Source organism: Arthrobacter sp. YA7-1 (assembly GCF_025960325.1).
In the GTDB taxonomy this organism is placed as follows: Bacteria; Actinomycetota; Actinomycetes; order Actinomycetales; family Micrococcaceae; genus Arthrobacter; species Arthrobacter bambusae_A.
This window is the reverse complement of sequence record NZ_CP110114.1, coordinates 628,162-685,832: the sequence shown is the minus strand read 5'-3', so window position 1 is coordinate 685,832 and position 57,671 is coordinate 628,162. Positions and strand designations below refer to the sequence as shown.

The window sequence follows — 57,671 nt, the reverse complement described above, 5'->3', positions numbered from 1 at the left end:
CCGCATCATGCACACCTCTGGCATCCAAGGCCGCCGCCGTGAGTGCCGACTCACGGCGTGTCATGTAGCAGGCGGGCTCGTCGTTGATGAACCGACGTGAATGGGAAGGCTTGCGGTCAATGTGGTCAAGACTGCGAACAGTCTCGCACCTCGCGGCGATTCTGCTCTACGAGCTGCGGCAACGGGCAGCGAGACCGCCGGCGGCGGACCCGGAGACGGCCATGACCATGTCCATCGCCAGGCTCTCCGCGCAGTCGGGTCTGAGGTACCTGTTCAAGACCACGATGAGGGATGATGTGTCGCCGACTCCCCCGGACGCCACAAGCTACTACATGAAGGCCGGGACGCCGCAGGGGCGCTGGCTCGGCTCCGGCGTGCAAGGTATCAACCGCGCCAGCGGCGACCCAGTCACCGAAACCGATGCCAAAGCCATCTTCGACGAAACTGTCCATCCGGACACCGGCGCTCCCCTGGGCCGCCCGCACGGCCAACCCACACTCGTCCAAAACAGCCAGGGACAAGCCGGCACGCGCCGCGCTGTCGCCGGATTCGATCTGACGTTCAGCGTCCCCAAATCAGTCTCCGTGCTCTGGGCGCTGAGCCCAAGGAGCCTCCAGGACCAGATCCTGCAAACCCACCACGACGCCCTCAACGCCACCCTGGAATGGTTGGAAGAGTCCGTCATCCATACAAGATCCGGACGCAATGGCGTTGCTCGCATCGGCACCACGGGAGCCATCGCCGCCGCCTTCGACCATTGGGAGTCGCGCGCCGGGGACCCGCAACTCCACACACACCTGATCATCGCCAACCGCGTCCAGCGGATCACCGACGGCGCCTGGGTCACCCTCGACTCAAGGACGCTCTACAAGGCCGCGGTCGCCGCCAGTGAGCACTATAACGGGCTGCTCTTCGATGCCCTACATCGCCACCTCGGGACCGACATCGACATCCGCGAGCCCGCAACCACCACGCATAACCCGAGTGCGCACCTGACCGGCGTCGACGACGTCTTGATCCGCGAATTCTCCCACCGGTCACGCCTCATCGATCAGGAAACCGACCGCCTCGTGGCCGCGTGGACCGCGGCCCACGGCACTCCCCCAACGGCGACAACCACGATCAAGCTCCGCCAGCAGGCAACTCTCTCCACACGAACCCCCAAAGCCGAGACCATCGAGCCTCTGCACCAACTCTCCGTGCAGTGGCGGGCACGCGCCGAAGCCAAGGGCTTCGACCCCCGACTCGTGCTGGCCAACACCGTCCGGCGGGCACGGACAAACCCGTTCCGCTCGTGCGACTTCACCGCCGAGTGGATGGACGCCGTCGCGTCGCTCACCCGGGAGCGGGTCGCGGCCAAACGCGCCACCTGGAACCGCTGGAACCTCCTCGCTGAGGCCGAACGGGTCTGCGCCGCGATCCGCTGCCACACACCGGAGGATCGCAACGCCCTGATCGACGCCGTCGCCACCGCCGCCGGAAACCAATCGGTCCCCCTCAACGACCACCGCTACAGCGTCCCCGCGTACGCACAGCCGGATCTCCGCATCGGCAAGCAAAGCGTTTTCGATTTTCACGGCTCCCGCCTCTACACCGATGCGTCGACCCTCGCCTTCGAGGAGGCCGTCATGGCAGCAAGGAACGACGACGGCGGCCCCGCCGTCCGGCCAATGGTCGCCATGGATGAACTCGCCGGCTACCAGCACCACGGCAAATTCGGGCTGCACGTCGACCAGCGGGCCGCCGCTGCAGAGATCCTGCTAAGCGGAAATCGGCTCGACGCCGTCGTCGGACCCGCCGGAACCGGTAAGACCACCGCCCTCGGCGCGGTCAAGGCAGCCTGGGAAGCAGAGTTCGGAGTAGGCAGCGTAGTCGGATTGGCGCCCGCGGCGGCGAGCGCCGAGGTTCTCGGGCGGGAACTGTCCATGGTCGCGGAGAATGTCGCGAAGTGGCTGTACGAGTCCGCCGGTGAGGGGGCCAGTCGCCGGGCTGAGCGGTTCTTCGATGCAGAGCGGCGCCTCACAAATCCTGTGGCTAAGTCAAGCCCGCAGACCGCTCTGCTCGCACAGAAAGCCGCTTGGCTCTCCGCAGAGCAGAACCGGTGGCGGTTCCATTGGAACCAGCTGGTTGTCGTCGACGAGGCCTCGATGGTGTCGACCCTTCAGCTCGCCGCGCTTGTGGAACAGGCCCGGGACGCCGGGGCCAAGGTCCTGTTGGTGGGCGATCCCGGGCAGCTGGATGCCATCGACGCCGGCGGTGTCCTGGGCTGGCTGGACCGCCAGGGCAAGACCGCCCGGTTGAGCACCATCTGGCGCTTCGAGAATGCCTGGGAACGGGATGCCTCGTTAAAGCTCCGTACCGGGGACGTCGCAGCCATCAGCGACTACGAGCAGCATCAACGGATCCGGCATGGAACCTATCTGGACATGGTCGGTCAGGCATATCTGCAGTGGCAGTCCGACATCCGTGTGGGAAGGTCGTCCATCCTTATTGCCGCCGACAACGACACCGTCAGCATGCTCAACGAACGAGCCCAGGCGGACCGCGTGATCCAGGGTCTTGTAGACGCCGAACAGACAGCACTCCTGGCGGACACGCAGTGTGCCGGGCGCGGTGACACAATCATCGCTCGCCGCAACGACCGCACCGTTGCCGACAGCAACGGTGACTTCATCCGCAACGGCACTCTGCTCGACGTCGTGCGTGCAGTCAAGCGCGACGGCTCCCTGGTGGCGGTCCGGAGGGACACCGGCGCCATCGTCACACTGCACCGCGAGTATGTCGAGTCGGCCGTGGAACTGGGATACGCGACCACTGCCCACCGCTCCCAAGGAATCACGGTCGACACCGGCCACACCGTCGTCACCCAAGGACGTCTCACCCGCGAACTGCTCTATGTCAGTATGACCCGGGGCCGCCGCGGCAATTACGCGTACGTCAGCGAAAACGACCCCGGCAACGCCGAGCCACTCGACCCGACCTTGCAACCGCAATGGCAGGAGATCCTCGCCGAAGTGCTCGCGGCAGAAGGCGCCGAGCGAACCGCTCACGAAGTCCGCGACGCCGAACAGTCCAGCGCCGAGACGCTCGACCGGCTCAGCCCGGAATACGACTACCTCGCCCAGATCGCAGCCGCCGAAGATCTGACAAGGTTCATCAAGGCGCGCACTCCGGAGATTGCTGAGGTCTTGCAACAATCCCCCTCGTGGGGCGCGGCCGTCGCAGCCTGGCGCCGAGCGACCGCGGCCAGCCGGCCCGGGGCTCAGCGGACTGTCACGGCCGCTTTGGAAACAAGCGGCGATGCAAAGAACGTCGCAGCCGTTCTGCACGCCCGGCTCGTCAATTTCTCATCCCGCCTGCCAGCCGACGATCGTGCGGTCATCCCCGAACCACTTCATACCAACCGGCCCGACCTCGCCGACATGATCAACCAAGTAACCCATAAGATCAGGCAGCGGGCCAAGCAAGTCGCGTCGGCCGCTTTGACGCAGGACATTGAATGGAAACGAAAACTCCTCCAAACGCTCCCGCCGAACGTGACCGCGACAGACACCGCCCGCCTGGTCGCCAGGGTTGCCATCTACAGGGACCGCTGGGGTATCGACGACTCACCCCTCCCTCTGGGACCTGCACCGGCAGACCATGATTGGGAACAGTCATCGCAGTACGAACACCTCAAGCGCGTTGCTGACCAGGCTTCGTCCCAACCCAACCGGCAACAACAACCCGGCCAATGGCTGGAAGATTCGATCTCCCGACAGGCCAGCCCCATTACTGTCGGTTGGCAGCTCTGACATCAAGATCACTCTGCTCCACGGTCATGCCGTCTGCACCTTTGTCTCCCATGAAGTAGGAACACAGCCTGGCCGTACTTCAGGTGACCAAGACCACGGAGACTCCAATGACGACGACCCCAAAACGCAACCAGCCCGTCGAGGCTGACCAACAGTGGCTAACCCCGAAAGAGATCTGCGCACAGCTTCAGATCCCCGAACAGACCTTCTACCAGTGGCGGGCAAAGCACGTCGGACCGCCGGCCTACCGAATCGGCCGACACCTTCGAATCAGCCACGCCGATTTTGTTGCCTGGCTGTCCCTCCACGCGGAGCGTTAGCCCGCACGAGGCCATTGCGCAAGAAATGAGCAGGTATCCCCTCCCGCTCGGTACATGGGGGACAATCCGGACCGAGCGGGCAACAGCAAAGACCTGGCGCGCCCGGACCTACTTCCGCGACATGGACGGAAAACTGCGACAGGTAGAGGCCCGCGGTCCATCAGCCGCGGGCGCCCGGCGGAACCTGCAAATCAGGCTCCAGAAACGCAGCACCCCGCGCAAGGGCCTGATCGCATCCACGGACAAGATCAGCCAACTCGCGGACCTCTACCTCCTGGAACTGGACCGCTCCGACAAAGCATCACGGACCAAGGACAAGTACTCATTCACCGTCAAGAAGTACATCACTCCCGCTCTTGGGTCCATCCGGATCGGGGAAGCGACCCCCGGGGTTATCGACTACTTCTTTCGCGATGTCGTGGACCATGCCGGACCGGCCACGGCCCGGACCTGTGGGGCCGTGCTCTCCTGGATGTTCAAGATCGCCCGCCGGCACGACGCCGTCCCAACCAACCCGGTCCTGGGGATATCCATCCCCCGCACGCCGTCGGCCAAGCCCCAGGCGCTGGCCCCCGATCAATTCCTGGACTTGCGCTCAAAGCTCATTGCCTGGGAAAACGAGCCGGCACTCGGCAGGACGCGGACACAAGAACTCCACGAAATCGCCGATTTCCTCATCTTCACCGGCCTCAGGGCAGGGGAACTCTTTGCGCTGCGATGGGAAGACATCGAGCTCGACGCCGCTCCCCCGACCGTCTTCATCAACGCCACAGTCATCCGGACATCCACCGGCGGCGTGAGGATTCAAGACCATCCCAAGTCACAACATGGCATCCGCCATGTCACGGTTCCCGATTTCCTCGTGGACAGGCTTCGTGAACGGCTGAGTCGTCAGGACCCGGCAACAAATCCGCTAAACCTCGTCTTCCCGTCCACCACCGGTACGGTCTGCGATCCGAACAACGTCGGCAAGACATGGCGGAAAGCGGCTAACGCCATCGGCTACCCCTGGGTCACGCTCAAGACCTTCCGCAAGGCAAACGCCACCATCATCGCCCGGACGATGGGAGTTGAAGCCGCGGCATACCAAGCAGGCCACTCCAAGGTTTCGATGACGCAGAAACACTACGTCGAGGAATACAAAGAAGCACTGGACACCCGCGGCGCACTCAACGCCTTCAACCCCGATCCGCCAAAGCCCCCGGACATGGGCATGTAGCCTGGCGCAGGCTCACACCGAAACTGATTCTAGTGAGTTTATGGTGAGTCATGGTTGGAATGAGCACTTTTCGCTCTTCCCGCAGGAACATACCCGCAGGTCAAAGCCACAATCGGAGCCCCCTGTCGGATTCGAACCGACGACCCCCGCTTTACAAGAGCGGTGCTCTGGCCAACTGAGCTAAGGAGGCGCGCCCCGGCGAACCGGGACTGGTGCCCCGGCGAACCGGGACTGGTGCCCCGGCGAACCGGAGCTGGTGCGCGCGAGCGCTAGATAAGGGTAGCCCAAGACCTCCCGCCCACGGAAATTCCCAGTGGACGGAAGGCCTCGGGCCAGAGAGCTACTTCTTCGCTGCGATAGCCGCATTCAAGAGGGTCATGAAGTCCGTCTTGTTATCCCACTGCTTACCGTCGATAAACACCGTCGGAGTGCCGGAGATCCCGATATTCTTCGCCTCTTGGGTGACCACCTTGATGAACGGCCGGTACGTCTTGTTGTCGATGCAGGAGTCGATGTTGGCCGATCCCGCCTGGGTGGCCAACTTCTTGAGGTCGTTGTCCGAAATGCCTGCGCTGCCCTCGGCGGGCTGCTGTGCGTACAGCAGGTCCACGAGCGCCGAGTACTTGTCCGGCGAGGTGTTCGCGACACAGGCCGCGGCATTGGCTGCGCGGGACGAGTAGTTGGTGCTGGAGCTGGCGTCGAGGAAGCCGAACGGACGGTACTCCAGGGTGATCTTGCCATCGTTGCGCAACTGGGTCAGCTGCTGGCTGTACGTGGTCTCGAAGTTCTTGCAGATCGGGCAAATGAAGTCGATGTAGGCCACAACCTTGACCGGTTTGCCAGCTTCAGCGTCAGCCCCCGGAGCGGTCACCGTGGCGGGCGGGGTGGCCGGGGCGGACGGCAGAGATGCCAGGCTGACGGTGCCGGCGGCCACCTTCGTCACATCGGTGCCCTTCAGCAGCGTCACGCCGCCGTGCACGTTGGCGTTCGCCGGCGTCGGGCCCTGGTCGGCAATAGGGGCGTTGTTCGCTATGTTCTGGGTGACCACGAGGGCGATGACCGCGAGGATCGCCACAACGGCAACCACAATGCCCCATCCGATGAGCAACTTGTTGCGCTTGTCTTTCTTCAGCTGAGCTTCGCGGATTTCGCGGGCCTTCTCGCGGGCCTGGGCGGTGCGCTCTGCCTTGGACAGGCGTGGTTCGTTTGCGGGGCTCATCAGTTCCTCGTGATTTATCGACGGCGTTGGGTTATTAGCTATGGCAACGGTGCCAGTTTACGGGAGAAGACTGGCAGCTTTGCTGGGGTCTTCGACTCCAGTCTGAGGAACGAGCAAGTGTCCTTGATGATTCCCGCCGGTAGGGTGGGAGAAGAGTCACAGGCAACCCCAGGGGGCAGCAATGCAAGAACCAGCAAGCGAAAAAATCGACAGCGGACCCGAAGGAAATCAGGCTCCAAAAGCCCGGAAACACGATTTCATGGTGGTCTCCAACCGCCTTCCGGTTGACCGCTACCCCAGCGATGACGGGGAAAACAACGAGGAAGGTTGGCGCCGCTCTCCCGGCGGCCTGGTGACCGCCCTCGCACCGATGATGACAAAGACCGACGGCGCGTGGGTGGGCTGGCACGGCGCCCCGGACGAGGCCCTGGAGCCCTTCAGCCACGACGGCATGGACCTGATTCCCGTGGATCTCAGCACCGACGATGTTGAGCTCTATTACGAAGGGTTCTCCAACGCGACCCTCTGGCCGCTCTACCACGACGTCATTGCCCCGCCGGAGTTCCACCGCACCTGGTGGGACAGCTACCGCCGGGTCAACCAACGGTTCTCCGATGCCGTCATCCAGTACGCGGACCACGGAGCCACCGTGTGGGTGCAGGACTACCAACTCCAGCTCGTGCCGAGCATGCTCCGCCAGGCACGCCCGGACCTGCGGATCGGTTTCTTCAACCACATCCCGTTCCCGCCACCGGAAATCTTCGCCCAATTGCCGTGGCGCCAGGCCATCATCGAAGGCCTGCTCGGCGCTGACCTGGTAGGTTTCCAGCGCCCGAGCGACGCGGCAAACTTCATGCGTTCGGCGCGCCGCTTCATCGGTGCGAGCGTGAAGCAGCAACAAGTCCACGTCAAGGGACGGGATGGGCAGATCACCCATATTGCCCGCGCGCAGGCCTTCCCGATTTCCATCGCCGTGGACCACATCAGCGAACTCGCCGAGCGCCCTGACATCATCGAGCGCGCCCGGCAGATCCGCGAGGACCTCGGAAACCCGAAAACGATCCTCCTGGGCGTGGACCGCCTCGACTACACCAAAGGCATCCCCCACCGCTTGAAGGCGTTCGAGGAACTCCTCAAGGAAGGCCGGCTCAAGGTGGAGGACGCCACCCTGATCCAGGTGGCCAGTCCCAGCCGCGAGCGCGTGCGGCAGTACCGGCTCCTACGCGAGGAAATTGAAGGCACCGTGGGCCACATCAACGGCAGCTACGACACCATGCAGAACACGGCCGTGCGCTACCTCCACCACAGCTACCCGGTCGAGGAAATGGTGGCTTTGTACCTCGCCGCCGACGTCATGCTGGTAACGGCATTGCGCGACGGCATGAACCTCGTCGCCAAGGAATACGTCACGGCCCGGACCAACAATACGGGCGCCTTGGTACTCAGTGAATTCACCGGAGCGGCCGATCAGCTCAAGCAAGCGCTCCTCATGAATCCGCACGACATCGACGGACTCAAGAACACCATCATGCGGGCCGTGGAGCTTCCCCCGAACGAATCCCGCCGACGAATGAAGTCCATGCGGAAACAAATCCTCGACCACGACGTCGATCATTGGTCAGCCGAATTCCTCTCGGCCCTAGCAGAAACCGTGGTTCGCGATGACTCCTGAAACAGCCGCCAATCCCCCGTTGAGCCTCCCGCCCGAGCTGCTCGACGCCGTCCGCAGGATAGCGGGAACCGACCACCTCCTGGTGGCGATGGACTTTGACGGCACCATCTCCCCGATCGTGGACCACGCCGACGCCGCCCGCCCGCTCGAGCGCTCAGCCGCCGCTTTTGCCGAACTCGCCAAGCTTCCGAGGACGACGACGGCGCTCATCTCGGGGCGCGCATTGGCCAGTCTGCGGGAGGTCGCCTCACCCCCTGAAGCCACGCTGCTGATAGGCAGCCATGGCGCAGAGGCCTGGTTGGGCCCCGGTTCGACGGAACTCCAACTCGACGACGCCCAACGGGAGCTCCTCGCCGAAGTCCGCGAAGTCTTGGCCGGAATCTCGCAGGAAGCTCCGGGGACCGTCCTCGAAGACAAGCCCGCCGGCGTCGTACTCCACACCAGGCGTGCCGCCGACGACGTGGCGGAGGACGCCGTCGCGGCGGCGAGGTCGGTGCTCGAAGGCCTGCCTGGAGTCTTCCTCAAGAACGGCAAACGGGTCCTCGAGACCTCGGTAGTGCACTCCTCCAAGGGCGATGCTGTCGAGTTCCTGCGCCAGGCCACCTCCGCCACCGGGATCCTTTTTGCCGGCGACGACGTGACGGACGAGGACGCGATCGCCAGGCTCGGCTCCACCGACGTCGGAGTGAAGGTCGGGCTGGATTTCACCCAGGCCGAGTTCCGCGTCGAGGCCCCTGTCCACGTCGCAGAACTCCTGGAGGCCGTGCTTCGCGAGCGTCGCCGCAAGGTCTCGCGAGACGCATCTCACATGTGACATTCGTAACATTTAGGCGAATAACCCGGACTGCTGCCATACTCTTGGTTGTGATGTGGCGCACAACTACCGTGCGGCGTCACTCAGTCTCCCTTGCCCGGGCTTAGCCCAGGGCGGGGAGTCCAACTGAATAAACATGAACCATTCACAACGGATCGTCCGGCACGTACCTGCCGGTGAAGGGATTGATAACTGTGGCAACAGTTACTTTTGATAACGCTACGCGTCTGTACCCGGGCACAGATAAGCCCGCCGTCGATAAGCTCAACATCGACATCGCCGATGGCGAATTCCTGGTCCTCGTTGGACCCTCCGGTTGCGGTAAGTCCACCTCCCTGCGCATGCTCGCGGGCCTCGAGGATGTGAACTCCGGCCGCATTCTGATCGGTGACCGCGACGTCACGGACGTCCCGCCGAAGGACCGCGACATCGCAATGGTCTTCCAGAACTACGCTCTCTACCCGCACATGACGGTTGCGGACAACATGGGCTTCGCACTCAAGATCGCCGGCGTTTCCAAGGAAGAGCGCGCCGAGCGTGTCCGCGAAGCAGCCAAGCTTCTTGACCTTGAGCAATACCTGGACCGCAAGCCGAAGGCACTCTCCGGTGGCCAGCGTCAGCGCGTTGCCATGGGCCGCGCCATCGTCCGCAACCCGCAGGTCTTCCTCATGGATGAGCCCCTTTCCAACTTGGACGCCAAGCTCCGTGTCCAGACCCGTACGCAGATCGCATCCCTGACCCGCCGCCTCGGCGTCACCACGGTCTACGTGACCCACGACCAGGTCGAGGCCATGACCATGGGTGACCGCGTTGCCGTTCTCAAGGACGGCCTGCTGCAGCAGGTCGACACCCCGCGCAACCTGTACGACCGCCCGAAGAACGTCTTCGTTGCCGGCTTCATCGGCTCCCCCGCCATGAACCTGCTCGAACTGCCCGTCGTCGACGGCGGCGTCCAGTTCGGTGGCACCGTGTACCCGGTACCCCACGATGTCCTCGAAGAGGCACACGGCAAGACCGTCACCCTCGGTTCCCGTCCGGAAGACCTCGAGACCGTTGGTGCCGGCGAAGGCCTCGAAGTTGAGGTCGACGTCGTCGAAGAGCTCGGCGCCGACGCCTACGTCTACGGCCACACCACGCTTGACGGCAAGAGCCACGACATCGTGGCCCGCGTCGACGGCCGCCGCCCCCCGATGAAGGGTGAGTCCATCTTCGTTCGTCCGCAGTCCGGCCACGTGCACTTGTTCGACACGAAGTCGGGCCTGCGCCTGGGCGACTGATCCCCACCGGCACCCTAATATCGAAGCGACGGCGGCCCTTCCGAGTGGACGGGCCGCCGTCGTCGTTAACAACAGCCTCCATACGGAAGAATTGACCCCATGACCGAGCAAAGCGGTGCCAAGTGGCATGACGAACCCACCGACTACGCGCAGATCGGCAAACTCCCGCGCACCGAGGCTGCCAGCGCCAACGACACTGCACCACCAGCGAGCGTCATCGGATCCCTCAACATCACCGCCGCGGCGGCCGATCCCGAACTCCTGGACCTGCCCTGGCACATCGCCCTCGAAGACTGGCCCGCAGCAAACCTGGCCGCCCTGCCCCGCGGCATCTCCCGGCACATCGTGCGTTTCGCGCACTTGGCCGGCTCCGTTATCGCCATCAAGGAAACGTCCGAGCACGTTGCCCGGCACGAGTACCACATGCTCCGCAAGCTGGCACGGATGGATGTGCCATGCGTCGAGCCGGTTGCAGTCATCACCGGCCGGACCACGGTGGACGGGAAGCCGCTGAACCCCGTGCTGGTCACCCGCCACCTCAAATTCTCCATGCCATACCGGGCGCTCTTCTCCCAGATGCTGCGGCGGGACACGCTGACGAGGCTAATCGATGCCCAGGCGCTGCTGTTGGTGCGCCTGCACCTGATCGGCTTCTACTGGGGCGACGTCTCCTTGTCCAACACCTTGTTCCGTCGCGACGCCGGCGCCTTCGCCGCGTACCTCGTGGACGCCGAGACCGGCGAGCTGTACCCCGATCTGTCGGTGGGCCAGCGCGAATACGATCTCGAGATCGCGCGCGTCAACATCGCCGGGGAACTCATGGACCTGCTCGAAGGCGGACTGATCGAAGAGAAGGTGGACCCGGTGGCGACGTCGGAGCTCATCATGGACTCGTACCGCAGGCTCTGGACCGAGCTTACCGAGAAGGAATCGTTCGAACTCGGCGAGCGCTGGCGCGTGGGGGCGCGCATCCGCCGCCTCAACGAACTGGGCTTCGACGTCGAGGAATATGCCATCAAGACCACCGCGGACGGCTCCACCATCCAGCTGCAGCCCAAGGTCGTCGACGCCGGCCACCACCAGCGGCGGCTGCTCCGCCTCACTGGCCTGGATGCCCAGGAGAACCAGGCCCGCCGGCTGCTCAACGACATGGATTCGTTCCGGGCGGACAACAATCCGGACATGGACGAAGAAATAAGTGCCCACACCTGGGTCAGCCAGATCTTCGAGCCCATCGTCCGGTCCATCCCGCGCGACCTCGCCGGCAAGCTTGAGCCAGCGGAAGTGGTCCACGAAGTCCTCGAGCACCGCTGGTACATGAGCCAGAAGCAGGACAGCCACATCCCCTTGGCGGAAGCCGTGCAGTCTTACCTGGATACCATCCTGCGCCACCGGCGTGACGAGGCTGCCATCATGCTCAACCCTGACACTGCGATGCTCAAGATCCTGGAAGCCGAAACCGAGGAATCCCGGTACGACGAGGACGAATACCCGGATTCGGACGACTAACGCCGAGGTTTAGGGCTCCAGCGTCTGCGCGAGTCCCTTGAGTACGGGTTCGCGTCCTAGCTCGATGTGGGAGTACGCCAGCGTGTAGGCGAGGTCGGCCTTGCCGCCGAGGATGGCGTTGCATAGTTCCATGTGCTCATCGCGCTGGAGTTCGTTGCTGCGGTTGTGGGCGAGCCCGAAGATCCAGCGCATCCGCCCGAACAACGGTTTGACCGATTCGATGAGCAGCCGGTTGCCGGACAGCCGGACGATTTCGGCATGGAACGCCGCACTGAGGCGTACGACGTCGTCGGTCCGGTCGTCGTCGATCGCTTGCCTCGTGTCGTCGAGGAGTTCCTGCAGTCGGCCGCCCGGTTCACCCGCCGCGACGCGGACGGCCGCCATGCGGGCGGCAAACGTTTCCAGGCAGAGCCGCACGTCGAAAAGTTCATTCACGTCGGTGAGCGTCAATTGGCGGACCACTGCGCCCCGGCGGGGGAAGGTTTCCACGAAGCCGTCCTGCTCGAGGCGTTGGATGGCTTCGCGTACCGGAATTCGTGAAACGTTGTAGAGCTCGGAGAGCTCCCGTTCGCGCAGCCGCACGCCCTGCTCGTATCTCCCCGCCACGATTCCCTCAAGAACCAGCTGGTAGACCTGTTCGGCCCGGGCTTCGTCGTCGCGGGCTGTCAGCGTTTCGGACATCGCCTTCGGCCACCCTTCCCTTCCCCGTCGTCTTGCATTCCACCCGAGCATACACGGGCGGAAATAGTGCTTTTTGGTATTCCAGATAACGCAATATTTGTGATTTACATCGCCAAAAACCTGCTCTAATCTATTTTTGGTATACAAAAGAGCCGGGGGTCCACTCTCTGTCAACCAGCGCCGGAGCGGGTTCGCCCTTGGCCCCGGCCTGCCATCACGCAGGTCTGGAATCCGCGGCCCACGCTGGTGTGCAATAGATCCAACATCAAAGGAGCAATACATTGAACACCTTGATTCGCGCCGTCCGCCCCTGGGGACAAGCATTGAGCGACGTCCTCGTCACGGACGGCAAGATCACCGACGTCGAACCCCACCACCCGGCGCGCGCAGCGGCCGGCGACGTCACCGTCGTCGAAGGCCGCGGCCGTCTTCTCGTGCCGTCGTTCTCGGACGTCCATGTGCACCTGGACTCGACCCGCATCGGCCTGCCGTTCCGCGAACACACCGGCGGCCCGGGCGTATGGACCATGATGATGAACGACCGGCAGAACTGGCGCAACGCCGAAGTTCCGCTGCAGGAACGCGTCAACGACACCCTCGGCCGGATGATCGCGCGCGGCACCACCCGAGTCCGTTCGTATGCCCAGATCGACGTCGATTGCCGCCTTGAGCGTTTCGACGCCGTGATGGCCGCCAAGGAGCAGTTCAAAGGCCAGGCCGACGTCGACATCATCGCGTTCCCGCAGGCCGGCCTCCTCCTCGAGGAGGGCACCGTGCCCCTCATGGACCAGGCCCTCAAGGCCGGCGCCAATGTGATGGGCGGCATCGACCCCTGCAGCCTGGACCGCGATCCGGCCCGGCATCTGGACATCGTCTTCGGACTGGCCGAAAAGTACCAGGTCCCCATCGATATCCACCTCCATGAGCCCGGCGAACTCGGCGTGTTCAGCACGGACCTGGTGCTTGAGCGCACCCGCGCGCTGGGGATGCAGGGCAAGGTCACCATGTCCCACGCGTACCAGCTGGGCAGCATCTCCGAGGCCACCACGCGCCGCCTCATCGACGAGTTCGCCGAACTGGACATCTCGATGGCGTCCGTGGCGCCGGGTCCCGCCGGCGTGGCGGGCCAGCTGCCCATCCCGATGCTCGCCCAAGCCGGAGTCCGGATGGGCTTGGGCGAGGACGGCCAGCGCGACTACTGGTCCCCCTACGGCAACACGGACATGCTCGACCGCACATGGCAGCTCGCTTTCACCCACGGCTTCCGCAAGGACGAGCTCATCGAGCACTGCCTCGCGATCGCCACGGTAGGTGGCGCAAGTATCCTCGACCCGTCCGCCACCCGACTGAAGGGCACGGCACACCGCCCGGGCGTCGAGGTCGGCGATCCCGCGGAACTCCTGCTGCTCGACGGCGAAACGGTGGCCTCCGCCGTCATGGACCGCGGCACCGACCGCACAGTGATCCACCGCGGCAAGGTCGTGGCGGATCAGCTCGAGCTCGTCTAATTCCGCCCAAAAAAGTGGCCGTTCCCTCGCGGAGGGACCGGCCACTTTCTTGGTTTAACGCCCGACGGCGGCGGGCTCGCCACGACGCTCCGCCTCGGCGGCTGCCACCGTCACGGCGCTCCGCCTCGGCGGCTGCCACCCTCACGGCGGGCCCGCGCACGGCGGGCCCGCGCACGGCGAGGAAACCGGCAAGCGCAAGGAACACCGCCTCCGCCGCCAAGGCCCAAAACGGAACGTCCCAGCCACCGGACCACTCATGCAGGAATCCCGCGCCCAAGGGCCCCAGGGAGGCCAGCGCGAAACCCAAACCCTGGCTCATGGCGGAAAGGCTGCCAGCGCTCTCCGGCCCTGCCGAACGGATGACCACCAACGCCATTCCCAGCCCGAAGCCGGCGCTCTGGACGATCCCCAACAGGCCGACCATCAGGAACTGCAAAGCTGCGGGCGCCGTCAAGACGCCTATCAAAGCCGCGGCAACGAACAACCCCAAGCCCGGAGCCATGAACTTCAGGACCGCTCGACGCCCCGCGAGGACGGGAGCCAGCAAGCTTGCGGGCAGCCCGGCGATGCTGAACCAGGCCAAGAGCCCGGCCGCGTCCGCCGCGGTCTGGCCCTTCGACACCAGGAAGACAGCCAACCACGAGGTAATGGCGAAATACAGCATGGCTTGCAGCCCGAAGAAAGCGGTCACAGCCCAGGCCGTCCCCTGTTTTCGCAGCGGAATGGCGACGGCCTCGCCCGTGGCGCCGCCCGCCGTCGTCGTCTCCTGTAAACCAGCGCCCGACGCCGGTCCGCCGCTTCCATCGGTCCCGCCGGTCCCGCTGGGGCGCCCTGGTGTTTGATCTGTACGCCGGATCAACGCGGCCGCGAGCACGGCGGGGACGGCCCAGACGGCCAGTGCCCAGGCGAGGCTTCCGCCGAGCGCTTGCTGCAGCGGCTGGACGAGCCCTGCGCCGAGCGCCGCGCCCAGACCGAAGCCCATCGTGCACAGCCCCGTCCACCAGCCGGTACCGCGGTTTGCTTTGACGATCTGTGGCACGAGCACGCTGGCGGTCATGATGGATGCCCCTGCCAGGAACGTTCCGGGCAGCAACAGCCCGGGCACGAATACGCGGCCAATCAGCGCGGCGGCAAGTACCAGAAGCGCCGCAGCCACGGCCCTGCCAGTGCCCAGGCGACGGGCCAGCCACGGACCGCAGGGAGCTGAGACGCCGAAAGCAAGTACAGGCAAGGCACCGAGCAGCGGCAGCAGATGCGCGTCGAGTCCGAAGCCTGCCTGCAGCTGGCCCATCGTGCCGGCGACCGTCGTAATGGCCGGACGGAGGTTGATGGAGACAAGCGCCAGTGCAACGAGTACCCCGGCGGCCCGTCGGGCAGCGTACGCGGAAGCACCGTGGCGCCGGCTTGTTTGTCCCATTGGTCGTCTCCCGGAATCTAATTTGGTATACCAAATAAGATTAGGGGCATTGCTTGGTAAAGTAAACCGGCATGGGTCTAGGGCGCGAGATCTTCACGATCAGGTTTGGAATACCAAAGTCTTAGATGGCCTTGCCGGGGTTGAAGATTCCGGCAGGGTCGAAAAGCTCCTTGATGCGCCGCTGCAACTCGCGGATGGGTGCGGGTTGCTCAAGGCCGAGCCAGCGCAGCTTGTACTGACCTACCCCGTGCTCTCCGGTGATGGTTCCACCCATCTCCAGCGCGGCATCGATGGAGTCGTCCAAGGCCTTGTTGAGGCGGGACATTGCATCGGCGTCCACTTCCATGTCCACACGGTCCACCCAGAAGGTCGGGTGCAGGTTGCCGTCGCCGGCGTGGGCCACCACCTTGAGCTGGACATCGTGGGTGACGGCCATGGCTTCGAGCGCGGCCACGTATTCGACAAGCCGGGACCTGGGAACGGCGACGTCCTCCCCTACCCGGTATTCGTTGTCCACTTCGTCGCCGCGGCTTGAGCGGCGCATCTCGATGAGTCGCTCGGCTTCCGCGTTCGATTCCGCCGTCACCGAGGCGCCGCCCGCTGCAAGCACCTCCCGCACGAGCGTTGCTTCCGCGGCAGCTCCGAAACCGTCTGTCTGGATCAGGAGAAGCGCCTGCCCGCGTTCTCCGAGGTCCGAGCCGTACAGTTCGTCGAGCTGGGCCAGCGTACCGGCGTCGAGCATTTCCATGATGGCGGGCTGGACGCGTGCCTTTCCGACCGCGAGGACGCCCGCGGCGGCACCGCGGAAGTCCGGGTAGAACGCCGCCACGGTCTGTACGTCGCGGGGAAGGTAGCGCAAGCGCACCGTCACGCCCACCACGATGCCCAAGGTGCCCTCCGAACCCACAAACAGTGCCGTGAGATCGTATCCGGCCACGCCTTTGAACGTCTGGTGTCCTGTGTGGATGAGCGAGCCGTCGGCCAGGACGACGTCGAGCGCCAGCACCGAGTCTCTGGTCACGCCGTACTTGGCGCAGCGCAGGCCGCCGGCGTTCGTGGCCACATTGCCGCCGATCGTGGACATCTTGTAGCTCGCAGGGTCCGGAGCGTACATCAGGCCATGTTCAGCCGCCGCGGCGTTCAGATCCGCGTTAACCACGCCAGGTTCGACGACGGCGGTCTCGTCGTCGGCGTTGAGCCGCAGGATCCGGTTCATGCGTTCCAAGCTGAGCACGATGCACCCTTGGCTGGCATGGGCACCACCGGAAACCCCGGTGCCGGCGCCGCGTGCAACAATCGGAACCCCGTACCTGGCGCAACTGCGCACCACGTGCTGCACGTCATCCACGGACTCGGCGAACACCACAGCCAAGGGCAACTGCAGGTCCAGGACCGGTCCTTGGTCTGCCGCGTAGCTCGTTCGTGTCTCTTCGTCGATGGCGACTTGTCCCTGCGTGAGCGCGGCCACCAGTTCATCGATGAATCCGCCGGGGCCTTGGCTCTGCCGGGTCGGCCCTGCAGGAGTGATGCGGCGGGCCATGACGATTTCCAATCTGGTTTTATCCTGCGGATACGGCCGGCTGGCACCTGTGTATTCAAAGCCATGCCGGGCGTAGAAGGCCTTGGCGCGGGCGTTGTCCTCGTGGACACCCAGTTCGATCAGGGCCGCGCCGAGCTCGGTGCCGGCGACTGAGCATGCCTCGTCGAGCAACTGGTCTGCCAGGCCCAGACCCCTGTGTTCGGGCGCCACGTAGACGCTGATCAGCATCGCTTGCTGAGCCTGGGAAGGATCCTGTGGCTGCTTGAGGACGACGCGCATGAGTCCACTGATCCGGCTGCCATCTGTCCCGTCATCCGCCACGAGCGTGATGCTCGAGTCACCCGACATCGTGGCTGCTCGCTCCTGCCACTGAGTATCGGTCTGGCGCCGTGCTGCCGCTAAGCTCTCCACGTAAGCCATCGGGGTGTCTGACAGCATCTCCAACCGGACGTCGCGAAGCAAACGCCAGTCGGCAGCTTGGAGCCGACGGATTCTATTCACTTGCGCCGCCCATGAACCGGACGTAGCGCTCAAGAACTCCAGGCCAGTCGGCAGCGTAGTTTGCACGGGTTTGCGCGGGGTGTTCGGCGCCTTCCCAGCCGTCGTGCACCAGACGGACCTCTGTACCTCCGTCAACCGCCCGGAAGGCTAGTCGGAGTTCAGTGGACCACATCGCGGTGCTGCCCGGATACCAACTCGCGTGGAAGGACAACGGCGGCTGCCAATCGTCGATGGTCCCCCATATCGAGGTACGCCCGTCGTCCGCTGTCTCGAGGATCGAATTCTCCTCGAATTCAACGTGCGAGCCCGCCCCGTAGACACTGTGGTCCTCCATCGGCCACCAGAGGTGCGGGTGATCGGTGAAGCCCATGAAAGCATGCGCCACCGGAGAAGGCACGACGACGGTGCACACCACCGGGTCCAGCTCGCCGGATGGCTCCGGCTGGGGTTCGGAGTCCGGCGCGAGGTGACTAAAGAGGCTCTCCATGTGCACCAACTTTACCGCCGGGATAAGAGTCCCGCCTCCGGCCCCTCCCAAACGCCCGCTCACTTATGACGGGTCCGGGCCGGACGCGCGCTCACTTATGACGGGTCCAGGCCGGACGCGCGAAAGTTGTCAAGCTGTGTGGAGTCACTGGGCTGGTTTTTGGGGTGTTTTGGTCTGGGGGAGGTTGATCCCGGCGTGTGTGGCGGGGGCCGGTGTGCTGGGTCGTTGGCGGAATCTTCCCGGGTGTAGTTCGTAGTAGTCCTGGTGGACTTTGTCTCGCTTGTTCCAGAGTTCTTTCCACGAGCCGTCGTGGACTTGTGATGGTGTGAACAGCGCGATGCCGGAGTGTTTGTGATCGGTGCTGTACCAATGCACGTAGCCGGTGAGGTACTCCCTGGCAGCCTTGAGATCGTCAAAGGTCCGGGGGTAGCCGGGCCGGTATTTCATCGTTCGAAACCCTGACTCCGAGAAGGGATTGTCGTTGGAGACGTACGGGCGGTTATGGCTGAGTTCCACGCCGTGGGCGGTGAGGGTCTCACGGAGCAGGTTTGATCTCATGGCCGGGCCTGAATCGGCATGCACGGTGTCCGGGGCGCCGTGCCGGGCGATGGCCGTCTTGAACATGTCCGCGGCGAGGTGGTCGGACTCGCGTTCCTCCACCCGCCAGCCGACGATCTGCCGGGAGAAGATGTCCATGATGGAGTACACCTTGAAAACCTTCCCCTGCCACTTGGAATAGACGTCGGTGATGTCCCAGGACCAGACCTGGCAGGGTCCGGAGGCCTTGAGCACCGGCTTCTCAAGAGAACCACGCGTGCCCCCACGCTTGCGCGGGATGGTTGGGCGGGCCTGCTGGTCCTCGTACTCTGCCGCGATCCGCCACCAGGTGCGGTTGGAGGCGAGCAGCACGCCGTTGTCCCAGGCCGTGGCGAAGGAATGGTCAACGGAGTTGCCCTTCTCCCAGCCGGCCAGGATGAGCCCCAGGATCCGGTCCTGATGTGCGGTGCTGATCCGGGATTCGTAGGCCCGGTCGCTCTGGTGGATCGGGTCCTGCACCGCAGGACGGGGATTGAACCGGTAATGCCAGGTCCCGCGCGACACGCCCGCAAGCACGAGCGCTGTCCGCTGGGAGCCGGTGATCACATGCAGCGCCAAGACCAGACTGTTCTCGGCCGCTATGAATCCTTCTGAGCGCTCGTCGGGGTTGTATCGGGCTCGGGCACGCTCAACTCGTGCAAGAGCCCGATAGCTTTTCCCAGCGCGGAATTCGTATCCTCCAGCTCCTGCACCCGCTTCTGGAGTTTTTCGACTTCGGCACGGTGGGCAGCCATTTCCTTCGCGCGTGCTTTTTCAAACGCGGAGAGCTCACGATTCGTTGGGACCATGCCTCCATGCTCCCGCGGAATCAGGCCACGGTCGATATCGCCCTGGACCATCATCTTGCGCCACCTGCGGAACGTCCATTCCGAAACCGACGTCGAGGCCAGCCACACCTTCCTCGTCCCGTGCGGCTGCAAATAGTACTCATGCATGAACTCACGGATCTCTTCACGCGTAAAACCCTTGCTATCAACGGCCATCGCCGGCTCCTTCAATCAACAGGTAATGAATGACTCACAACCAGCTTGACGATGAGGGGCGCGCTCACTTCTGCTGAGGGCAGCTCGGGGATGGGGGTCCGGTCCGGCTCAATGGTGATCCGGTGTTGCCACAACCGTTGATATGTGAGCCGGCGTTGGTGGAAACCGGGTGATATGTGAGCCGGGGTTGGTGGAAACCGGGTGATATGTGAGCGGGGGTTTGATCCGCCGTACCCTCGCTCACGTTTCGGGGGTTTTCGTTGATCGCCGGCTCACTTATGACGGGTCCGGGCCGGACGCGCGCTCACTTATGGCGGGTCCGGGCCGGACGCGCGCTCACCTTGGGTGGGGCGGGGGGTCCCGGGGGGCCGTGTTTAAGTGGGTCAGGCCCCGACAGTGTGTGTCGGGGCCTGGCCTGTGAATGGTTGTCCGGCGGTGTCCTACTCTCCCACACCCTCCCGGGTGCAGTACCATCGGCGCTGTGGGTCTTAGCTTCCGGGTTCGGAATGGGACCGGGCGTTTCCCCCACGCTATGACCGCCGTAACCCTGTTACCCGGTCCCCGCACGGGGTGCGGGGCGGGAAGATTGTGGTTACAACAGGTGTTCCCTTTTTTTCGGGGGAACGGTGGTGTTGTTATTCAGTTGTGGTTTGTTCCTGAACGGGTTGTTGTTCGGGAACCACATAGTGGACGCAAGCAGTGATCGTGTTTGTGTGGTGTAAGTTGTCGGCCTATTAGTACCGGTCAGCTTCAACAGTCTTTAGTCCTGTCTTCCACATCCGGCCTATCAACCCAGTGGTCTGGCTGGGGGCCTCTCACACACGAGGTGTATGGAAATCTCATCTTGAAGCGAGCTTCCCGCTTAGATGCTTTCAGCGGTTATCCCATCCGAACGTAGCTAATCAGCGGTGCACTTGGCAGTACAACTGACACACCAGAGGTTCGTCCGTCCCGGTCCTCTCGTACTAAGGACAGCCCTTCTCAAATTTCCTGCGCGCGCAGCGGATAGGGACCGAACTGTCTCACGACGTTCTAAACCCAGCTCGCGTACCGCTTTAATGGGCGAACAGCCCAACCCTTGGGACCTACTCCAGCCCCAGGATGCGACGAGCCGACATCGAGGTGCCAAACCATGCCGTCGATATGGACTCTTGGGCAAGATCAGCCTGTTATCCCCGAGGTACCTTTTATCCGTTGAGCGACGGCCATTCCACAATGTACCGCCGGATCACTAGTCCCGACTTTCGTCCCTGCTTGAGATGTCTCTCTCACAGTCAAGCTCCCTTGTGCACTTACACTCGACACCTGATTGCCAACCAGGCTGAGGGAACCTTTGGGCGCCTCCGTTACTTTTTAGGAGGCAACCGCCCCAGTTAAACTACCCATCAGGCACTGTCCCTGACCCGGATCACGGGCCGAAGTTAGATGTCCAAAGTGACCAGAGTGGTATTTCAACGATGACTCCACCCGAACTGGCGTCCGGGCTTCAACGTCTCCCACCTATCCTACACAAGCCACTCCGAACACCAATACCAAACTATAGTAAAGGTCTCGGGGTCTTTCCGTCCTGCTGCGCGTAACGAGCATCTTTACTCGTACTGCAATTTCGCCGAGTTTATGGTTGAGACAGCGGGGAAGTCGTTACTCCATTCGTGCAGGTCGGAACTTACCCGACAAGGAATTTCGCTACCTTAGGATGGTTATAGTTACCACCGCCGTTTACTGGGGCTTAAATTCTCAGCTTCGCCTTGCGGCTAACCGGTCCTCTTAACCTTCCAGCACCGGGCAGGAGTCAGTCCGTATACATCGTCTTGCGACTTCGCACGGACCTGTGTTTTTAGTAAACAGTCGCTTCCCCCTGGTCTCTGCGGCCCCGATCCCCTCCCACCAGCAAGTGGTGTTCAAGGTTGGGGCCCCCCTTCTCCCGAAGTTACGGGGGCATTTTGCCGAGTTCCTTAACCATAATTCTCTCGATCGCCTTGGTATTCTCTACCTGATCACCTGTGTCGGTTTGGGGTACGGGCGGCTAAGACCTCGCGCCGATGCTTTTCTAGGCAGCATAGGATCACCGGATCCCCCCATGACGGGGGTCCCATCAGATCTCAGGAACGTCATCAAAGACACAGCGACGGATTTGCCTATCGCTGACCCTACATCCTTAGACCGGGGCAACCATCGCCCGGCCCGGCTACCTTCCTGCGTCACACCTGTTAATACGCTTACCTCCCGGGATCAGGTCCCGCGCTCGGCCAAAACCCGCACACCACAAGGGTGATTGGGCAGGCTCCGGGCGGTTAGTATCCCCCGCTTGGCATGGGCGGTCCTTCGCCGGTACGGGAATATCAACCCGTTGTCCATCGACTACGCCTGTCGGCCTCGCCTTAGGTCCCGACTTACCCAGGGCAGATTAGCTTGACCCTGGAACCCTTGATCATTCGGCGGACGGGTTTCTCACCCGTCTTTCGCTACTCATGCCTGCATTCTCACTCGTGTAGGCTCCACCGCTGGTTTACACCGCGACTTCACCGCCCACACGACGCTCCCCTACCACTCCAGACGACTGAACCACGAAGGCTTGTCTACTATCTGAAATCCACAACTTCGGCGGTGTACTTGAGCCCCGCTACATTGTCGGCGCGGAATCACTTGACCAGTGAGCTATTACGCACTCTTTCAAGGATGGCTGCTTCTAAGCCAACCTCCTGGTTGTCTTCGCAACTCCACATCCTTTCCCACTTAGCACACGCTTAGGGGCCTTAGTTGGTGGTCTGGGCTGTTTCCCTCTCGACTATGAAGCTTATCCCCCACAGTCTCACTGCTGCGCTCTCACTTACCGGCATTCGGAGTTTGGCTGACGTCAGTAACCTTGTAGGGCCCATCGGCCATCCAGTAGCTCTACCTCCGGCAAGAAACACGCAACGCTGCACCTAAATGCATTTCGGGGAGAACCAGCTATCACGGAGTTTGATTGGCCTTTCACCCCTACCCACAGCTCATCCCCTCCATTTTCAACTGAAGTGGGTTCGGTCCTCCACGACGTCTTACCGTCGCTTCAACCTGGCCATGGGTAGATCACTCCGCTTCGGGTCTAGATCACGCCACTACACTCGCCCTGTTCAGACTCGCTTTCGCTACGGCTACCCCACACGGGTTAACCTCGCGACGTAACACTAACTCGCAGGCTCATTCTTCAAAAGGCACGCCGTCACCAGAATCAGACTGGCTCCGACGGATTGTAAGCACACGGTTTCAGGTACTGTTTCACTCCCCTCCCGGGGTACTTTTCACCTTTCCCTCACGGTACTGGTCCGCTATCGGTCATTAGGAAGTATTTAGGCTTATCAGGTGGTCCTGACAGATTCACACGGGATTTCTCGGGCCCCGTGCTACTTGGGATCCTCTCCAGGCGGCACACAACATTACGGTTACGGGGCTAACACCCTCTCCGGCCGGCCTTTCAAGACCGTTCACCTATGTCCATGCTCTCACCCCACCGGTCCGGCAGAACCAGTACGGAAAGTCCCACAACCCCGCCCATGCAACGCCCGCCGGCTATCACACATGGAACGGTTTAGCCTCATCCGCGTTCGCTCGCCACTACTAACGGAATCACTCTTGTTTTCTCTTCCTGCGGGTACTGAGATGTTTCACTTCCCCGCGTTCCCCCCACGCACCCTATGTGTTCAGATGCGGGTCACCAGATAACCTCACAGCCTCTGGCGGGGTTTCCCCATTCGGACATCCTGGGATCACCGTTCGGTTATCAACTCCCCCAGGCTTATCGCAGATTCCTACGTCCTTCTTCGGCTCCTAATGCCAAGGCATCCACCGTGTGCCCTTAAAAACTTGACCACACAAGATCAAAAAACTTCTCGAGAGAACCACGGAAACCGCCACATGCAAAAGCACGAACGGATCCAGGTTCAAAAAAAGAAATTGCTGTAAGACACACACACACCACCACCCCCCAAAAGAAGCAATGACCATGCGCGTGCCTAGATGCTCGCGTCCACTATGTAGTTCTCAAACAACAACCCCGTACCACACCCCCGCACACCAACCACCCCCCGCCACAAAAGACGAAGAACAACCGGACACGCACAGGACATGCAACCAGGAAACCAGAAACACACAAACCCGGCACAAGGAAACCACGCAACCCGAACAGGCCACGCACCCCCCACAACCGGCCCTGTTGCCTCAGGACCCAACAGTGTGCCAAACACGAAAACCAGCCCATCCCCGCCCGCACCGTTCCAGAACACCCAAAGAGCATCCGTACTAAACACAGGAAAAAACAAACCGGCCGCTATCTGCTGATATTCCACCCATGAGCACCCACCGCAGAACAGACGCCTGCGCAATGGGCTTTGCTTCCACACACCCCCGGACCATCCATGCAGACAGACCCAGAGGCGAAAATGGTGCTCCTTAGAAAGGAGGTGATCCAGCCGCACCTTCCGGTACGGCTACCTTGTTACGACTTAGTCCCAATCGCCGGTCCCACCTTCGACGGCTCCCCCCACAAGGGTTAGGCCACCGGCTTCGGGTGTTACCAACTTTCGTGACTTGACGGGCGGTGTGTACAAGGCCCGGGAACGTATTCACCGCAGCGTTGCTGATCTGCGATTACTAGCGACTCCGACTTCATGGGGTCGAGTTGCAGACCCCAATCCGAACTGAGACCGGCTTTTTGGGATTAGCTCCACCTCACAGTATCGCAACCCTTTGTACCGGCCATTGTAGCATGCGTGAAGCCCAAGACATAAGGGGCATGATGATTTGACGTCGTCCCCACCTTCCTCCGAGTTGACCCCGGCAGTCTCCTATGAGTCCCCGGCCGAACCGCTGGCAACATAGAACGAGGGTTGCGCTCGTTGCGGGACTTAACCCAACATCTCACGACACGAGCTGACGACAACCATGCACCACCTGTAAACCGACCGCAAGCGGGGCACCTGTTTCCAGGCGTTACCGGTTCATGTCAAGCCTTGGTAAGGTTCTTCGCGTTGCATCGAATTAATCCGCATGCTCCGCCGCTTGTGCGGGCCCCCGTCAATTCCTTTGAGTTTTAGCCTTGCGGCCGTACTCCCCAGGCGGGGCACTTAATGCGTTAGCTACGGCGCGGAAAACGTGGAATGTCCCCCACACCTAGTGCCCAACGTTTACGGCATGGACTACCAGGGTATCTAATCCTGTTCGCTCCCCATGCTTTCGCTCCTCAGCGTCAGTTAATGCCCAGAGACCTGCCTTCGCCATCGGTGTTCCTCCTGATATCTGCGCATTTCACCGCTACACCAGGAATTCCAGTCTCCCCTACATCACTCTAGTCTGCCCGTACCCACTGCAGAACCGGAGTTGAGCCCCGGTCTTTCACAGCAGACGCGACAAACCGCCTACGAGCTCTTTACGCCCAATAATTCCGGATAACGCTTGCGCCCTACGTATTACCGCGGCTGCTGGCACGTAGTTAGCCGGCGCTTCTTCTGCAGGTACCGTCACTTTCGCTTCTTCCCTACTGAAAGAGGTTTACAACCCGAAGGCCGTCATCCCTCACGCGGCGTCGCTGCATCAGGCTTGCGCCCATTGTGCAATATTCCCCACTGCTGCCTCCCGTAGGAGTCTGGGCCGTGTCTCAGTCCCAGTGTGGCCGGTCACCCTCTCAGGCCGGCTACCCGTCGTCGCCTTGGTAGGCCATTACCCCACCAACAAGCTGATAGGCCGCGAGTCCATCCAAAACCGCAAAAGCTTTCCACCACCACCGCATGCGCGGAATGGTCATATCCGGTATTAGACCCAGTTTCCCAGGCTTATCCCAGAGTCAAGGGCAGGTTACTCACGTGTTACTCACCCGTTCGCCACTAATCCCCCCAGCAAGCTGGAGATCATCGTTCGACTTGCATGTGTTAAGCACGCCGCCAGCGTTCATCCTGAGCCAGGATCAAACTCTCCGTTGAAGTAAAACAAAAACAGACACAACCACAACCACCGGAAATAACGGCAGAACGGCTGCACAAAATTTGAAACCAGCTGAAAACCAGACCCCACCCACAGGGGCGGACAAGGCCCGGCAAAATCAACCAATCCATAAAAACAAATCGGTATCAACAAACTTGGCACACTATTGAGTTCTCAAACAACAGACACACCCGGCACCACCCACACCCACAAGGGTCCAAGATCGCTCCGGAGCAACTTTTAAAACTTACCGGCTGCTTGCCTCCTAGTCAAATCGGCGTTCTTGACTTGATCTTCACGAGGAACTCAGTCAACTTCACCGATCTCCACTGGGGAGCAGCGCGGGTACTAACTATACCACCAGTTCTCCGGGGAGGCAAAAGCCCCGCCAGGCGGCTTCCTGCCCTTCAGCGACAACCCTCAAGATCCACGCGAAGGGCCCGGAAACTCATGGCTTCCGGACCCTTCACTCGCAGAAATCCAGAACAACTACCCTGCAGGAGTGAACCAGGAAGCCCCAAGCGGCGGCAAGGTGACGGTCAGTGCGGCAGGCAGTCCTTCCGCTCCGGGTGCGGTGGCAAGCAGTTCACCGGCGTTGATCACACCCGAACCTCCGAATGCCTCGGCGTCAGTGTTGAGCACTTCCTTCCATGCGCCGGCGGACGGGACTCCAAGAACATAGTTCTGGTGCGGAGCCCCCGAGAAATTCACGGCGCACACCAAGGGATTGCCGTCGTGGTCCCACCGGATGAAGGTCAGTACGTTGCGGTCAGCGTCCGCCCCGTTGATCCACTGGAAACCGCCTGGCTCGTTGTCCCGGACGTACAAGGCCGGCGTCGAGCTGTACAGCGTGTTCAACTCGCGGGTAAGCAACTGCAGTCCGCGGTGCGCCGGGATGTCGGCAAGGAACCAGTCAAGCCCGTGCTGTTCGGACCATTCGGCTTCCTGGCCGAATTCCGTGCCCATGAAGATGAGCTGCTTGCCCGGGTGCGCCCATTGGTAAGCCATAAACACCCGCAGGTTGGCAAGCTGCTGCCAGCGGTCGCCGGGCATCTTGCGCAGCATCGATCCCTTGCCGTGAACTACCTCGTCGTGGCTGATGGGCAACAGGAAGTTCTCCGTGAAGGCATAGACCATGGAGAACGTCACCGTGCCGTGGTGCCAGCGGCGGTTCACCGGGTTTTCGGCGATGTACTTGAGGGAATCGTGCATCCAGCCCATGTTCCATTTGATGCCGAATCCCAGGCCGCCGTGGCTCGTGGGCGCGGTGACGCCGGGGAACGCCGTGGATTCCTCCGCGATGGTGACTGCTCCCGGGTGGGTCTTGTAGATCGTGGCATTGACCTCTTGGAGGAAGGAAATGGCTTCCAGGTTCTCGCGTCCGCCATGGACGTTGGGGAACCACTCCCCCTCCTCGCGCGAATAGTCCCGGTAGAGCATGGAGGCCACTGCGTCCACCCGGAGTCCATCGATATGGAATTCCTCAAGCCAGTACAAGGCGTTCGCGACCAGGAAGTTGCGAACCTCTCTGCGGCCGAAGTCGAAGATGAGCGTTCCCCAGTCAGGGTGCTCGCCAAGCCGGGGATCCGAGTGTTCGTACAGTGGTTCCCCGTCGAAACGGGCGAGGGCCCACGCGTCCTTCGGGAAGTGTGCCGGGACCCAGTCCAGGATGACGCCGATACCCGCCTGATGCAGTGAATCGACCAGGAACCGGAACTCGTCCGGATGCCCGAAGCGGGAGGTCGGAGCAAAGTAGGACGTGACCTGGTAGCCCCATGAGCCGCCAAAGGGGTGCTCGGCAACGGGCATGAACTCGACGTGGGTGAAACCAAGCCACTTCACGTATTCCACGAGGTCCTTGGCCAGTTCTTTATACCCGAGCCCAAGACGCCAGGAACCTAGGTGGACCTCGTAGACACTCATGGGCGAGTTGTGCGGATCCTTGTTGGCGCGCGCCGTCATCCAGGCGTCGTCCTTGAAGCGGTACCCGGACTCCACGACGCGTGACGCGGTCAAGGGCGGAACTTCGGTGCCGAAGGCGAGCGGGTCTGCTTTCTCCACCCAATGGCCTGCCTTGGTGAGCAGCTCGAATTTGTAGCACGCCCCTGCTACAACCCCGGGAATGAAGACTTCCCAGACCCCCGAGGACCCGAGGGAACGCAAGGCGTGTTCACGCCCGTCCCAGGAGTTGAAGTCGCCCTTGACGCGGACTGCCTGCGCGTTGGGCGCCCAGACAGCAAAGGACACACCGTCCACATCGCCGAGCGGGGAGCGGTAGTGCTGGACGTGCGAGCCCAGCGTGTCCCAAAGCCGTTCGTGCCGACCTTCTCCGATGAGGTGCAGGTCCACTTCGCCGACGGTTGGAAGGTAGTGGTAGGGATCGTTGATCGTCACCGGCGCGGAGTCGCCGTAGACAACCTCCAGGCGGTAGTCCGGGACATGGCCCTGCTGCAACGGCTCGAGGACCGCCACCCAGACGCCGTCGGTCTCGTGGGTCATCGGGGTGGAACCGGCTTCGGTGACTACAGCAACTTCCGCCGCGAGGTGCTTGACCGTGCGGATGGTGACGTGACCGTGGTCGTCAAGGTGGGCGCCCAGCACCGAGTGCGGTGCGTGGTGTGCGCCCGCGGCCACCCGGCCCAGGGTAGCGGCGTCCACATACAGCGGGACTCGGGGCCGTTCGGTACGTGCTGAGCCTGTCATTTCCTTACCTTCCGATGTCGCCGCGGCATCCGTGCCGGGGCTCGTGTTTCCGAGGAGCTGCCGCGAAGCATTGACCGGAATGGGCAACCAGTCCGGCCTGTTCCGTAGCTCGTAGATCACCTCGTACAAGGCCTTGTCCAGCCACAATGCCACAAACAGCGGCGAGCGGCGGTCAATGGTTCCAGGGGTGATGTCGCTGTAGCCCGCCAGGAACGCCTCGGCGCAGTCGTCAACCCACGTTGCGGGAACCCGGGCGCCCGGGTTCTCGCGGACGGCCGCACCGGCCGCGTAGTCAAAGGAGCGCAGCATCCCTACGACGTCCCGCAGGGGAACGTCGGGAATATTACGGTGCTCGATCGGCCTCAGGGGCTCGCCCTCAAAGTCCAGGATCGCCCACCGGGCAGGTTCTCCCGCGGCGCCGGGCACCAAGAGGATCTGGCCCAGGTGAAGGTCGCCGTGGATGCGCTGCAGCGTCCCGGCTTCCTTGCCTGACAATTGCGTCAGAAGTGCCTCAAGCTGCTGTTCATGTGGCCCGACGGCGGTACCGGCCTCAGCCCACGACTGGCGGACACGCCGGACTACTTCGGGGGCGATGTCCTGGCCCGGAACGCGTTCCCGGGCGGTTCCGAGGGTTTCCGCGAGCCGCAGGTGCACAGTGGCAGTCGCCTGGCCCAGCTGCCGGGCTTCGGCGGCAAAGTCAGTGCCCGACGCCGCGGCGTCGACGGCGAGACGCCAAGCGTCCTGCCCGCCCGCAAGGAATTCGTGGGCCACGGCGAAATCGGCCGAAGCTGTGCCGTGCCGTCCCAGGGGTGTCCGTACCTCCCATGTTCCCGTGATCCATCCAAGGGTCGAGGGCACTTCCTTGGTTCCCGCCGAGGTCAAGGCCGCGCCGACCTCCACCTCTGGGTTCTTGCCGACTGAAAGCACCCGGAAGATCTTCACGATCGCCGCGGACATGCCGTCGTCGACGATCACTGACGTGTTGGACTGCTCGCCGGAAGAGACACGCACGGAGCCTGAGGCGGTGGGCAGCTGCAGGCTGCCGGGAACCGTATGTCCGCTCGCCGTGCATTCCCCCTCCCCGGGTTCGGCCGAAGCCTGCCCGCGGATGAGATCCAGCATTGCCGTCACAAAGTCAGGATCGTGGGGGGCGTCGTATACCCACACGGGCGGGTTCTGCTCGCTTGTTCCACCGACCTGACCCACCAAGGCAGGTGCAAAAGCGGCCGAGGGCGCGGAACGAAAGCTAAGCGGTACTTGGATGATGTCGGCCTGCCGACCGCCATCAGCCGTGGCATACGCGACGGAGATCAGCTGGACTTCCAACCCGGTCCCGGAGGAGGGCGCAGAAAGGGAGAACGAACCGACGAAATCCAGTTCGAATAACCCCGCCTTGACCGGAAACCAGCGCTGCCGGGGCAGCCATTCCTTGAGCAGGGAGGCCAGGACCGTGGTGGGCGCCATGAGACTCATCTCAGCCTTCGATGGAGAGCACTGGGATGGCCTGGGTGTACGGCGACGAGGCGGTGGAACCCGCCGAACGTATCCGAAGCCAGAAGAAGTCGTGGCTGCCGAGCGTGAGGGTCAGGGAGCCATCGGCGCCGATTCCTGGGAACGGTTGGCCTCCGAACACATCCCTCAAGCCTCTTCCGGCATATTCAGGGATATCCAAAGTGGTAGCAACCGGATGCTGAGACAGGTTGAAGACGCACAGGATTGATTCGGCGTCCTCGCCTTCCGGATTGTCCTCCCGGAGTTCGCGCAGATAGGCAAGGACCACTTCATGGTCTGCCGGAACGTTACGGTAGCCGCCTAGCCCGAAGGCCGCGTGGTTCCTCCGCACACTCAGGATCTGCCGTGTCCAGCGCAGGAGTGATCCGGAATGGGCCGCTTCGGCCTCGACGTTCGCCATGCTGTAGTTGTAGACCAGCGACTGGATGACAGGCAGGTACAGCTTTCCGGGGTCGGCGTTGGAGAACCCTGCGTTGCGGTCCGGATTCCATTGCATCGGCGTGCGGACGGCGTCGCGATCGTCAAGCCAGATATTGTCTCCCATCCCAATTTCATCCCCGTAGTACAAGAACGGGCTGCCCGGAAGGGAAAGCAGCAACGCGTTGATCAGTTCGATCTCGGAGCGGGAGTTGTCCAGCAGCGACGCAAGCCTGCGCCGGATCCCGATGTTGGCGCGCATTCGCGGGTCCGGGGCGTACCAGCCCAGCATGGCGGCACGTTCGTCGGAGGTGACCATCTCGAGCGTGAGTTCGTCGTGGTTGCGCAGGAAGGTGCCCCATTGGGCGCCGGCCGGGATTCCCGGCGTGTCCCGCAGCGTCTCGATGATGGGGGCGGCCTTCTGGTCGCGGAGCGCATAGTACAGGCGCGGCATGATGGGAAAGTGGAAGGCCATGTGGCATTCCGGTTCTTCCTCCGTGCCGAAATATTCGACGACGTCGTGCGGCGGTTGGTTGGCTTCGGCGATGATCACACGGCCCGGGTAGTTCTCGTCCACCATCTTCCGAAGATCGCGCAGGAAACCGTGGGTGGCCGGCAGGTTTTCGCAATTGGTGCCCTCTTCTTCGAAGAGGTACGGGATGGCATCTGCCCGGAATCCGTCAACGCCTTGGTCCAGCCAGAACCTGACGACGTCGTGCAGGGCCTCGACGACCTTGGGGTTTTCGAAGTTCAGGTCGGGCTGGTGGCTGAAGAAGCGGTGCCAGAAGAACTGCCGGCGGATCGGATCGAACGTCCAGTTCGACTCTTCCGTATCCACGAAGATGATGCGCGCGTCCTGGTACTTCTCGTCGGTGTCACTCCACACGTAGAAGTCACCGAACGGACCATCCGGATTCTTACGTGACTCCTGGAACCAGGGGTGTTGGTCCGAGGTGTGGTTCAGCGGGAGGTCGATGATGACCCGCACGCCCCTCGCATGGGCTTCGGCCACGAGCCGCTTGAAGTCGCTGATGGTGCCGAACTCGTCCAACACGGACGTGTAGTCGGAAATGTCGTAACCACCATCGCGCAAAGGCGAATCGAAGAACGGCGGCAGCCACAAGCAGTCCACTCCGAGCCACTGCAGGTAATCCAGCTTTTCGATCAGACCGTGGAAGTCACCGGAACCATCGCCGTTCGCATCCGCGAAGGCCCTCACCAGAACCTCGTAGAAAACTGCCTTTCGATACCAATGGGGGTCATGTTGAAGACCCGGGGCATTCAGCTCGAAAGTGTTCTTCGGCGTGAAGTACTGACTCTGACCCTGCGGATTAAAGCTCACTAAGGCTACCTCCGGATATTGAGAATGTGTGCCGGTTCTTGATGCGCGTCCAGTCGGACGTAGTTGTACTCGCCCCACTCCCAGCTTTCGCCGCTGACCAAATCATCCACCCAGAAGCGTCCATTGGCGGTGAAGTCGGCCGGATCCAGCGAAAGTGCGGAGAGGTCCAGGGTCACGGTGCTTTCCCTTATGCCGTGGGGATCGACGTTGACCACAATGATCAAGGTGTCCTTGCTGCCGTCAGGCAAGGTCTTGTGCTTGGAGAACACCACTGTGGCGTCATCCGTGCTGTGATGCAGAGTCAGGTTCTGCAGGTCACCCAAGGCCGGGTGGGCCTTCCGGATGGCGTTAAGCCTCGTGATGTAAGGGGTCAGGCTGTGCCCCGAGGCCGCCGCGGCATCCCAATCGCGGTGCTTGAACTCATACTTCTCGTTGTCGATGTACTCCTCGGCACCCGGACGCGCCACGTGCTCGTACAGCTCGAATCCGGCGTATACGCCCCACAGCGGGCTGGCCGTGGCTGCCAATGTTGCGCGGATCCGGAACGCGGCCGGCCCCCCGTATTGGAGGTATTCGGTGAGGATATCCGGGGTGTTGACGAAGAAATTGGGCCTGAAGTACGCCGGGGATTCGTGGCTGATCTCCTGGAAATACGATTCCAGCTCGGTCTTGGTGTTCCGCCACGTGAAATACGTGTACGACTGCTGGAATCCTGCCCGGCCGAGGGCGTGCATCATCGCGGGGCGGGTGAACGCTTCGGCGAGGAAAACGACGTCGGGGTGCTTTTTGTTGACCTTGCCGATCAGCCATTCCCAGAACCACACGGGTTTGGTGTGGGGGTTGTCCACGCGGAAAATCTTCACGCCGTGGCTTACCCAGAGGAACACGATCCGCAGGATTTCCTTGGACAAACCGGCGGGATCGTTGTCGAAGTTCAGCGGGTAGATGTCCTGGTACTTCTTAGGCGGGTTTTCGGCATAGGCAATGCTGCCGTCCACGCGGGTCGTGAACCATTCCGGGTTGGTCTTCACCCAGGGGTGGTCCGGGGCTGCCTGAAGCGCCAAGTCCAGCGCCACCTCGAGGCCCAGCTCATTGGCGCGGGCCACGAAAGCGTCGAAATCCTCGAAGGATCCCAATTCCGGATGGATGGCGTCGTGGCCGCCGGCTTCGGAGCCGATGGCCCACGGTGAGCCGGGATCCTGCGGACCCGGGGTCAGGGTGTTGTTGCGTCCCTTGCGGTGCTGGAAGCCAATCGGGTGGATGGGCGGCAGGTAGATCACGTCGAAGCCCATGTCCGCAACGGCGTCGAGCCTCTTGGCAGCTGTCGTGAAGTTGCCCGAAGTCCACGCTTCCGTGGAGGGATCGAAAACGGCACCTTCGGAACGGGGGAAGAATTCGTACCAGGCGCCCCGTCCGGCGAGGTCGCGCTCCACGAGGAGCGGGTATTGTTCCGAGACGGTCACCAATTCACGGATCGGCTGGCGCTCGACGGCGGCCGCGACCTCCGTGCTGAAGCCGGCGGCAAGGCGCTCCTCGGCAGTCTTGGAAGTATCGGCGAGGCCTTCGGAGGCAGCCCGCAGGGTGCGCTTGTCCGCCGCGCTCCGCGAGCTCTCTCCCGCCGCTTCCGCGAGGAGGGCGACGCCTTCAGCGAGCATCAGCTCCACGTCGATGCCGGCTTCGACCTTCACTTCGGCGTTGTGGTGCCATGTGCCATAGCGGTCGTGCCAGGCCTCGATCGCGAAACTCCAGGCTCCAGGTGCCGTCGGGGTCAGCAGGCCCTCCCAACGGTCTGTTCCCTTACCGCGCTCACCCGGTGCAGGCGCAAGCCGCACACGCTGGCGTTCTTTGCCCTTCGGGTCCAGCAGGACGGCGCTCACCCCCAGCTGGTCGTGGCCCTCACGGAAGACCGTGGCGCCGACCACCAAATCTTCACCAGGCAAGGCCTTGGCCGGAAACCGGCCTTCCTCGATCACGGGTTGGACAGCCGTGATCGGGAATCTGCCGAACCTGAGACCTTCAGTGATAACGGCCTTCTGCTTGGACTTGGATGCTGAGCTGGATCGGGGTGCTGCAGTAGTGGTCACAACCTCGACGTTAGCGAGAAAAATCACATTTTGCGAAGAGGTAGCCCAGACTCTTCCCCGCAATGTGTCATTTACCTAAAAGAAACCGAAAGCTGTTCCTGCCGTCCACCGAGTGGATTAGTGTGGCGCTCGTGAAGGCAATTCGAAGGTTTACCGTCCGTACCCTGCTCCCCGAGCCGATCCAGCCGCTCGCGCGTCTCGCGACTAATCTGCGCTGGTCGTGGCACCGACCTACCCGCGAGCTTTTTGCGAGCCTTGACCAGGAATTGTGGGAGGAAAGTCGTCACGATCCAATCAGCCTCCTCGGGTCAATCAGCCGCGATCAGCTCGACCAACTTGCCTCCAACAATGAACTTGTAGAGCGTGTGCAGCATGCGGCCGCGGATCTGGACCGGTATCTGAGCGAGCCGCGCTGGTACCAGGGACTGGGTGCGGATGCCCCGGCGTGCATCGCGTATTTCTCGCCCGAATTCGGCATCACCGAGGTGCTTCCGCAGTATTCCGGTGGCCTGGGGATCCTGGCCGGGGACCATTTGAAGGCGGCCTCGGACCTCGGCGTGCCGTTGATCGGCGTCGGGCTGCTGTACCAGGCGGGCTATTTCAAGCAGTCCCTGTCCCGCGACGCGTGGCAGCAGGAAACCTACCCGGTCCTCGACCCGGACGGCCTGCCCCTGACACTGTTGCGCGAACCGTCCGAGGACGGCACCGGCAAGCCGGCGACAATCTCGCTGCCGCTGCCCAACGGACGCAAGCTCAACGCGCACATCTGGCGGGCCGACGTCGGGCGGGTCCCGCTGTTGCTGCTCGATTCGAACGTTCCGGCCAACGACGACGCCGCGCGCGGGATCACGGACCGCCTCTACGGCGGCGGAGGGGACCACCGCCTGCAGCAGGAGCTGCTGCTGGGCATGGGCGGGGTGAAGGCGCTGCGCGTCTACCAGCGCCTTACCGGCACCCCGGCCCCGGAAGTGTTCCACACCAACGAAGGCCACGCCGGGTTCCTGGGCATCGAACGGATCCAGGAGCTCATGTCTTCCGAGGCTCCGCTGAGCTGGTCCGAGGCCCTCGCCGCCGGGCGGGCGTCCACGGTGTTCACCACGCACACCCCGGTGCCGGCGGGCATCGACCGTTTCGAGGCCGTTCAGATCAGGCACTTCTTCGACGCGGGCCTGGCCCCGGACGTCCCGGTGGAGAAGGTCCTGGAACTGGGCCGGGAGAACTACGACGGCGGCAACCCCTCGGTCTTCAACATGGCCGTGATGGGCCTGCGCCTGGCGCAGCGGGCCAACGGCGTGGCCAAACTCCACGGAGTGGTCTCCCGCGAGATGTTCTCCGGGCTCTGGCCAGGCTTCGACCACTCCGAAATCCCCATCACCTCCGTCACCAACGGCGTCCACGTACCCACCTGGGTGGATCCCCGCATCTCTGCCTTGGCCCGCCAGCAGTTTGGGACCGAGGCCGAGGCCTTGGGCCGCTGGGATCTCGCCTACAACGTCAGCGACGAGGACGTTTGGGCGCTGCGGCGGCAACTCCGCGTATCCCTCGTGGAGGATGTCCGGCGTCGACTCCGGGCGGCGTGGAAGAAGCGTGGCGCGGCTGATGCCGAGTTGGGCTGGACGGACACCGTGCTGGACCCGGACGTGCTCACGATCGGTTTCGCCCGGCGCGTGCCCACCTACAAGCGCCTGACCCTCATGCTCCGGGACCCGGCACGCCTCAAAGCGCTCCTGCTGCACCCGAAGCACCCCATCCAGCTGGTCATCGCCGGCAAGTCCCACCCGGCCGATGACGCCGGCAAGAAGATGATCCAGGACCTGGTGAAGTTCACCGACGACCCCGCCGTGCGGCACCGGATCGTGTTCCTGCCCAACTACGACATCGCCATGGCGCGCACCCTGTTCCCGGGCTGCGATGTGTGGCTGAACAACCCGCTCAGGCCCCTGGAAGCCTGCGGGACCTCCGGGATGAAGGCGGCCATCAACGGCTCCCTGAACCTCTCGGTGCTGGATGGCTGGTGGGATGAGATGTACGACGGCGAGAACGGCTGGGCGATCCCGACCGCGAACAACGACGCGTCCCCGACCGAACGCGATGACATCGAAGCCGCCGCGCTCTACGAACTCCTGGAAACCCAGGTGGCCCCGCGCTTCTACGGCTCCACCGTCTCCGAACACGCCGGAGCGGCCGGGCCTTCGCAGACCGGCCCGGAAGCCGTGCCGACACACTGGGTGTCCATGATCAAGCACACCCTGGCCCACCTCGGCCCGGCCGTCTCGGCCGACCGCATGCTCCAGGACTACGTCAACACCCTCTACCGTCCGGCGGCGGAGTCGGGACGGCGTGCCGTGGCTGGCTCGTTCAAGGAAGCAAAGGAACTCGCGGCCTGGACCAGCAAGGTCCGCGACGCCTGGCCGCAGCTCATCGTGGAACACGTGGACTCCGTGGGCGTCTCCGAAGAACCCCAGGTCGGGGACACCCTCCAGGTCAACGCCTACATCGCCCTCCACACCCTGACACCGGACGACGTGTGCGTCGAGGTCGCCTATGGGCGTGCCGAAGAAAGCGATGAGCTGGAAGACATCACCGTCGCCGAACTCAACTCATTCGAGGACCTTGGCAACGGTCGCCACCTGTTCACCGGGTCCATCCTGATCAACCGCTCCGGATCCTTCGGCTACACCGTCCGGGTCTTCCCGAAGCACCCCTCCCTCGCCTCGAAGGCCGAACTGGGGCTGATCGTCAACGCGTAGCGATGTGGCTGGCCGGTCGGGCTTTGCCCACCCGGCCAGCCGCGCTACTGCTGGAAGACCGCTATCACGGCGAGGTCCCGCCGGGAGTAGAACTCGGCGTCCTGGAGGATCTCGCAAACCAAGCCGAAGGACCGATCAGTCCGGTAGGCCGCCGGGACCTGCCAAATCAGGGTGACGGGTGGTTGGTCGTCGTCGGACACACTGTCTGCGAAATCGTGGAGTGAATCGTTGAGCGCATCCATGTCCACACCGTCGTACTCGGGGAAATCGAGCACCTGGCCGAACACTTCGAGGACGGCTGCCTTGTTTGCCGCCGGCGGCACCATCACGGTGCGGCGGCCGGCGTCGGACACTTGTTCCTGCAGTTCTTCGAGCGTCCACGTGTCTGCGGAATAGATCTTCATGGTTCCTAGGTGCGGTAGATGTTGATGGTGTTGCCTTGGACCACTTCCCGCTCGCCGGCGGCGACCAGGGCTCCCTGCCTGCGGTCATTGAGTTCGGACGTCGTCAAGCGTAGTTCGAACATACGGCTTCCCGTGCCGGATTCGGCGACCAGTTTGGGGAGGACGACCTTGTGGTCATCCTTGTTTCCGTTGATAACGATCAAGCCGCGGTAAGCGCCGCCCTCCGAACTCACCAAGAGCTGCACAATCCGCAGGGACGGATCGTGCCAACGGGCCGCCGTCATGGGCTGGCCCTTTTCATCAAACCAATCCAGGCCCGTCCCGCTGTCCGGGAAGCCTGCGTCCTGGGCTTGCAGGAATTCTTTCCGAAGCCTTATCACCCGTTTGGTGCTCCGCAGCATGTCATGCGATTCGGGTGTCTGGGTCCAGTCAATCCATGTCAGGGGGTTGTCCTGGCAATAGGCGTTGTTGTTTCCCTGCTGCGTGCGTCCGAGCTCGTCGCCGGCGGTGATCATGGGTACGCCAATGGAGATCATCAACGTGGTCATGAGGTTCCGCTTGGACAGGGCACGGGCGGCGAGAATTGTCTCATTTTCCGTGCGGCCTTCGAATCCGTGGTTGTAGCTGAGGCTGTTGGTCTGCCCGTCGCGGTTTTGCTCGCCGTTGGCCTCGTTGTGCTTGCGGTCGTAGGACACCAGATCAGTCAGGGTGAAGCCATCGTGTGCGGTGATGAAATTGAGCGAAGCGAGCCTGGAACGTCCGGCGGATTCAAAGACCCGGGCCGAGCCGGTCAAAGCGTCGGCCAGATCTCCCATGGTGCTGCCGGACATCCCGCCTTCCACGGCACCCCGCTCTGAGAGCCAGAAACGGCGCACGCCATCACGGAAGTGGTCGTTCCAGTCCACCCACCCCTTGGGGAACCGCCCAGTCTGCCAGCCACCGTAACCCACATCCCACGGTTCGGAAATGAGCTTGGTCTTGGAGATCACCGGATCTTCCGCGATGCGCTTCAGGAAAGGGTGCTCAGGATCGAACTCGTTGCCCGCATTGCGGCACAGAGTCACGGCGAGGTCGAAACGGAAGCCGTCGATGTGGAATTCTTCGGCCCAATAGCGCAGCGAATCGATGGCAAGATCCACCACCCTCGGTTCGGCAAAATTGAGCGTGTTGCCGCAACCGGTCGTGTCGAGGTAGCGGCCGTGGGCGTCGTGGCGGTAGTACCGCTGCTCGCCCAAGCCCCTGAAACTGAAGGTGTCGCCGTCGGGGCCGCCTTCGGCAGTGTGGTTGTAGACCACGTCGAGGATCACTTCGATCCCCGCGGCGTGAAGGAGCTTCACCATGCCCTTGAATTCGTCTTGGACGGCGTGGGGGCCGGCCAGTTGGGCGGCCTGCGTGGCGTAGTCCGCGTGCGGCGCAAAGAACGCTGCGGTGTTGTAGCCCCAGTAGTTGGTCAGGCCCAAGTACTGCAGGTGCTGCTCGTCCATGTGGAAGTGGATGGGCAGCAATTGGACTGCCGTCACTCCCAGTGAGTGAAAGTGCTCGATCATGGCCGGGTGTGCCATGCCCGCGTAGGTCCCGCGGAGGTGCTCCGGGATATCCGGGTGCAGCATGCTCTGGCCGCGGACGTGCGCCTCATAGACAATGGTGTCCCGCCACGGCGTGCGCAGCGCACGGTCGTCGCCCCAATCAAACGCCGATTCCATCCGCACGGAGGTCAGCAGCTCTCCGCGCTGGTGCACCGCCCGACCGTAGGGATCCAGCAGGAGTTGCTCGGCGTCGTCGGCGTCAAAGTCCGGAGCCTGAACGGACAGCGGAAGCGCATCCTCGTGGACCGCGGCGCGGAAGCCGTACCGGGTGCCGGGCGGCAGCCCGTCCACGATCCCGTGGTGGACGCCGTCCTCCAGTTTCGGCAGCGTGTGGACCTTCCAGGAGTCCCCGGGGGCCATGTACGCGATGTCGACCCGAGTGAGTCCTGGGGCCCAGACGGCGACGTTGACGCGGTCCCGCGAGGGGGTGCCGCCGTCGGACTTTCCAAGCCGCGGAACACTCAGCCCGAGCGGCGACGGCCGCGAGGCGTCCACTGTAGATGCTGTGTCAAAAATCGGCATAACCATTACTTGAGAGTTTAGTCTCCGACGCCAATTCTCCCTTGCCCCCAGCCCATATGACAGCACGGACGCCCGGCGGTCAGAGCCCAGCCGGTGCCCCCTACGAACGCAAACAAGCCGCTCACCTGCTGAAACGTCGCATCGTTCGGCCAGTTACGCTTTTCGCAAAACCGGTCGCTCGCGCGGATTATGTCGACTGACCCAATTCACGCGGCCGCATGCCGAGCGGTTCGTATCCTCGGCGATGTCGTTGCATACTTTGGCTATACACCAATGCGGAGGTAATTGTGCGAATCGCTCTTGCTCAACTCATCAGTGGCCGCGAGCTGGCAGACAACCTGACCCTGTTGGAAGACTATGCCCGCCGGGCCAAGGAGGGCGGTGCCGAGCTCGTGGTGTTTCCCGAAGCGACCATGCGCGCCTTCGGGAATTCCCTGCTGGACATCGCCGAGCCCTTGGACGGGCCATGGGCCAGCCGGGTGCGGGAGATCGCCCGGGAACTTGGGATCGTGATCGTGGCCGGAATGTTCACCCCTGGCCTGGCCTCCGACGGCAGCAGCAACGGCAAGGTCCGGAACACCCTGATCGCCACCGGGCCCGGGGTGGACACCAGCTACGACAAGATCCACCTCTTCGACGCCTTCGGCTTCGCGGAATCGGACACCGTCGACGCCGGCACCGGTCCAGTGACGTTCGACGCCGGGGGCCTCACCTTTGGCTTGGCCACGTGCTACGACATCCGCTTCCCGGCGCTCTTCACCGCCAACGCCGACCGCGGGGCCGACGTGAACATCGTGTCCGCTTCCTGGGGAGCCGGGTCGGGCAAGGTGGAACAGTGGAAGCTGCTCGCGCGTGCCCGGGCGATCGACACCACAACCTTCGTGCTGGCATGCGGCCAGGGCGACCCCGCGAGCCAGGGCCGCGAACCCAAAGGGGCGGCGCCCACCGGAGTGGGGCACTCCGTCGTCGTGTCCCCCTTGGGCAACGTTCTTGAAGAGCTCGACGCCGAACCCGGCCTGTTGTTCGCGGAGCTGGATGCCGCCGTCGTCGAGGACGCTAGGGCCAAGCTCCCGGTCCTCGCCAACCGCCGCGACTTCTGAAGGGGACAGCAACGCTCGCTCACTAAGAAGTGAGCGAGCGTTGCTGTAATTTGCGCTATAAGTGAGCGGGCGTGCGCTATTTGGCGGCGCGCTGCCTTGAGACTTCGTACAGGGAGATGCCCACGGCCATGGAGGCGTTCAGCGATTCCATGGCGGAGTCGATCGGGATGGAGATGATCTGGTCGCAGTTTTCGCGGACCAGGCGGCTGAGGCCCTTGCCCTCGGAACCCACCACGATGCACACGGGATCGGTGGCCAACGAGAGATCCGGCAGCGAGACGTCGCCGTCGCCGTCCAGGCCCAGCACGAAGATGCCCATCTGCTTGAACTGCTTGAGTGCGTTGTTCAGGTTGGCAGCCCGGGCCACGGGGACGCGGACCGCTGCGCCTGCGCTGGTCTTCCATGCCGACGCAGTGACGCCGACGGAGCGGCGCTCCGGGACAATCACGCCGTGGCCGCTGAAGGCGGAAACGGAGCGGATGATGGCGCCGAGGTTGCGGGGGTCGGTGATGCCGTCGAGCGCAACGAAGAGGGGCGCGTTGGGGATGTACCCCTTCTTCCACTTAGTGACCGTCTCTTCGGCGAGGTCGTAGGCGTCCTGGTATTCGTACGGCGGGATCTGCAGTACGAGGCCCTGGTGGACAGCGTCTTCGGTCATGCGGTCCAGCTCGGGCTTGCCGGTTTCCAGCAGCGGGATGCCACGTTCGGCAGCGAGTTTGAGGGACTCCTTGACGCGGTCGTCCATCTCGATCCGGATGGCGATGTGCAGTGCCTTCGCGGGGATTCCGGCGCGAAGCGCCTCCACCACGGAGTTGCGCCCGGTGACGACTTCCTCGGTAGCGCGGCCCTTGGGGCCCGAGCGGGCGCCCGGGTTCGAGCGGCTGGTGCCCCCGGCCGCGCGCTTTGCCGCCGAGCGTTCAGCGAGCTGCTTGCTCTTGTACGCCTTGTGATACTCGCGGTCCTCAGCCTTGGGGGTCGGACCCCGGCCTTCGAGGGCCTTTCGACCGTGGCCACCGGTTCCGGTGGTGGGGCCCTTCTTGCTCTTGACAGCCCGGCGACCGTTGTTGGCCATGAATTCCACCCTTGATTGTGTTGAGTACGTCTGCAATCAAGTCTACTGAATCAACTTAAATCGGGACGACGGCGGAATGTCAGTCCCGTTTGAGGCTCCAGCTGGCGCCGTCGGCGCCATCCTCGACGGCGATACCGGCTGCCGCAAGAGTGTCGCGGATCGCGTCGGAAGCTGCCCAGTCCTTGTTGGCCCGCGCCTCGGCCCGCGCCTGCAACTGGGCTTCCACGAGGACCCCGAGGGCCGTGACGGTCTCGGAGTTCTCCTGGGCCTCGCCGCGGACGTCGTTCAGTCCAAGAACGGTGGTCATGGCCATCACGGCCTGGAGCGCCTGCTGGGCCCCGGCGTCGTCCCCGTTCGCCAGGGCCGTATTTCCGGCACGGACAGTCTCGTGCAGGGCGCCCAGGGCCTGCGGGACGTTGAGGTCGTCATCCATCGCGGCAGCGAACGCATCGGGCACCGGGCTCGACACAGGGTGGGCGGCGAAATCGCCACCGAACTTCTTGGAGGCCTTCGCGACAAAACCATAGATGCGCTCCACGGCAGCAGCAGCTTCCTGGAGCGAGGTGGGCCGGTAGTCAAGGATGGAGCGGTACTGCGCCTGCCCAAGGTAGTACCGGACAACGCGCGGGCTAGCGAGCTCGAGCATTTCCGACGGGCTCACCGTGTTGCCTACCGACTTGGACATCTTTTCGCCCTCGTAGGTGACCATCCCGTTGTGCAGCCAGAAGTTGGCGAATCCGTCACCCGCAGCCTGAGACTGCGCCATCTCGTTCTCGTGGTGCGGGAAGCGGAGATCCAATCCGCCGCCGTGGATGTCGAATTGCTGGCCCAAGTACTTCGTGGCCATGGCGGAGCATTCAAGATGCCAGCCCGGCCGCCCGGTTCCCCACGGCGAAACCCAGCTCGCCGTCGTCGGCTCCCCGTCCTTGTAGCCTTTCCACAGCGCAAAGTCGCGCGGGTCGCGCTTCCTGTTGCTGAATTGAGGCTCGACGTCGGCGGCTCCCTGCATGTCGTCGATGTTCTGTCGGGTCAGCGAGCCGTACTTGCTCCAGGACCGGACGTCGAAGTAGACGTCGCCGGAGTCGTCCAGGGCCGGGTAGGCGTGGCCGCGGTCGATGAGCCTTTGAATGAGGGCGTGCATCTCCGGGATGTGGCCGGTGGCGCGAGGCTCATAGGTGGGGCGGGAAACGCCGAGGACGTCGTAGGCCTGTTCGAATTCCTGCTCGTAGCGGTAGGCCAAGGCCCACCATTCTTCCTCGGCCTTGGCTGTGGGTTCCTCGGCCCAGTCCGGCCCGAAGGACTGTGCCGACTTGGCGAGGATCTTGTCGTCGATGTCCGTGACGTTGCGGACAACAGTGACACGCAGGCCGCGGTATTCAAGCCAACGGGTCAACTGGTCGAAGGCGATCGCCGAACGGACATGTCCAACGTGCGGCATACCCTGCACCGTGGCACCGCAGTAGTAGACGCTGGCCTTGCCGGCTTCAAGGGGAACGAAGTCGCGGACTTCGGCGGATGCAGTGTCGTAAAAGCGCAGGGTCACCGCTCCAGATTAGCGGATGCGCACCGACTGGCTTCGTCGCACACCCTGTATCCCTGTTTAGCTGCCATCACCCTGGGGTGCTGCGGGCACGGGGTAGACGAGTGCCGTGGCCACGGCGGAAATGCCCTCGCCCCGGCCGGTGAAACCCAGGCCGTCACTGGTGGTCGCCGTGACGCTTACGGCGGCTCCTGCGGCGGCGCTGAGGACACGTTGCGACTCTTCACGGCGCGGGCCGAACTTTGGCCTGTTGGCAACGAACTGCACCGCCACGTTCCCGATTTCGAAACCGGCGGCACGGACGATCCTGGCGGCCTCCCCCAGCAGCTTCACCCCGGACGCACCCGCGAATTCGGGACGGTCCGTTCCGAAATGCGTGCCCAGATCACCGATGCCGCAAGCGGAGAAGAGCGCATCAGCGGCTGCATGGGCGACGCAATCGCCGTCGGAATGCCCTGCAAGTCCGCGTTCCCCCGCCCAGAACAGCCCGCCGAGCCACAACGGCTGCGGATCGTTCTCAGGTGCGTAGGCGTGCACGTCAACCCCGATGCCCGTGCGCGGCAGAATCATCGCGGTGTCCTCCGGTGCGGCCATCAGCCTTCCACCCAGCGGACTCCGAGCGGCCCTTCCAGGAGGCCTTCGGCGATGATGAGATCCAGCGGCGTGGTGATCTTCAGCGACTGGCTGGCACCCCGGACTGCGTGGACGGGGACGCCCAGGAGCTCGACAAGCATGGCGTCGTCCGTGACGGCCGCCGACTGCTCGTCGTCGAACGTCGCCGCGGCCGAGTGTGCGCGCAACAAAGTCTCATAGTCGAATCCCTGCGGAGTCTGCACGGCACGAAGTTGTTCGCGCGGGGCGGTGCCGGTGACGATCTCCGGCGCGATTCCGGCGTCGTCCCCGTCCGTTTCCGCGACCATCTTGACGGTATCCACCACCGGCATGGCGGGGATGACCGCTTTGGCGCCCGACGAAAGCGCCACGGCGACACGGTGGAAGACCCGTTCGGGTGTCAGCGCCCGCGCGGCGTCGTGAACCAGCACCGCACGCGTTCCCTCAAGAACTGCCCCCAGTGCGGCGCGGACCGAAGCGGCACGGGTCGATCCGCCGTCGACCACTGTGATCAGCGGACCGTCGGTGCCGAGCTCCCGGCGGAATGCCTCGCACAGCTCGCGCAGCTCCAGATCGCCTGCGGGGACGGCCACGCAAATCTGGCGTGCAACGTCCGCGGTCGCGACGCCGCGAAGGGCATGGGTCAGAATCGTTTCGCCGCCCAGCGGCACTTTTGCTTTGGGCATGCCATAGCCAAGGCGCTCCCCCGAGCCTGCTGCGACGACGACGACGGCGGTGGCCTCGCGCTGGGATGGTGTAGTCATGCGCCCAAGCCTACGTGGTGCCCACCGACCCAACCCAGCTCGCAGTAGGTGTCGTTTTGGGCGCCCAGAACGACACCTACTGCGAGTTAGTTGGGCCTCGGGCAAAAGGAAACCCCGGCAGCAGGTTGCTACCGGGGTTCAAATCTTTGAATCTCTGTTAGGAAGCCAGAACTTCGTCGAGAACGCTTGCGGCCTTCTCTTCGTCGGTCTTCTCAGCCAATGCCAGTTCTGAAATCAGAATCTGACGGGCTTTGGCCAGCATTCGCTTTTCACCTGCGGAAAGGCCGCGATCGTGATCACGGCGCCAAAGGTCGCGGACGACCTCTGCAACCTTGATGACGTCGCCGGAAGCAAGCTTCTCCAGGTTTGCCTTGTAGCGCCGGGACCAGTTGGTGGGCTCTTCAGTGAACTCGGCACGGAGAACGTCAAATACGTGCTCCAAGCCTTCCTTGCCCACTACGTCGCGAACCCCAACAAGGTCTACGTTTTCTGCTGGAACTTCAATGGTCAGATCACCCTGAGCCACCTTGAGCTTGAGATACATTTTCTCTTCGCCCTTGATAGTGCGCATCTTGATTTCTTCAATTTTTGCTGCACCGTGGTGAGGGTAAACTACTGTCTCGCCGACCTCAAAAACCATGTGGACTTTCCCCTTTCCCGCAGACCAGTTTATCACGCTTAAGGCATACGATTGGCACGGAAAGGGCTCCTGAGCCCTGTAAATACGCGGAAAATGGCCTTTTCAGCCCTCCGGCCCCCTCTTGACGGGAGGGCATAAAAGTGCATAGGACAGAGCGTTCCGGATGACCCTACTCCTTCTGGAGGGCCGCCACAATGGTGATCGGAATCCTTGTTCTTGCCGGTTTGCCGATAGGCTATGGCTGAAAAGTGTTCCAATGACTCTTAGAGGAGTACGTGTCGTGCGCATTACTGCGATGAACCGTGTCCAGCGCGGCAAACTGGCGATGGCGGCGGCCGCCATCAGCATCGGTCTCTTGTCCGTGACCGGCTGCGGCTATATCAACCCCCAGCAGACGAATCAGCAGTATTCACCGTCTGACGGCGTCAGGGCGGACCTCGGTTCACTGCAGCTTCGAAACATGCTCATCGTCTCCACGGACGCCAACAAGCCGGGCCGCGTCATTGGTGCCGTGTTCAACACGTCCTCGAGCGATGCCACCCTCACCATCAGTGGCGCCGGCGGGTCACAGGCGACCATTCCGGTGAAGGCAAACTCCGAGACCTACCTCAACGACACCACGAGCGCCGTTATCCTGAGCACCACCGGCGGAGTCCCGGGTTCGGTGGTTCCCGTGACCATCAAGAGCGGATCGGATTCCAGCACCGTGCAGTTCCCGGTCCTGGATGCTTCCTTGAAGGAATACGCGAAGTACATTCCCACTCCGTCCGCTTCACCGAGCCCCTCCGCCAGCAGCTCGGCCACCCCGAGCAGCAGCTCCACTTCGAGCAGCAGCGCCAGCCCCACGCCTAGCGCGAGCAGCACAGGGCACTAGGGGCCACCGCCGCCCGCTCGGCAACGAGCCGGCTTGGCAAGACGAAAGGCCTTCACCAAGACAAAAGGAAGGACTCCCCCACGGGAGTCCTTCCTTTTGCTGTTGCTTTGTTGTTCCTGCCCGCGCCGACCTACGGCTCGAACTTGTAGCCCAAACCCCGTACTGTCACGAGATAGCGGGGAACGGAGGGATCGGGCTCGATCTTGCTCCGCAAGCGCTTCACATGGACGTCCAAGGTCTTGGTGTCGCCCACGTAGTCGGAGCCCCAGACGCGGTCGATCAGCTGCCCGCGGGTGAGCACCCGGCCGGAATTGCGCAGCAGCATCTCGAGAAGCTCGAATTCCTTCAACGGAAGCGATACTTGTTCTCCGTTGACGCTCACTACATGCCGCTCGATGTCCATCCGCACCGGGCCGGCCTGCACGGTGGACGTGATGAGTTCCTCCGGCTCGCCTTGGCGGCGCAGCACGGCACGCACCCGGGCCACGAGTTCCCTCGAGGAGTAGGGCTTGGTGACGTAGTCGTCCGCGCCGAGCTCCAGGCCAACCACCTTGTCGATTTCCGAGTCCTTGGCGGTCAGCATGATGACCGGGACGCTGGAACGCTGGCGCAGTTGCCGGCAAACCTCGGTGCCAGGGGTCCCCGGAAGCTGCAAGTCCAGCAGCACCAGGTCGGCCCCGTTGCGGTCGAACTCCACCAAGGCGTCACTGCCGTTGTCCACAACCTGGACATCGAAGCCTTCCTTGCCCAATAGGTAGGACAGGGGGTCGCTGAAGGACTCTTCGTCCTCCACGATCAGAATCCTGCTCAAGCGCCAGCTCCTTGCTCTAGGGCGCGCACAGCGCCCGTCGTTTGAATCACGTTTCGGGGCTTCGCCCCGGCGTCGTCCTCCTGGCCTTCCATTTCCGGAAGGCGGATGGTGAAAGTAGAACCTTGGCCGGGCTGGGACCAGACCGTGACCTCGCCGCCGTGGTTGGACACCACGTGCTTGACGATACTGAGGCCCAAGCCGGTTCCACCGGTTTGCCGGGACCTCGCCGCATCCACGCGGTAGAAGCGCTCGAAAATGCGCTCCTGGTCCTCGGGGCTGAGACCCTCACCCTGGTCCGTGACGGAAATGGCCACCACGCCTTCTTTGGCGCGGACCCCCACTCCCACACGGGTGTTCTCGGGCGAATAACGGATCGCGTTGTCGATCAGGTTCCGCAAGGCGGTCACCAACAGGTCCTGGTCGCCGAACACCATTGTTTCCGTGCGGCCGCCGACGACGATCTTGATGTTCTTGAGTTCGGCTGGGAGCTGCGAACGATCCACGGCTTCGGCGATCACTGTATTGATATCCACGGCGTGCCCTTGCTGTGCCACATTGGCCCCTTGGAGCCGGGACAGCTCGATGATGTCCTGCACCAGCGCGGCGAGCCGTGTCGACTCCTTGTGCATGCGCTTCGCGAAGCGGCGCACGGCTTCTTCGTCGTCGGGACTCGCCTCGAGCGCTTCGGCCAGCAGCGAGATGGCGCCCACCGGAGTCTTGAGTTCGTGCGAAACGTTCGCGACGAAGTCGTTGCGGATCTCTTCGGTGCGGGTGATTTCGGTGCGGTCATCGGCCAGGAGGACGATATATTCCCATCCGAGCATGGCTGCCCGCACCTGCACCACAATGGTTCCTTTGCCCAACGGACCACGGGGCAACTCGAAAGTCTCTTCCAGGATGACGCCGTCGCGCCTCACCTTTGCGGTCATGTCCAGCAACTGTTTGTGCACCACCGTGTGGCCCCTCACGAGCCCGTAGGCATAGGCCGCGGGACTGGCCCGGACGACGCCGTCGATCGCGTCCACGACGACGAAAGCGCGCCCGACGACGGACAGCACCTCAGCGGCTCCCTCCGGAAGCAGGGGTTCCGTGACGTCCAGGTCCACGATCTTCCGCTGCCGTTCACTCAGCCTGAACGCGAGCACGCCAAAGACGCCGCACGACAGGCCGACTAGACCTGCGATGACACCGATGAGCACTGGATCCACGGATCTAGCTTATGCGCTCGAAACACTGCAAAATATGGAACGGTCACCAAACCGCCCCGATTCAGCTAACGTTCACCTAAAGGTGCGCAATCGTTCATTGACCACTGCCATCCTTACTAGTTGGACCATAGTTAGCTGTGATGATTTTCGCGCCGTCAGAGGGGTGCGGAGGAGAATTCCAAGGAGAGGACGCCACCGTGCGCAAGGTTTTTCAGGAGGAGCTCATCCAGGTCGGTGAGGACCTCATCGAGATCTCAAAACTGGTCACTGAGGCGATCCAGAACGCGACTACTGCGTTCGAAGGTGCGGACGTCGATCTCGCCCAGGACGTCATTGCCGCCGATGCCCGGATCGATTTCCTGCAGAACGGCCTCGACGAGCGCGCCATCGACATCCTGGCACTCCAGGGTCCCGTGGCGAGCGATCTCCGGATGATTGTCGGCTCCCTGCGGATGAGCGCATCCCTGGAGCGCATGGGTGACCTCGCCCGGCACGTGGCCCAGCTGGCACGCTTGCGCTACCCGGCCACCGTCATCCCCGAGCAGCTGACGGCCACGTTCAAGGACATGGCCCGCCTCGACCTCGAAATCGTCCAGAAGGTCACCCTGCTCCTGGAGTCCCGCGACTTGGAAGTTGCCCGCGACATCCTCAAGCTCAACATCCGGGTGGACGATCTGCACTTGAGCGTCTTCAGGGCCATCGCGGATCCTGCCTGGGCCGAGACGGCCGCCACCACAGTGGACGTGGCCCTCGCCAGCCGCTACTTCGAACGCTTCGCCGACCACGGCGTCTCGGTTGCCCGCAAGGTGACCTACCTGGTCACCGGTGAATGGCAGCCTGAAGGCTTCTAGCCGGGCTTCACAAACAACGACGGCGGCCGGCCCACCTCGCAAGGTGGGCCGGCCGCCGTCGTTGTCTCAGAAACCTACTTTTTGCCCTGGGCGGCTACAGCCTTGATCGACTCTGCCGCGGCCTCGGGGTCGAGGTAGGTTCCGCCGGGGTTGATCGGCTGGAAGTTCTCATCCAGGTCGTAGACCAACGGGATGCCCGTGGGGATGTTGAGGCCCGCAATGTCCTCGTCGCTGATGCCATCGAGGTGCTTGACGAGGGCGCGGAGCGAGTTGCCGTGGGCTGTCACGAGTACGGTCTTGCCGGCCTTAAGGTCTTCCTTGATGTCGGATTCCCAGTACGGGAGGAGGCGCACGAGGACGTCTTTGAGGCACTCGGTGCGCGGGAGGGCGTCGCCGAGGTCCGCGTATCGGGGATCGTGTGCCTGGGAGAACTCGCTGTCGTCGGAGAGCGGGGGCGGCGGGGTGTCGTAGCTGCGGCGCCACTCCATGAACTGCTCTTCACCGAACTCGGCGAGGGTCTGGGCCTTGTCCTTGCCCTGGAGCGCACCGTAGTGGCGCTCGTTGAGGCGCCAGTCACGCTTGACCGGGATCCAGCCGCGGTTGGCCTTGTCCAGGGAGATGTTCGCGGTGTTGATGGCCCGCTTGAGCAGGGACGTGTACAGGATGTCCGGGAGAACGTTGTTCTCGACCAGGAGCTCTCCACCGCGCGCTGCTTCCTCGCGGCCTTGGTCGTTCAGGTCGACGTCCACCCAGCCGGTGAACAGGTTCTTGGCGTTCCAGTCGCTGTGGCCGTGGCGCAGCAGAATCAGCTTGTAAGTCATGGTTTTCATCCTAAGCGATGAGGACCCGCCGTTGCCGGGCGTTACGGCAACGCAGGGTCACTTCGCGCCGGTGTTTGCTCCTCGGATGGGCCGTAAGTGACCCCGCGTTGGAGGATAAAGTGGGACGGTGGTGCAAAAAGCGGAGCGGGTGCAGGGAAGACGCGGCAAACCCGTCGGCAACATCACCCGAGGCACCACGAATCCCAACCGCATGCGCCGCCTCGACCGCTGGTTGGCTGGCCCGCAGGGATGGCGGCTGCGCTCCGCCGTCGACCCCTTGGTAGTGGACCTCGGCTACGGCGCTTCCCCGGCCACCGCCGTCGAACTCTTCGAAAGGCTCCGGGCCGTCCGCCCGGACGTCCGCGTGTGCGGGATCGAGATCGAACCCGAGCGCGTCCGGATCGCGAAATCCCTGGAGAGGCCCGGGCTCAGCTTCCACGTGGGCGGTTTCGAGGTTCCTGTTCCGGGCAATCCCGTGTTGGTGCGGGCCTTCAACGTGCTCCGCCAATACGAGGAATCGGATGTGCCCGGGATCTGGGCGCTCGTTCAGTCTCGGTTGGCTCCGCAGGGATTATTCATCGACGGCACGTGTGACGAAATCGGCCGCAGGGTGACGTGGGTTGCCTTGGACCCGAACGGACCGTTGAGCCTGAGCCTGTCCATGCGGTTCGGCGGTTTCGAGCTGCCCTCCGACGTGGCCGAACGCCTCCCGAAGGCACTCATCCACCGCAATATCCCAGGGGAACGGATCCATGCTTTCCTGCTTGCCTTGGACCAGGCCTGGCTGGAGGCCGCACCTCTTGCGTCTTTTGGCAGCAGGCAGCGGTGGACCGCCATGTGCCAGTCAATGCGCGACGCCGGGTGGCCGCTTCAGGACGGAACGTCACGCTGGCGCTTGGGGGAACTTACCGTCGACTGGTCGGCGGTGGCTCCGGCCTGAGCTCACTGCTACCAGGGACCGTACGGCCCCTGGTTGCGGCCGCTGTTTCCGATTTCCTTCACGGCCGGACGCACGTCCGCCAGGTAGACACACGCCGAGGTCACGGCGGCGATGCCAAAGAGACCCAGTCCACCGCCGCCGCTGAGGACGGAAATGCCACCGATCGCGGCTGCAATACCGGTGAGGGCGAGCCAGAAGGTCTTGGTCCGCTTGGATGCGGCTTCGAATGACGAGGGTTTGTGGCGCAGGCAATCCACCAGCGCCCACAGCTCCAAAGCGAAGGCAACCAGTCCCAGAATGACCCAAATCCCATTCTGGATGTATGAAATCAAAATTTTTCCGTCCACGCCCTCAAGCCTAGCCGTCAAGCGCCTTGAGTGCTTGCTCCAAGTCCGCCCAGAGGTCTTCTACGTTCTCGATCCCGACGCTCATCCTGACCAGGTTGTCCGGCACGCTGAGCGGCTCGGCAGTGTGCCGGCGCCGGCGTTCGATCAGGGATTCGACCCCGCCCAGCGACGTCGCGGGGATCCACAACTGCAATGCGCGCACCAGCTGATCCGCTGCGTCGGCACCGCTGCGGGTTCCGTCTCCGGCCAGTTGGATACACAGGATGGAACCAAAGCCCTTCATTTGGGACTTGGCGCGCTCATGGCCGGGATCGTTGGGCAGGCCCGGGAAGCGCACGGACTCGACGCGCGGGTGGGTGCTCAGCCTCTCGGCCAGCGTTGCGGCAGAAGCCTGCGAGCGGTCGATCCGGAGTGCCAGCGTGCGCAGGCCGCGGAGCGCAAGCCAGGCCTCGAAGGGACCCGCGATGCCGCCGTGGATGATGCGGTGGTGCAGGAGTTCCGCGCGCAGCCCGGCATTCGAGGTCACCAAGGCGCCGAGTACGACGTCGGAGTGGCCGGCCAGGTATTTGGTCACCGAGTGCAGCACGACGTCGGAGCCCAGGCTGAGGGGCTGCTGAACCAGGGGCGTGGAGAAAGTGTTGTCCGTGACCACGATCGCGCCGGCCTCATGGGCTGCGGTGGCCAGTGCCCGGACATCGGCGATGCCGAGCATCGGGTTGGTGGGGCTTTCGATCCACAGCATGCTGGCGAGCTTTCCATCCGCGGGGGCGAGCTGAGCCTTGACGGCATCGGTGTCCGCGATGTCGACGGTCCGCAACTCAAGGATGCCCTTGGCCGCGAGTTCGGTGGCCATGACGAGCGACCCCGCGTAGCTGTGCGTGGGCATGACGAGCACGCCACCGGCGGGCACGAGCGACAACGCGGAGCTCACGGCAGCCAGGCCCGAGGCGTAGAGCAGGCCGGGCAGCTCGGCGCCTTCGAGCTGGGCCAGCGCTTCCTCGAACGGATCCCAGGTGGGGTTGGCGTAGCGTCCGTAGCCGCGGTCGCCGTCGCTCAGTGCTCCCGTGCCGAAATAGGTGGAGGACAGAACGATGGGCGGGTTGACGGGCTGGTCATGGCTTCGTTCGGGACGGCCTGCCGCCACCACCACAGTGTCAGGGGACAGATCTGCGGCATGTTCTCGGGAAAGACTCATTCCACCAGCCTACGGCGAGGGGTGCGGGCGCTGGAAAGGTGTTACGGGCGAACCGCTGCCGAGCGCCGGGGCGAGCGTCCCGCGCGGGTGGGCGTGCGCCGTCGTCGGGCACTGTCAGTGATCATCTGTACGCTTAGATCCGTGACTACGCAGCGCCTCAAGCAGGACCAGAGCCCCATGCCGGACCAGCGCCCGGGGCTCTTCATCGCCTTCGAGGGCGGGGACGGGGCCGGCAAGTCCACGCAGGCCGCCCGCCTGGCCGAGTCGCTCGAGTCCCTCGGTTTGTCAGTACTGCGAACCCGCGAGCCCGGGGGCACGCCGATCGGCGAGAAACTGCGGTCCCTCGTCCTGGACCACGGCCACGGCACGATCGATCCCCGCACCGAAGCCCTCATGTTCGCAGCCTCCCGGGCCGCCCATGCAAGCCAGGTCATCCGCCCGGCCTTGGCGCAGGGTTCAGTGGTCATCACGGACCGCTACATTGATTCCTCCGTGGCCTACCAGGGGGCCGGCAGGGACCTCGGAACCGTGGATGTCAGGCGGCTCAACGAATGGGCCACCGAAGGCCTTGAACCGGACCTGACGGTACTCCTCGACGTCCACCCGGGCGATGGCCGGGACCGCAGGACTGCCGGAGACGTTGCCGAGGACCGGCTCGAGTCGGAACCGGACGATTTCCACGCCCGCATCCGTGCGGCATTCCTCGAACTGGCAGGGGCCCGCCCCGACACGTACCTCGTGTTGCCCGCCAACGACGCCATCGAGGATCTCGCCGCGCAGATCCTCCGGCGCGTGCAGGACTTGCTCGGGAGCCGCACGTGACCGTGTGGGATGAGCTCCAGGGCCAGGCGCCCGTCGTCGCGCAATTGCGGGCCGCCGCCCAAGGCGAAGGCCTCACGCACGCCTGGCTGTTCACCGGACCGCCGGGTTCAGGCCGCTCCAACGCGGCCAAGGCATTCGCGGCTGCCTTGAACTGCGAACAGGACGACGTGGCACTCCGAGGCTGCGGCGAATGCGCATCGTGCCGGACCATCCTCGGCGAGACCCACTCCGACGTGACCTTTGTCCGCACGGAGAAGGTCACCATCACCATCGAGGAAGCCCGACAGTTGGTGTCCAAGGCGGGCGACCGGCCGGCGTCGGGCCGTTGGCGCATCATCGTGGTGGAGGACGCGGACCGCATGGCCGAGCGCACCACCAACGTCCTTCTCAAGGCCATCGAGGAGCCCACGCCCCGGACCATCTGGATGCTGTGCGCGCCGTCGCCCGCCGATGTGCTGGTCACCATCCGCTCGCGTTGCCGCCCGGTGAGCCTCCGGATTCCGCCGGCTGCCGACGTCGCCGCCCTGCTGGTGAGGCGCGACGGCGTCGATCCCGCCCTTGCGGACCGGGCCGCCCGGGCTGCCCAAAGCCACATCGGCATTGCGCGTCGGCTGGCCCGCGACCCGGAGGCAAGGGAGCGCCGGATGGAGACGGTCCGCTTCCCGCTGGGCCTGCGGGGCGTCACTGCCGCCGTGATGATGGCCGAAAAGCTGGTCAAGATCGCGAGCGATGAGGCCAACAGCTCCAACGACGAACGCGACGCCGCCGAGAAGGTGGCCCTGCTCGCGAGCCTTGGCGCTCCGGAGTCGGGCACCCTGCCTCCGTCGATGCGAAGCCAGGTGAAGCAGCTTGAAGACGACCAGAAACGGCGGGCCAAGCGATCCATCACGGATTCCCTCGACCGCACGCTGACCGATCTGCTGTCCTTCTACAGGGACGTCCTGGTCATCCAGATGGGAAACGCCGTGGAGTTGGTCAACGTTGAACTCAGAAGCGAGCTGGAAGCCTATGCGGCAAACTCCACGCCCGAAATCACTTTGGCGCGCATGGATGCCATCAACAAGGCCCGTGTGCGGATCACCACCACCAACGTGGCACCCCTGTTGGCCGTCGAGTCCATGGCAAGCAGCCTGATTCAGCAATAGCCGGATAGTTTAGAAGTACAACACGCTTCCCCAGCCTGAGGAGAAACGCATGACCCCCGCACGACGCCGGACCGCCGGGTCCAGTTCCAGGACCCGGTTCCCATCACTGCGGCGGGCGGCAGCGGCAGTCGCTGCCACGGTCTCCGCCAGCCTGCTGCTGAGTGGCTGCGTGTTCTCCGTGCCGGTGCCCAACGACGGCGCGAGCAACGGGTCGGGCAGCACCGCCGACTCGTCCATCGCAGCCGCGGCGCCGGCAGGACTGGAGAGTTTCTACTCCCAGAAAGTGGACTGGACGTCCTGCGAGCAGGGATTCCAGTGCGCCAACATCAAAGTGCCGGTGGACTATGCCAAACCCGACGGTGACAGCATCTCCATCGCGGCGATTCGGCTCCCGGCCCAGGGCACGAAGAAGGGTTCGCTGCTGGTCAATCCCGGCGGCCCCGGCGCGTCTGGCTATGACTTCGTCAGGGACGCGGGGAAGACGCACTTCACCAGCAAGCTCCGGTCCAGCTTCGACCTGGTGGGCTTCGATCCCCGCGGCGTCAAGCGCTCGGCGCCGGTGACGTGCCTCAGCGATGCCGAGCGTGACGCTTCCCGCGAGAAGGTCTACAACTATGACACCGACCAAGGCCTCGCGGCGGCACTTGCCGACACCAAGGCCATCAATGCCAAGTGCGTGGAAAAATCCGGCCCCGCCCTGGCACATATCGACACCGCCAGCTCTGCCAAGGACATGGACATCCTCCGCGCAGTGCTGAACGACGCAAAATTGAACTACCTTGGCTTCTCCTACGGAACTTCGCTTGGCGCCACCTATGCGTCCTTGTTCCCGAACAACGTCGGCAAGCTTGCTTTGGATGGCGCAGTGGATCCTGCCCTCAACAACGAGGACCTCACTGCGGGGCAGGCAGAGTCATTCGAAAAGGAGCTCCACACTTATGTTGCGGATTGCCAAGCAAAGCCCGGCTGCCCCATGACAGGCAGCGTCGACGATGGTGTGCAGCAAATCCGGGACCTCATTGCCGACGTCGAGCAGAATCCCAAGCGAGCCAAGGACGGCCGGCTGGTGACGGGAGCCGCGTTTGTCAGCGGCATTTTCACCCCGCTTTATGACAACGAATCGTGGCCTGTCCTGACCCAGGCGCTCGTGGCCGCGTTCAAGGGCGATGTGTCGCTCATGCTCCGGATTGCCGACTTTGGCGCGGACCGGGACCCGAACGGCACCTACACCTCGAACACCCAGTTCGCGTTCAACGCGATCAACTGCCTTGACTACCCCATGGTCACGGATACGCCCGGGATGCGTTCCGAGGAAGCCCGGCTGAAGCAGCTCTCCCCCACCTTCGGGTACTACTTCGCCTATGGCGGCATCAACTGCAAGGACTGGCCCTATAAGCCGGTGCACACGCCGGCTCCCGTCAAGTACACCGGCTCCGCTCCGGTCGTGGTTATCGGCACCACCGGGGATCCGGCAACACCGGTGGCCTGGGCTGGTTCACTGCGGAAGCAGCTCGGCAACGCTTCCCTGGTGACGTGGAAGGGCGAAGGCCACACCGCCTACGGCCGCTCCAACCAGTGCGTGTCCGACGCCGTGGACAACTACTTCGTGGACGGAAAGGTGCCTTCGGACGGGACCATGTGCTGAGCCCGGCCGTTTTTGGCCGGCCGCCAGTTCTGACCATTTTTGGAGCCGGGTTGAGCTGACCCGGGCAGTTGAACGTGTTACGCCGCGCGGGAACTCCACGGTTATGTCGCCACGTGCAACCGCGCATTGAACCATGACCAACGCTTCGACTGCCGGCCGGCATCGCAACGCATGCACGAGGACATCGGCAAGAGCTGCCACGCTCCACCTCCAGCGCAATTGCGCGGGCCTAGCAGCGTGGTGGCGGATTGACGGCATCCACGCCGCTGTGACCAGGCCAAAAGGGGCAGGCGTTAGAGCCGTGCCGCGCGGGGCTCAAGCAGCGCTGGAAGGTCCTTGACCGAGGGCACGACGGCGGTGGCGCCGGCCGCGCGCAAGGCCGCCTCTGAGTGGAAGCCGGTGAGCACGCCCACCACGGCGGACGCACCGGAACGAACACCGGAGAGCATGTCCGAGCTCGTGTCCCCCACGACGACGACCTCGCGGACATCATCGAGGTCAAGGGCAAGCACGGCGGTAAGTATCATGTCCGGGTAGGGGCGACCGCGTCCGGCGTCGGCGGGGCACAGGCTGAGATCGGCCTTCCCCATCCAGCCCAGGGACTCAAGCACCATGTTCTGGGTGTGCCGCCCGAATCCCGTAGCCAGGCACACTTTCACGCCGGAGTCCCGTAACCAGTCGATGGTTTCCTCGGCGCCCGGAATAGCCCGGACACCGCCGTCGGCAATCAGATCGTCGTAGGCGCGTTCGAACGCTTTGTTGGCGCTCTCAGCCCGTTGGGCTTCGTCAAAAAGGTGGCTGAAAACGGTCAACTTCGAAAAGCCCATGGTGTCCCGGGCGTAGCCGAGCATGCTTTCGAAGCGGGTCGAACCGGGCTCGACGCCGGTCTCCTGTAGTGCGCGGGACATCGCACGTTCCGTAAGACCATCGTCCGTGATCGTGGTGCCCACCATGTCCAAGACAGCAAGCCGGAGCCGCTGCGCACGATGTGCCCCGGCGTCGTCCGTGTTGATCCTCTTGCCGCTGTCCATGCTCATGGCGCCCCTTCGCTGGTTGATGGCCGAAATCGTGCGGCCACGTTAGTCCGCCCAGCTTGCCCCCGGTCCGCGACGGCGGCCTGAACCCGGCGCGACGAGCGGGTGAATTCCGCAACAACGGCGCCACGGGAGCCCTGCCCGGTGCTGTTTTGACCCGGACGAGGTGACTCTATTACAGTTGTATCTTGCGTGATTCAGCCGGTACCCGGACGATAACGCGGTGCTTCCTTAGCTCAGTCGGTAGAGCGTTTCACTCGTAATGAAAAGGTCATCAGTTCGATTCTGATAGGAAGCTCGAAAAGCCCCGCCATTCCACTGGATTGGCGGGGCTTCCTTTTTCGTTCCAAAATTCACGGCGCTCTTGCCGGAAGTCCATCCGGCCAGAAAATACCAAGGCGGTCCGCTGACCGGGATGATCCTGATGGCGTCGTGATTGGTGAACCAAGTGCTAGCGCTCGATCCTGTTGACTTCGGCCCGTTGCAGGGTCCATGGCCCGATGAACCTTGCCAAGCCGTATGCGACGCTGAAGGTGGGAGCTACCGGGTGGGGCTGAGCACCAGCATTCTGTACCCACTGCTGACGGAAAGGCCGCCCCAAATGGTGCCTTTGGAGCGCACGGTCCCTCCGCAGTCGAAATGTTCCTCCTCAAGAAACACCTCGGGCGCGGGCCGTTCCTTCCTGAGGGTACTGACGGCCATGGCAACGCCGACCAGCGCAAGAAGGGCGAAGCCGTCGTTCTGCATAGTCGGTTAGAAGCCCGTCCGGTTTGGCCTCATGTTTCATGTCTCCCATCAAGGCTCCGACACACCGGGACCCTGGAGGCAAGCTTGCGCGCCATATCGTAGGCTCGGCTAACGCCATCCAGGTGAAAGGACAAACCTCTTGAGCAGTGTTCCTCCGCCTCCCGAAAAGCGCTGGCCGTCCGGCGCCCCCCAGGTTCCTCATCCATACACTCCGGTCCAAAAACGCGCACCGTTTAGCAAGGCTGCCATTGCGGGTTTCATCATTAGCTGCGTCGGACTCTTTGTCTTTGCCATGGTGGGTCCGCTCGGAACCGCCCTCTCGGGCATAGGCCTCCGGCGGGCCAGAGACCGCGGGTTGCGTGGACGCGGGCTCGCCATCGCGGGGATGATCATCGGTATCGCCGATTTTGCGTTCTACCTCGTCGCCCGGTACCTCCTTAACCCCTAATGCACGGCCGTCGAGGTGAGACCCGAGGCGAGTAGGCTGCACGGCGCGTCGGGCGCTGCGAAGTTCAGGCAACAGGATAGAAAAGATGGGCGGGAACTACCGTCTTCCGCCCGTCTGTACCCGTTTCCAGGGACAGTCTTCCGAGCCGCCGAACACATGAGGGTCATGAACTTCCGCAAACACTTCGCCCTGCCCGCTGCGTTCCTCTTTGCCGCATTGGCCCTCACCGGATGCCAGCA

General features: G+C 63.4%; 42 protein-coding genes, 2 tRNA genes, 3 rRNA genes and 1 pseudogene (1 of these 48 running past the window's edge). 19 read left to right on the top strand and 29 right to left on the bottom strand.

Going from position 1 to position 57,671, the window contains the following annotated elements; all coding sequences use genetic code 11:
- Nucleotides 1–119: 119 nt before the first annotated feature.
- From mobF to OIT41_RS03260, 3 genes are all read left to right on the top strand, one after another.
- A complete protein-coding gene (gene mobF / locus OIT41_RS03270; protein ID WP_241708000.1) occupies nucleotides 120–3,794 on the top strand; it encodes a MobF family relaxase in 3,675 nt (1,224 codons plus the stop codon).
- A 107-nt stretch (nucleotides 3,795–3,901) separates the two neighbouring features.
- On the top strand, nucleotides 3,902–4,114 hold the full coding sequence (locus OIT41_RS03265; protein WP_241707999.1) for a helix-turn-helix domain-containing protein: 213 nt from the start codon (nucleotides 3,902–3,904) through the stop codon (nucleotides 4,112–4,114).
- Between the two features lie 25 nt (nucleotides 4,115–4,139).
- Complete coding sequence (locus tag OIT41_RS03260; protein ID WP_264637434.1) at nucleotides 4,140–5,333, top strand: tyrosine-type recombinase/integrase; 1,194 nt, start codon at nucleotides 4,140–4,142, stop codon at nucleotides 5,331–5,333.
- 116 nt (nucleotides 5,334–5,449) lie between these two features.
- On the opposite strand, the gene OIT41_RS03255 is transcribed toward OIT41_RS03260, so the two are convergent.
- Both OIT41_RS03255 and OIT41_RS03250 read right to left on the bottom strand, forming a co-directional pair.
- A tRNA-Thr gene (locus OIT41_RS03255) sits at nucleotides 5,450–5,523 on the bottom strand.
- Between the two features lie 150 nt (nucleotides 5,524–5,673).
- The gene (locus tag OIT41_RS03250; protein WP_078106406.1) at nucleotides 5,674–6,552 is read right to left on the bottom strand and encodes a DsbA family protein; all 879 of its coding nucleotides are present in this window, start codon (nucleotides 6,550–6,552) and stop codon (nucleotides 5,674–5,676) included.
- A gap of 181 nt (nucleotides 6,553–6,733) precedes the next feature.
- Between OIT41_RS03250 and OIT41_RS03245 the strand changes: the two genes are divergently transcribed.
- The 4 genes from OIT41_RS03245 (at nucleotide 6,734) to OIT41_RS03230 (ending at nucleotide 11,824) form a co-directional block, all read left to right on the top strand.
- Nucleotides 6,734–8,224 carry an alpha,alpha-trehalose-phosphate synthase (UDP-forming) gene (locus OIT41_RS03245; RefSeq protein WP_274619670.1) on the top strand — a complete coding sequence of 497 codons (1,491 nt, stop codon included), beginning with the start codon at nucleotides 6,734–6,736 and terminating at the stop codon, nucleotides 8,222–8,224.
- Entirely contained in the window at nucleotides 8,214–9,038 is an 825-nt protein-coding gene (gene otsB / locus OIT41_RS03240; RefSeq protein WP_264637433.1) for a trehalose-phosphatase, read from the top strand. The genes OIT41_RS03245 and otsB overlap by 11 nt, the downstream gene beginning before the upstream one ends.
- 194 nt (nucleotides 9,039–9,232) lie before the next feature.
- Entirely contained in the window at nucleotides 9,233–10,315 is a 1,083-nt protein-coding gene (locus OIT41_RS03235; protein WP_059388327.1) for an ABC transporter ATP-binding protein, read from the top strand.
- 99 nt (nucleotides 10,316–10,414) lie between these two features.
- Nucleotides 10,415–11,824 carry a DUF4032 domain-containing protein gene (locus OIT41_RS03230; protein WP_078106409.1) on the top strand — a complete coding sequence of 470 codons (1,410 nt, stop codon included), beginning with the start codon at nucleotides 10,415–10,417 and terminating at the stop codon, nucleotides 11,822–11,824.
- Between the two features lie 9 nt (nucleotides 11,825–11,833).
- On the opposite strand, the gene OIT41_RS03225 is transcribed toward OIT41_RS03230, so the two are convergent.
- Nucleotides 11,834–12,505 carry a GntR family transcriptional regulator gene (locus OIT41_RS03225; protein WP_264637432.1) on the bottom strand — a complete coding sequence of 224 codons (672 nt, stop codon included), beginning with the start codon at nucleotides 12,503–12,505 and terminating at the stop codon, nucleotides 11,834–11,836.
- 281 nt (nucleotides 12,506–12,786) lie between these two features.
- On the opposite strand from OIT41_RS03225, the gene OIT41_RS03220 reads away from it, so the two are divergent.
- Nucleotides 12,787–14,013 carry an amidohydrolase family protein gene (locus OIT41_RS03220; RefSeq protein WP_264637431.1) on the top strand — a complete coding sequence of 409 codons (1,227 nt, stop codon included), beginning with the start codon at nucleotides 12,787–12,789 and terminating at the stop codon, nucleotides 14,011–14,013.
- Here OIT41_RS03220 and OIT41_RS03215 read toward each other — a convergent pair.
- The 12 genes and pseudogenes from OIT41_RS03215 to OIT41_RS03160 all read right to left on the bottom strand — a co-directional run bounded on the left by OIT41_RS03215 (nucleotide 13,940) and on the right by OIT41_RS03160 (nucleotide 33,554).
- Entirely contained in the window at nucleotides 13,940–15,430 is a 1,491-nt protein-coding gene (locus OIT41_RS03215; protein WP_264637430.1) for an MFS transporter, read from the bottom strand. The genes OIT41_RS03220 and OIT41_RS03215 overlap by 74 nt on opposite strands.
- Nucleotides 15,431–15,551: 121 nt before the next feature.
- Complete coding sequence (locus OIT41_RS03210) at nucleotides 15,552–16,970, bottom strand: FAD-binding oxidoreductase (protein WP_264637927.1); 1,419 nt, start codon at nucleotides 16,968–16,970, stop codon at nucleotides 15,552–15,554.
- Nucleotides 16,971–17,072: 102 nt separating this feature from the next.
- Nucleotides 17,073–17,318, bottom strand: a pseudogene (locus OIT41_RS03205) (GNAT family N-acetyltransferase); the annotation flags it as partial.
- Nucleotides 17,319–17,463: 145 nt separating this feature from the next.
- Entirely contained in the window at nucleotides 17,464–17,958 is a 495-nt protein-coding gene (locus OIT41_RS03200; RefSeq protein WP_264637429.1) for a hypothetical protein, read from the bottom strand.
- Between the two features lie 144 nt (nucleotides 17,959–18,102).
- Complete coding sequence (locus tag OIT41_RS03195) at nucleotides 18,103–19,113, bottom strand: DDE-type integrase/transposase/recombinase (RefSeq protein WP_241711093.1); 1,011 nt, start codon at nucleotides 19,111–19,113, stop codon at nucleotides 18,103–18,105.
- 20 nt (nucleotides 19,114–19,133) lie between these two features.
- On the bottom strand, nucleotides 19,134–19,538 hold the full coding sequence (locus tag OIT41_RS03190) for a hypothetical protein (protein WP_264637180.1): 405 nt from the start codon (nucleotides 19,536–19,538) through the stop codon (nucleotides 19,134–19,136).
- Between the two features lie 427 nt (nucleotides 19,539–19,965).
- Nucleotides 19,966–20,082 (bottom strand): 5S ribosomal RNA (gene rrf / locus OIT41_RS03185).
- A 169-nt stretch (nucleotides 20,083–20,251) separates the two neighbouring features.
- A 23S ribosomal RNA gene (locus OIT41_RS03180) occupies nucleotides 20,252–23,390 on the bottom strand.
- Between the two features lie 583 nt (nucleotides 23,391–23,973).
- Nucleotides 23,974–25,495, bottom strand: a 16S ribosomal RNA gene (locus OIT41_RS03175).
- The 16S, 23S and 5S rRNA genes sit together here, the layout of an rRNA operon.
- 490 nt (nucleotides 25,496–25,985) lie before the next feature.
- Complete coding sequence (locus tag OIT41_RS03170) at nucleotides 25,986–29,672, bottom strand: 1,4-alpha-glucan branching enzyme (protein ID WP_372489721.1); 3,687 nt, start codon at nucleotides 29,670–29,672, stop codon at nucleotides 25,986–25,988.
- Between the two features lies 1 nt (nucleotide 29,673).
- The gene (gene treS, locus OIT41_RS03165; protein ID WP_264637428.1) at nucleotides 29,674–31,470 is read right to left on the bottom strand and encodes a maltose alpha-D-glucosyltransferase; all 1,797 of its coding nucleotides are present in this window, start codon (nucleotides 31,468–31,470) and stop codon (nucleotides 29,674–29,676) included.
- A 5-nt stretch (nucleotides 31,471–31,475) separates the two neighbouring features.
- Nucleotides 31,476–33,554: an alpha-1,4-glucan--maltose-1-phosphate maltosyltransferase gene (locus OIT41_RS03160; RefSeq protein WP_319801839.1), complete on the bottom strand. Its 2,079-nt coding sequence runs from the start codon at nucleotides 33,552–33,554 to the stop codon at nucleotides 31,476–31,478.
- Nucleotides 33,555–33,685: 131 nt separating this feature from the next.
- On the opposite strand from OIT41_RS03160, the gene glgP reads away from it, so the two are divergent.
- Nucleotides 33,686–36,304 (top strand): alpha-glucan family phosphorylase, encoded by a 2,619-nt coding sequence (gene glgP / locus OIT41_RS03155; RefSeq protein WP_264637427.1) that lies wholly within the window; start codon nucleotides 33,686–33,688, stop codon nucleotides 36,302–36,304.
- A gap of 44 nt (nucleotides 36,305–36,348) precedes the next feature.
- Here glgP and OIT41_RS03150 read toward each other — a convergent pair whose 3' ends face one another.
- Complete coding sequence (locus tag OIT41_RS03150) at nucleotides 36,349–36,708, bottom strand: barstar family protein (protein ID WP_264637426.1); 360 nt, start codon at nucleotides 36,706–36,708, stop codon at nucleotides 36,349–36,351.
- A gap of 5 nt (nucleotides 36,709–36,713) precedes the next feature.
- Nucleotides 36,714–38,822 (bottom strand): glycogen debranching protein GlgX, encoded by a 2,109-nt coding sequence (gene glgX, locus OIT41_RS03145; protein WP_241710606.1) that lies wholly within the window; start codon nucleotides 38,820–38,822, stop codon nucleotides 36,714–36,716.
- Nucleotides 38,823–39,103: 281 nt separating this feature from the next.
- On the opposite strand from glgX, the gene OIT41_RS03140 reads away from it, so the two are divergent.
- On the top strand, nucleotides 39,104–39,916 hold the full coding sequence (locus OIT41_RS03140) for a carbon-nitrogen hydrolase family protein (protein ID WP_241710605.1): 813 nt from the start codon (nucleotides 39,104–39,106) through the stop codon (nucleotides 39,914–39,916).
- A gap of 76 nt (nucleotides 39,917–39,992) precedes the next feature.
- Here the strand turns inward: OIT41_RS03140 and rlmB are convergent, their stop codons facing one another.
- The 5 genes from rlmB to OIT41_RS03115 all read right to left on the bottom strand — a co-directional run bounded on the left by rlmB (nucleotide 39,993) and on the right by OIT41_RS03115 (nucleotide 44,544).
- Nucleotides 39,993–40,988 carry a 23S rRNA (guanosine(2251)-2'-O)-methyltransferase RlmB gene (gene rlmB, locus OIT41_RS03135; protein WP_241710604.1) on the bottom strand — a complete coding sequence of 332 codons (996 nt, stop codon included), beginning with the start codon at nucleotides 40,986–40,988 and terminating at the stop codon, nucleotides 39,993–39,995.
- A gap of 79 nt (nucleotides 40,989–41,067) precedes the next feature.
- Nucleotides 41,068–42,531 carry a cysteine--tRNA ligase gene (cysS, locus tag OIT41_RS03130; protein ID WP_241710603.1) on the bottom strand — a complete coding sequence of 488 codons (1,464 nt, stop codon included), beginning with the start codon at nucleotides 42,529–42,531 and terminating at the stop codon, nucleotides 41,068–41,070.
- 57 nt (nucleotides 42,532–42,588) lie between these two features.
- Nucleotides 42,589–43,098, bottom strand: a complete 510-nt coding sequence (ispF, locus tag OIT41_RS03125) for a 2-C-methyl-D-erythritol 2,4-cyclodiphosphate synthase (RefSeq protein ID WP_241710613.1) — start codon at nucleotides 43,096–43,098, stop codon at nucleotides 42,589–42,591.
- A 23-nt stretch (nucleotides 43,099–43,121) separates the two neighbouring features.
- A complete protein-coding gene (gene ispD / locus OIT41_RS03120; protein ID WP_241710602.1) occupies nucleotides 43,122–43,904 on the bottom strand; it encodes a 2-C-methyl-D-erythritol 4-phosphate cytidylyltransferase in 783 nt (260 codons plus the stop codon).
- 157 nt (nucleotides 43,905–44,061) lie between these two features.
- A complete protein-coding gene (locus OIT41_RS03115) occupies nucleotides 44,062–44,544 on the bottom strand; it encodes a CarD family transcriptional regulator (RefSeq protein WP_011690592.1) in 483 nt (160 codons plus the stop codon).
- Nucleotides 44,545–44,839: 295 nt separating this feature from the next.
- Here OIT41_RS03115 and OIT41_RS03110 point away from each other — a divergent pair, with 295 nt between their 5' ends.
- Complete coding sequence (locus tag OIT41_RS03110) at nucleotides 44,840–45,418, top strand: hypothetical protein (RefSeq protein WP_241710612.1); 579 nt, start codon at nucleotides 44,840–44,842, stop codon at nucleotides 45,416–45,418.
- Between the two features lie 130 nt (nucleotides 45,419–45,548).
- On the opposite strand, the gene OIT41_RS03105 is transcribed toward OIT41_RS03110, so the two are convergent.
- Complete coding sequence (locus OIT41_RS03105) at nucleotides 45,549–46,229, bottom strand: response regulator transcription factor (protein ID WP_059388662.1); 681 nt, start codon at nucleotides 46,227–46,229, stop codon at nucleotides 45,549–45,551.
- The gene (locus tag OIT41_RS03100) at nucleotides 46,226–47,428 is read right to left on the bottom strand and encodes a sensor histidine kinase (RefSeq protein WP_264637925.1); all 1,203 of its coding nucleotides are present in this window, start codon (nucleotides 47,426–47,428) and stop codon (nucleotides 46,226–46,228) included. The genes OIT41_RS03105 and OIT41_RS03100 overlap by 4 nt, the downstream gene beginning before the upstream one ends.
- Before the next feature lie 206 nt (nucleotides 47,429–47,634).
- On the opposite strand from OIT41_RS03100, the gene phoU reads away from it, so the two are divergent.
- Nucleotides 47,635–48,288: a phosphate signaling complex protein PhoU gene (gene phoU, locus OIT41_RS03095; protein WP_078106623.1), complete on the top strand. Its 654-nt coding sequence runs from the start codon at nucleotides 47,635–47,637 to the stop codon at nucleotides 48,286–48,288.
- Nucleotides 48,289–48,362: 74 nt separating this feature from the next.
- Here phoU and OIT41_RS03090 read toward each other — a convergent pair whose 3' ends face one another.
- Entirely contained in the window at nucleotides 48,363–49,109 is a 747-nt protein-coding gene (locus tag OIT41_RS03090) for a phosphoglyceromutase (protein WP_241710601.1), read from the bottom strand.
- A gap of 127 nt (nucleotides 49,110–49,236) precedes the next feature.
- Here OIT41_RS03090 and OIT41_RS03085 point away from each other — a divergent pair, with 127 nt between their 5' ends.
- Nucleotides 49,237–50,049 carry a class I SAM-dependent methyltransferase gene (locus OIT41_RS03085; protein ID WP_372489707.1) on the top strand — a complete coding sequence of 271 codons (813 nt, stop codon included), beginning with the start codon at nucleotides 49,237–49,239 and terminating at the stop codon, nucleotides 50,047–50,049.
- A gap of 8 nt (nucleotides 50,050–50,057) precedes the next feature.
- On the opposite strand, the gene OIT41_RS03080 is transcribed toward OIT41_RS03085, so the two are convergent.
- Nucleotides 50,058–50,396 carry a DUF2516 family protein gene (locus tag OIT41_RS03080; RefSeq protein ID WP_241710600.1) on the bottom strand — a complete coding sequence of 113 codons (339 nt, stop codon included), beginning with the start codon at nucleotides 50,394–50,396 and terminating at the stop codon, nucleotides 50,058–50,060.
- 10 nt (nucleotides 50,397–50,406) lie between these two features.
- Nucleotides 50,407–51,591 carry a trans-sulfuration enzyme family protein gene (locus tag OIT41_RS03075; protein WP_264637423.1) on the bottom strand — a complete coding sequence of 395 codons (1,185 nt, stop codon included), beginning with the start codon at nucleotides 51,589–51,591 and terminating at the stop codon, nucleotides 50,407–50,409.
- Between the two features lie 177 nt (nucleotides 51,592–51,768).
- Here OIT41_RS03075 and tmk point away from each other — a divergent pair, with 177 nt between their 5' ends.
- From tmk to OIT41_RS03060, 3 genes are read left to right on the top strand one after another with little or no spacing between them, the layout of a single operon-like run.
- The gene (gene tmk, locus OIT41_RS03070; RefSeq protein ID WP_264637924.1) at nucleotides 51,769–52,413 is read left to right on the top strand and encodes a dTMP kinase; all 645 of its coding nucleotides are present in this window, start codon (nucleotides 51,769–51,771) and stop codon (nucleotides 52,411–52,413) included.
- The gene (locus OIT41_RS03065; protein WP_264637422.1) at nucleotides 52,410–53,558 is read left to right on the top strand and encodes a DNA polymerase III subunit delta'; all 1,149 of its coding nucleotides are present in this window, start codon (nucleotides 52,410–52,412) and stop codon (nucleotides 53,556–53,558) included. Before tmk ends, OIT41_RS03065 begins: the two co-directional genes overlap by 4 nt.
- A 49-nt stretch (nucleotides 53,559–53,607) precedes the next feature.
- On the top strand, nucleotides 53,608–55,203 hold the full coding sequence (locus OIT41_RS03060; RefSeq protein WP_264637421.1) for an alpha/beta hydrolase: 1,596 nt from the start codon (nucleotides 53,608–53,610) through the stop codon (nucleotides 55,201–55,203).
- 293 nt (nucleotides 55,204–55,496) lie between these two features.
- On the opposite strand, the gene OIT41_RS03055 is transcribed toward OIT41_RS03060, so the two are convergent.
- Nucleotides 55,497–56,234, bottom strand: a complete 738-nt coding sequence (locus OIT41_RS03055; RefSeq protein WP_413542320.1) for a phosphonatase-like hydrolase — start codon at nucleotides 56,232–56,234, stop codon at nucleotides 55,497–55,499.
- Nucleotides 56,235–56,462: 228 nt separating this feature from the next.
- On the opposite strand from OIT41_RS03055, the gene OIT41_RS03050 reads away from it, so the two are divergent.
- Nucleotides 56,463–56,535: transfer RNA gene (locus OIT41_RS03050), tRNA-Thr, on the top strand.
- A gap of 242 nt (nucleotides 56,536–56,777) precedes the next feature.
- On the opposite strand, the gene OIT41_RS03045 is transcribed toward OIT41_RS03050, so the two are convergent.
- The gene (locus OIT41_RS03045; protein WP_264637419.1) at nucleotides 56,778–56,984 is read right to left on the bottom strand and encodes a hypothetical protein; all 207 of its coding nucleotides are present in this window, start codon (nucleotides 56,982–56,984) and stop codon (nucleotides 56,778–56,780) included.
- A gap of 139 nt (nucleotides 56,985–57,123) precedes the next feature.
- Here OIT41_RS03045 and OIT41_RS03040 point away from each other — a divergent pair, with 139 nt between their 5' ends.
- Nucleotides 57,124–57,432: a DUF4190 domain-containing protein gene (locus OIT41_RS03040; protein ID WP_264637418.1), complete on the top strand. Its 309-nt coding sequence runs from the start codon at nucleotides 57,124–57,126 to the stop codon at nucleotides 57,430–57,432.
- Nucleotides 57,433–57,597: 165 nt separating this feature from the next.
- A protein-coding gene (locus tag OIT41_RS03035) for a hypothetical protein (protein ID WP_264637417.1) crosses the window boundary here: on the top strand, nucleotides 57,598–57,671 show its beginning. 595 nt of this gene lie beyond the right edge of the window; only the first 74 of its 669 coding nucleotides appear in the window; its start codon is at nucleotides 57,598–57,600; its stop codon lies off the right edge, out of view.

Bases quoted from the DNA above. Each gene is read 5' to 3' on its own strand.
- mobF (WP_241708000.1), top strand. From the start codon at position 120: ATGTGGTCAAGACTGCGAACAGTCTCGCACCTCGCGGCGATTCTGCTC.
- OIT41_RS03265 (WP_241707999.1), top strand. From the start codon at position 3,902: ATGACGACGACCCCAAAACGCAACCAGCCCGTCGAGGCTGACCAACAG.
- OIT41_RS03260 (WP_264637434.1), top strand. From the start codon at position 4,140: ATGAGCAGGTATCCCCTCCCGCTCGGTACATGGGGGACAATCCGGACC.
- OIT41_RS03250 (WP_078106406.1), bottom strand. From the start codon at position 6,552: ATGAGCCCCGCAAACGAACCACGCCTGTCCAAGGCAGAGCGCACCGCC.
- OIT41_RS03245 (WP_274619670.1), top strand. From the start codon at position 6,734: ATGCAAGAACCAGCAAGCGAAAAAATCGACAGCGGACCCGAAGGAAAT.
- otsB (WP_264637433.1), top strand. From the start codon at position 8,214: ATGACTCCTGAAACAGCCGCCAATCCCCCGTTGAGCCTCCCGCCCGAG.
- OIT41_RS03230 (WP_078106409.1), top strand. From the start codon at position 10,415: ATGACCGAGCAAAGCGGTGCCAAGTGGCATGACGAACCCACCGACTAC.
- OIT41_RS03225 (WP_264637432.1), bottom strand. From the start codon at position 12,505: ATGTCCGAAACGCTGACAGCCCGCGACGACGAAGCCCGGGCCGAACAG.
- OIT41_RS03215 (WP_264637430.1), bottom strand. From the start codon at position 15,430: ATGGGACAAACAAGCCGGCGCCACGGTGCTTCCGCGTACGCTGCCCGA.
- OIT41_RS03210 (WP_264637927.1), bottom strand. From the start codon at position 16,970: ATGGCCCGCCGCATCACTCCTGCAGGGCCGACCCGGCAGAGCCAAGGC.
- OIT41_RS03200 (WP_264637429.1), bottom strand. From the start codon at position 17,958: ATGGAGAGCCTCTTTAGTCACCTCGCGCCGGACTCCGAACCCCAGCCG.
- OIT41_RS03190 (WP_264637180.1), bottom strand. From the start codon at position 19,538: ATGGCCGTTGATAGCAAGGGTTTTACGCGTGAAGAGATCCGTGAGTTC.
- OIT41_RS03170 (WP_372489721.1), bottom strand. From the start codon at position 29,672: ATGAGTCTCATGGCGCCCACCACGGTCCTGGCCTCCCTGCTCAAGGAA.
- OIT41_RS03150 (WP_264637426.1), bottom strand. From the start codon at position 36,708: ATGAAGATCTATTCCGCAGACACGTGGACGCTCGAAGAACTGCAGGAA.
- glgX (WP_241710606.1), bottom strand. From the start codon at position 38,822: ATGGTTATGCCGATTTTTGACACAGCATCTACAGTGGACGCCTCGCGG.
- rlmB (WP_241710604.1), bottom strand. From the start codon at position 40,988: ATGGCCAACAACGGTCGCCGGGCTGTCAAGAGCAAGAAGGGCCCCACC.
- ispF (WP_241710613.1), bottom strand. From the start codon at position 43,098: ATGATTCTGCCGCGCACGGGCATCGGGGTTGACGTGCACGCCTACGCA.
- ispD (WP_241710602.1), bottom strand. From the start codon at position 43,904: ATGACTACACCATCCCAGCGCGAGGCCACCGCCGTCGTCGTCGTCGCA.
- OIT41_RS03115 (WP_011690592.1), bottom strand. From the start codon at position 44,544: ATGGTTTTTGAGGTCGGCGAGACAGTAGTTTACCCTCACCACGGTGCA.
- OIT41_RS03110 (WP_241710612.1), top strand. From the start codon at position 44,840: ATGAACCGTGTCCAGCGCGGCAAACTGGCGATGGCGGCGGCCGCCATC.
- OIT41_RS03090 (WP_241710601.1), bottom strand. From the start codon at position 49,109: ATGACTTACAAGCTGATTCTGCTGCGCCACGGCCACAGCGACTGGAAC.
- OIT41_RS03075 (WP_264637423.1), bottom strand. From the start codon at position 51,591: ATGAGTCTTTCCCGAGAACATGCCGCAGATCTGTCCCCTGACACTGTG.
- tmk (WP_264637924.1), top strand. From the start codon at position 51,769: ATGCCGGACCAGCGCCCGGGGCTCTTCATCGCCTTCGAGGGCGGGGAC.
- OIT41_RS03060 (WP_264637421.1), top strand. From the start codon at position 53,608: ATGACCCCCGCACGACGCCGGACCGCCGGGTCCAGTTCCAGGACCCGG.
- OIT41_RS03055 (WP_413542320.1), bottom strand. From the start codon at position 56,234: ATGGACAGCGGCAAGAGGATCAACACGGACGACGCCGGGGCACATCGT.
- OIT41_RS03045 (WP_264637419.1), bottom strand. From the start codon at position 56,984: ATGCAGAACGACGGCTTCGCCCTTCTTGCGCTGGTCGGCGTTGCCATG.